The sequence below is a fragment of the Streptomyces sp. NPDC107581 genome, from assembly GCF_055657175.1.
Genome location: NZ_JBVKBH010000014.1, coordinates 169,529 through 226,128 on the forward strand (window position 1 = coordinate 169,529; position 56,600 = coordinate 226,128).

Genomic DNA, 56,600 nt, shown 5'->3' on the forward strand with positions numbered 1-56,600 from the left:
GGGATCGGCGCCGTCGAGCGCCGCATAGGCGGTCGGAGCGGCGAGGGCCACGAGAAGCCCGACCGCCCCGAGGACGGCGCGGCTCCGGGTGAGGTGCACGTTCATGCCCGCATCTCTAGCGGAGCCCGTTCGCCGGTGGGCGCGTTCCTCGCGGAAGTCACCCGTCCAGGTCGATGGGCCGGCCGGGGAGGGGCGGATGCGATCCCGGGGCGGGCCGATGCGGTCGCCTTGGAACGCCCGGGGCGCCGGTCACTTCGTCGCGGTCAGATGGGCGAAGACCACGACGTTGCTCGTGTAGCCCGTGCGCCGGCTGAACAGGCCGCCGCAGGTCAGCATGCGCAACTCCGGGCGCCCGGTGGCCCCGTACACCTCTTTGTCGGGGAAGCCGGCCTTGTCGTAGACCTTCACCCGGTCCACGGTGTAGACGGCGCTGCGGCCGTCCGCGCGTTCGGCCTCGATCAGCTTGCCGGGCTTCACCTGGGCGAGCGCGGCGAAGACGGCGGGGCCGGTGCTGGTGTCACGGTGGCCGACGGCGACGGCGGTGCCGGCCTCCCCCGGTGTGGGACCGCCCTGGTACCAGCCCACCAGCTTCGACCGGTCGACGGGTGGTGTCTCCAACTGCCGGTCGCGGCCGAGCCGTACGCCGATGACGGGCGCGTCCACTCCCAGGGAGGGGATGCGGAGGGACGTCGGCCGGGACCGGGACAGCGGGCGGGGCGGGGGTGTCGAGCCGGCCGCACCGGCCCCTTCCCGGCCGGCCCGGGCGGGGCCGGCCGGCCCGTCGTCTCCCCCGCACCGGACGCCCACCGTCACCAGGACGGCCATGAGCAGGGCCGACCTGACGAGGCGGTAGGCGCGGGTCCGGTACCACGGCCTGCGTCTGCGCCTACGCGGCGCCATGGGGCCGCCGGCGGATCAGCCGGACGTACACGGCACAGCAGACCGAGACCAGTCCCACGGCCGCGGCGGCGGCCACCGGCGAGAATGCGCCCGTGGTGTCGACCATGCCGCCGCCACCCGCGTGCACCCCGCCCTTCGGACCGTCGTTGTGGTCGCCGCCCTGGCTCCAGCCCTGGTCGTTGTGCTGGTCGCCCTGCTGGTGGTCCTGCTGGTCGCCCTGTTGGTCACCCTGCTGGTGGTCCTGCTGGTGGTCCTCGATCTGGCCCGGGCCCTGGGCCCCGTCCTGCTTGCCGTCGTGGCAGTTGATGCGGAAGAGCTTCTCCCTGGGGGCGCCCCCCGTGACCCATGTGAGCTTGTACTGCCCGTCGGCCAGGCCCAGCACGTCGGTGTGCCCGGCGCCGCCGGTGAGCTGGATGATGCCGGTGACGGTGGCGGTGGTGGGCAGCGGGGGCTGCGCCTGGATGATGTACGCGATGTTGGGCAGGATGTCGAAGTTGACGGCGTCCAGGTAGAACCTGCAGGCCACCGGGTCGTCCTTGGAGACACCGAAGGGCACGCCCACACGGTGGATCCTGATGTCGCCGTTTTCCCCTTGGGCCACCGCCAGGGGCGCCGCCACCCATGACGCGCCCGCCGCGGCGAGGGCGGTGAGGCCGACGGTGGCACCCGCGCGGGAGAAGGTACGTGGAAGTGTCAGGGTGGGCATGCAAGCTCCTCCGCTTAGACGATTTTCATACAAATCGACCTTTCGTTGGGGACTCTCACGCATGCACTGCACGGCCCGTGGCACCAACGCCGGACGCGCCGTCAGAGATCGCCCGTGCGGCGCAACGCCGAACCCTTTCGCCACACCCGCGCCACCCGGCCGGCCCCCTGGGACCGCCCGCGGTGCAGCGGGGACCCTCGGGGGCGGCCCGTACGGGCGTCGTCATGGACAGCGGCGGGGAGATCAGACGATGCCGAAGAGGATCCCGGCGCCGAGCACGACCAGGGAGGTCAGGGCGGCCCACTTCACCACGAACCTGGTGTGGTCGCCGAACTCCACCTTGGCCATGCCGACGAGGACGTACACGGCGGGCACGAGCGGGCTGGACATGTGCAGCGGCTGCCCGACGAGGGAGGCCCGGGCGATCTCCAGGGAGGAGACGCCGTGCGCCTGGCCCGCCTCGGCGAGCACCGGCACGATGCCGAAGTAGAAGCCGTCGTTGGACATGAAGTACGTGAGCGGGATGCTCAGCACGCCGGTGACCAGGGCCATGTGCGGGCCCATCCCGTCGGGGATGTTGCCCACCAGCCACTTCGCCATGTGGTCGACCATGCCGGTGCCCTGCAGGACTCCGGTGAAGACGGCGGCGGCGAAGACCATGCCGGAGACGTTGAGGACGTTCTCCGCGTGCGCGCCCAGGCGCGCCTTCTGGTCCGGCATGTGCGGGAAGTTGACGGTCAGCGCGAGCGCGGCGCCGAGCAGGAACAACACCGGGATCGGCAGCCACTCCATGATCATGGCGGTCAGCAGGGCGACCGTGAGCAGCGCGTTGAACCAGTAGAGCCGGGGGCGCAGGGTGGCGCGGTGCGGGTCGAGGCCCTGGAAGTCCTCGTCCTCGGGCTCCTCGGGCAGGCCCGCGCCGGCGCCGGAGCCGCCGGTGCGCCCGGCGTCCTTTCCGGTTCCCGCGCCGACCAGGACCGTCTCCTGCCCGACCGGCTCCCGCACCAGCACGTCGGCCGGCGTCAGCACGCCGAGCCGCTTGCGCTCGCGGCGGCCGAGGACGTAGGCGAGGACGAGGACGGACAGCAGACCCGTGGCGAGCGCCGGGATCATCGGCACGAAGATGTCACTGGCGTCGAGCTTCAGCGCGGTCGCGGCACGGGCGGTCGGACCGCCCCAAGGGAGCGTGTTCATCACGCCGTTGGCCATCGCGGCCACACCGGTCATCACGACCAGGCTCATCTTCAGGCGCTTGTACAGCGGGTACATCGCCGAGACGGTGATCATGAAGGTGGTCGAGCCGTCGCCGTCGAGCGAGACGATCGCGGCGAGGACGGCGGTACCGACGACGATGCGCAGCGGGTCGGCCCGGCAGAACTTCAGGATCGCCCGGACGACCGGGTCGAAGAGGCCGACGTCGATCATCACGCCGAAGTAGACGATCGCGAACATGAGCATCGCCGCGGTGGGGGCGAGGCTGGTGACGCCGTCGATGACGTAGTCGCCGAGTTCGGCGCCCTTGCCGACGAACACGCAGAACAGCGCGGGGATCAGCACCAGGGCCGCGATCGGCGACATCTTCTTCACCGTGATCAGGACCAGGAAGGTCGCGATCATGGCGAAGCCGAGAAGGGTCAGCATGAGTGGATACCTAACGTTCGCCCTTGAACATCCCACCAGGGGCCGGCGGTGCGATGACGTTAGGTCCGTTCAAACGGCGTTAACAAGACGTTGAGGCGCGAGCAATAAGCGCAATACTCCAGGTCACAGCCTTGCTCAGATCACCGGAGCGATCTTTTCGGCCGGCTCGGGCAGCGCGGCGACCTCCACGGGGACCCCGTTGAGGACCGCGTTGCCCGAGAGCGGGTCGAGCAGGCTGCCGTCGAGGAGCTGGTTGACGTTGACGCCGGGGTCGGTGGTGGCGTGGCTCAGCCGGGTGCCCGGGCGGTCGTGGCCCCAGCCGTGCGGAAGGCTCACCACGCCCGGGCGGACGCCGTCGGTGACCTCGGCGGGCGCGGTCACCTCTCCCCCGGCGCCCTTCACCCGCACCGGTTCACCGTCCCGTATGCCGAGGCGTTCGGCGTCCTCGGGGTTCAGGTGCAGGGTGCAGCGGTTGGAGCCGCCGGTGAGGGCGGGCACGTTGTGCATCCAGCTGTTGTTGGAGCGCAGATGGCGGCGGCCGACGAGGACGAGCCCGGCGGGGCGCTCGCGCAGGGCCGCGCGGAGCCGGGGCAGGTCGCCGGCGATCGGGCCGGGCAGCAGCTCGATCCGGCCGCTCACGGTCTTCAGCGGCTGCGGCAGCCGGGGGCGCAGCGGGCCGAGGTCGATGCCGTGCGGATGGGCGAGCAGCCGGTCCAGGGTCAGACCGTCGGGCCGCGTGCCGAAGCCGTCGCCGTAGGGGCCGAGGCGCAGCATCAGGTCGAGCCGGCGCTCGGGTCCGGTGTCCCCGGTGAGCAGGCCGGCGAGTTCCTCCGGGTCCCGGCCGTGCACCGGGGAGTGGGGCTCCTGCACGGCGTGACCGAGGGTCTGTCCGACGACCGTCGCGTCCACGGCGGACGGGTCGGCGCCGTGCATGCCCGTGGCGGCCAGGATCAGCCGGGCGTGGATCTCGGTCTCGGCCATGCGGCCGGGTTCGAGGGGGACGGCGGGGCGGCTGTAGCGGACCTGGTTGCGCACGGCCAGGGTGTTGAAGGCGAAGTCGTGGTGCGGGCTCTGCGAGGGCGGGGGCGGGGGCAGGACGACATCGGCGTGGCGTGAGGTCTCGTTGAGGTAGGGGTCGACGGCGACCATGAAGTCCAGTGAGTCCAGGGCCTTGTCGAGGCGGGCGCCGTCGGGGGCGGACAGCACCGGGTTGGCCGCGATCACGACGAGCGCGCGGACGGGCTCGCCCTCGTCGGTCGCGGTGTCGATCTCCTCGGCGAGCGCGGAGAGCGGCAACTCGCCCTTGGCCTCGGGGTGTCCGCCCACCCGGGAGTGCCAGCGGCCGAGGGCGAAGCCGCGACCGGGGCCCGCCGGGCGGGGCGTCCTGCCGGTGGCGGCCTGCGGGAACAGGGCGCCGCCGGGCCGGTCGAGGTTGCCGGTGAGGACGTTGAGGACGTCGACCAGCCAGCTGGCCAGGGTGCCGTGCGGGACGGTGCAGCTGCCGATGCGGGCGTAGACGGCGGCGGCGGGGGCGGCGGCGAGTTCACGGGCGAGGGTGCGGATGAGGGCCGCGTCCACGTCACAGGCGCCGGCCACGGCCTCGGGGGTGAACTCCCGCAGGGCGTCGCGCACTTCCCGGACGCCTTGGACGTGCGGGGCGAGGTCCCCGAGGTCGGTCAGGCCCTCCTCGAACAGTACGGTGACCATCGCGGCGAGCAGCAGGGCGTCGGTGCCGGGACGGATCGCGAGGTGCCGGTCGGCGAGCCGCGCGGTGCGGGTGCGGCGCGGGTCCACCACGGTGAGCGAACCGCCGCGGGCCTTGAGCGCCTTGAGCCGGCCGGGGAAGTCGGGGGCGGTGCACAGACTGCCGTTGGACTCCAGGGGATTGGCGCCGATGAGCAGCAGATGGCCGGTGCGGTCGAGGTCCGGCACCGGGATGGCGTGGGCGTCCCCGAAGAGCAGCCCGCTGGAGACGTGTTTGGGCATCTGGTCGACCGTGGAGGCGGTGAACAGGCTGCGGGTGCGCAGCGCGCCGAGCAGGACCGGCGGGTAGAGGGCGCCGGCCATGGTGTGCACGTTGGGGTTGCCGAGGACGATGCCGAGGGCGTCGGGACCGTACCGCTCCACGACCGGGCGCAGGCCGGCGGCGACGGCGTCGAAGGCCTCCTCCCAGGTGGCCTCGCGCAGGGCGCCGTCCTTGCGGACGAGCGGGGTGCGCAGCCGGTCGGGGTCGCCGTCGACGGCACCGAAGGCGGCGCCCTTGGGGCAGATGAACCCCTTGCTGAACACGTCCTCGCGGTCGCCGCGGGCGCCGGTGACCCGGGTGCCGTCGAGGGTGAGGGTCAGCCCGCAGGTGGCCTCGCACAGGGGGCAGACACGCAGGGCGGTGCGGGACACGGGTCCTCCCGGAGGATCGGTGGCGGCCGTGCCGCACGGGCACGGCCGGGCACGGACGGGCTCGCAGCGGTACGGCCGGGCACGGACCGGCTCGCAGGGGCACGGACCGGCTCGCACGGGCACGGCCGGCCCGGACGGGTTCGGGGCGAGCATACCGACCGGTAGGCATGGAGGGGAGCCCTGTGCGGCGACCCGGATCCCTCCGGACGGCTCAGTCGAGCACGCGCCCCAGGTAGGCGCGCAGCAGCTCCCGCGTCTCGCGGATGATCGCCTCGTCCCCCTGCGGATCCACCCGGAAGGCCAGCTGCACCAGGGTGTCCGCGCTCTCCACGGCGACGAGGAAGACGCGGCGCAACTCCTCGTCGGGGGTGCGGCCGAGGAATCCCGAGAGCAGGTCGGTGAGGCGCTCGGCGACCCGGGTGTTGGGCCCGGCCTGCCGGGCGCCGACCGGGATCTGATTGCCGAAGTCGACCAGGGAGAAACCGGGCGCGGTGCGCTTCATGCCCAGGTACTCGTCCAGCACGGCGTCCATGGCCGCCCGCCAGTCACCCCGCCGCGCCTGCCGCAGACACTCCGTGACGCGCTCGGTGTACCGCTCCAGGTTGCGCTGGGCGAGGGCGTCGGCCATCTGCCGCTTGTTGCCGAAGAAGCGGTAGACCGAGCCGATCGGCACCTCGGCGCGCACGGCGACCGCCCGGGTGCTCAGGGCGTCGTAGCCGACCTCGTCGAGGAGGTCGGCGCAGGCGTCGAGGATCCTGGTCAGCCGTTCGGCGCTGCGCCGCTGGACGGGCGCGCGGCGGAGCGATGTCGCGTGGGGCACGGGCTTCATGATGCCTTTCCGCCGGGATCCGGTGAACCTCGCCCCAGGGTACGGAAATGGCTGCCTGCTGCACTCATCGGCCGGTGGTGCGGGTCCCGGTGACCGCCGGAGGCGTGGCCGCCCGCGCGCCCGCGGCGGCCGGCCCGGAGGGAGCCGCGGCCGGGCCCGTCGCGGCTCCGGATGGGGACGCGGCCGAGCCCGTCTCCGCTGCGGAGGGGGACGCGGCCCGGTCGGTCTCCGCTGCGGAGGGAGGCGCGGTCGGGTCCGTCTCCACCCTGGAGGCGGGCGCGGTCGGGTCCGTCTCCGCCCCGGAGGCGGTGATGTCGGCGGTGCTCTCGACCGGCTTGCCGTGCACGGCCCACGCCGTGCCGTCGTCGGCGTACAGGCGGGCGGTGACGTGGTGGGTGCCGTGCGGCACGAGACGGTCGGCCAGGTGGTACCCGTGCGCCCGCAGCCGGGTCACCAGACGGCCGTCGACCAGGAGGTACGCGAGCCCGCGGGCCGGTACCGGCCTCGGCTTCCCGCCGGCCGGCGAGAACCGGAAGTGGCGCAGCGTCAGCAGGACGTCCCAGCCGCCGGCGGCGTCCGGTGTCACCTCTATGCCGACGTCGGGTGCGTTCTTCTTGCCGACCTCGCGCAGATGCCGGCCGGTGTCGTCCGTGTCGTGCAGGACCTTGCCCACCGGCGAGGGCGAGACGGCACCCCCCTGCCCGTGCGTCCCGCCGGTCCCGCAGCCCGCCGCCGCGAGCGGCAGCAGGACGCAGGCCGCGAGCGCGGTGCGAGTTCTGCGCGTCCACGACATGTCCGGGAGACTAGAACAACGCTCCGGCACCCGGATCCCCCTGAAGTCTGGTTTCCTGCCCTCCCCAGGACGGAGGACCGGGGCCCTCTTGCGCCCTCCCCCACTGATTCCTACGGTGATACATAGGAATCAGGAGCGCAAGGGAGCGAGCATGAGCGGGGACACACGGAAGACCGCCGAGGGACTGTCGTACCTCTCCGGGTTCGGCAATGAACACGCCTCGGAGGCGGTGCCGGGCGCCCTGCCCGAGGGTCGCAACTCGCCGCAGCGCGCGCCGCTCGGGCTCTACGCGGAGCAGCTGAGCGGTACGGCGTTCACCGAGCCGCGGGCCCACAACCGCCGCTCCTGGCTGTACCGCATCCGTCCGTCGGCCGCGCACCCGGCGTTCACCCGCACCGAGAACGGCGCGATCCGTACGGCGCCCTTCGCCGAGACGGTGCCCGACCCCAACCGGCTGCGCTGGAACCCGCTGCCCGAGCCGCCGGCCGGCACGGACTTCCTGGCCGGCCTGTGGACCCTCGGGGGCAACGGCGACGCGGCCCAGCGCACCGGCATGGCCGTGCACCTGTACCACGCGAACGCCTCCATGGAGCGGGTGTTCAGCGATGCCGACGGGGAGCTGCTGATCGTGCCGGAGCGCGGCGGACTGCTGCTGCACACCGAGTTCGGCAGGCTGCACGTGGAACCGGCCCACGTGGCGCTCGTCCCGCGGGGGGTGCGCTTCCGGGTGGAGCTGCTGGACGAGTCCGCGCGCGGTTATGTCTGCGAGAACTACGGGGCGCCGTTCCAGCTCCCCGACCTCGGGCCCATCGGCGCCAACGGACTCGCCAATGCCCGGGACTTCAGGGCGCCGGTCGCCGCGTACGAGGACGTGGAGCGGCCGGTGGAGGTGGTGAACAAGTTCTGCGGCAACCTGTGGACGGCGACGTACGACCACTCGCCCCTCGATGTGGTCGCCTGGCACGGCAACCATGTGCCGTACGTCTATGACCTGCGCCGTTTCAATGTGATCGGCACCATCTCGTACGACCACCCGGACCCGTCGATCTTCACGGTGCTGACCTCGCCGTCGGACACCCCGGGCCTGGCCGGTGTCGACTTCGTCGTCTTCGCCCCGCGCTGGCTGGTGGGCGAGGACACCTTCCGGCCGCCGTACTTCCACCGGAACGTGATGAGCGAGTACATGGGCCTGGTCGAGGGCGCCTACGACGCGAAGGCGGAGGGCTTCGTGCCGGGCGGCGGCTCGCTGCACAACATGATGTCGGCGCACGGCCCGGACCGGGACACCTTCGACAAGGCGAGCGCCGCCGAGCTGCGCCCGCAGAAGATCGACGACGGGCTGGCGTTCATGTTCGAGACCCGCTGGCCGGTGACGCTCACCCCGCACGCGGAACGGGCGGACCACCTCCAGCAGCGGTACGACGACGTGTGGCAGGGCCTCGAACGTCACTTCCGGCCATTGCACTAGCCACGCCCGACAGGTACGGATAGCCGCGTGACCTCCTTCGCTCCGGATTCGATCGTCCTGAACCGCAAACTGCCGCTGTGGTACCAGGTGTCGCAGTCACTGCGCGCCTCGATCCTCGGCCGCTCGCCGCGGGACCCGCTGCGCCTGCCCACCGAGGAGCAGCTGGCGCAGCACTACGGGGTCAGCGTGCTGACCATGCGGCAGGCGCTGAAGGAGCTGGAGGACGAGGGGCTGATCAGCCGGCACCGGCGGCGCGGCACGTTCATCGAGCCCGGGGTGCGGCGCGGGGCTCCCGTGCGGCTCCTCGGCTCGGTGGACGCCATCGTGGCCCAGCAGTCCGGCATGACGACCGAGCTGCTGGACCACGGCCGCACCCCCGTACCGGCCACCCTCGCCGAGCACTTCCCGGACCTCGCCGAGGTGGCGACGTACCACCGGCTGCGCAGCGACGAGAAGACCGGCGAGCCGACCAACCACGCCGTCAATCACGTGCGCCCCGAACTGGCCGCCCGTATCGACCTGGACGACCTGGTCCGCTGGCCCATGACGAAGGTGCTGCGCGACGTGGTCGGGGCGGACATCAGCCGCATCACGGACACCGTGGAGGCCCGGCTCGCCGACCCGGAGACCGCACAGCTGCTCCAGGTCCCGCTGCTCAGCCCGATCCTGCACTACACGGGCGTGACGTACGACGCCGGCGGCCGGGTGCTGGACGTGGCGGTCATCCACTACCGGGGCGACCGCTTCTCCTTCACGGTGACGCTGGACGCCACCTGATGGCGTTCACCCGCCCGGCCCTCTGGTCCCGGAGCCCCGGTCAGGCCGTACCATGCCCTGCGTGACGCACGACGACGCTCCGCTGCTGGCGGACCTCCTGCCGTGGTCCGTCGCACCGCTGCGGCCGGGCCGCGCCTGGCCGACGGCGCCCGGTCCGGCCTCCCTGAAGGCCCGCTGGGAGGCCCTGCTGAGGGCCGAAGGGGCCGACCGGGAGGCCCTGTTCGAGCCGACCCGGTCCCGTACGCTCCACTCGGCGGTGGGCCAGCTGCCCGGCCGGGCGGCCGGCACGGAGCGGCTGGCGCGTGCCGAGGGCCCCTGCGCGGAGCCGGTACGCGTGCTGACGGGGCCGTTCGACGAACAGTGGCTCATCCCGGACCACCGGCTGATCGACACGGCCCGCCCGGAGTTGTGGCGGGTGGCGGACGAGCGGCAGGTGTTCGTGGTGGAGACGGGCGCCGAGACGGCCGGGGACCTGCCCCTCCTGGCGACCTCCCTGCTGCCCGTCCTCCGCACCGGGCGCGTCCGCCCCCTGTTCCGCCGCCCGGGCGGCACGGAACCGAACCTGGCGCCGGGCCTGCTGGACCATCTGTCGGCCCGGCTGGGTGAACGCCCGGATCCGCCGGACGTCCTGGCCTGGATCCTGGCCACCATCCGCCCCGGCCTGACCGTCCCGCTCACCGAGGATGCCGGACTCTGGTCCGAGGGCGTCGAGCTGGGCCGCCGCGCGCTGTGGTTGATGCGCCGCGACGGCGAGCGCCCCAAGCTCCCGGGAGGCCGCCGCCCCTACGTCCGCGCACCCCTGCCGGCACTCCCCCTGACCCTCCACTACGACCGTGACGAGGAGACCCTCCACCTCGACGAGGGCCGCATCTCCCCCGTGCCGCCCGGGGCCTGGGACCACGAAGTGGCCGGAGTGCGCACCCTGGAGGCCTGGTTCGCGACCCGCACCGCCCCCGCCGAGCCGGGCACCCTGGCCGCGATCCGCCCCGCGACCTGGCCGCAGCCCTGGACGTCGGAGCTGCTGGAGCTGATCACCGTCCTGGCCCTGCTGGCGGAACTGGGCCCGCGGCGAGCCGGGTTGAAGGTGACCTCGCCCATCACGGTGAGCGGCCTCCGCGAGGCGGGGGTCCTGCCCGTCCCGGCCGCGGCCCGCCGCCCGGCCTCGGTGCTGGACCACCACGAGGAAGGCCCGGAGGGCCAGTTCGCCCTGCTCTAGAGGCACTACCGCACGTCTACGTCGCCAGACACACCGCCATAGACCTGCGCCGCCAGACACACCGCCGCAGATCTGTTTCGACGCCCGGCACCACCTGCCCAACCGCAGCCGCCCAACCGCACTCACCCAACCGCACCCGCCGAACCGGCTCGGCTAGCGCGGCGCGAACGCGTCCAGGGTCCGCTCCAGCGCCCGCCGGAACACCGCCTCCAGGTCGACCGGGCCGGAGTCCGCAGCCAGCGCCGCCGCCATCCTCGGGTAGGCGCCGGAGGCGATCCGGCCGCTCAGGTAGGCGCCGCGGGCCGCGTTCTCCTCGTCCTGGGACCAGGGCAGGGCGCGTACGCGCTCGGCGGTGTCGAGTTCGTTGCGGACGTAGGTGGTCACCACGCCGTTCAGCATGGCGATGAGTTCGAGTTTGGTGCCGTGGGACGCATCCAGCGGGTCCAGGCACACCAGGCAGTGCTCCAGATAGCGAAGAGCGTGCGGGCTGAAGCCGTACACCGGGGACATCAGGCGCGGCACCCACGGGTGCCGGTGCATCAGCGCCCGCGTCTCGTGCGCCACCCGGAGCAGGTCCGCCCGCCAGTCCCCGCTCGGCTCCCACCACTCGTGCTCGGCGCTGACCGCGTCCATCATCAGCTCGTACAGGTCCTCCTTGCGGGGGACGTAGTTGTACAGCGACATGGTGCCGCAGCCCAGCTCGGCCGCCACGCGCCGCATCGACACCGTGTCGAGCCCCTCGGCATCGGCGATCCGGACGGCCGCGGCCGCGATGTCGTCGCGCGTGTACGCCGGCTTCGGGCCCCGGCCCGTGCGCTCGGGACGCGCCCAGATCACTTCGGGGACGCCCCCTCGGACTGCCATCGGTCATCACCTCGACCACCATCCTAGTTACGTACACCGTACGCAGTGCGGTACCGTCACACCATGACTTCTACGTACGCTGTACTTAGTGAGGGTCTGGAGAAACGCTTCGGCGACGTGCACGCCCTGCGCGGACTGGATCTGGCGGTGGCTCAGGGGACGGTCTGCGGGCTGCTGGGCCCGAACGGGGCCGGGAAGACGACTGCGGTACGGCTGCTGACCACGCTGCTGCGGCCCGACGGGGGCTCGGCGCGGATCGCGGGCCACGATCTGGTGCGCGAGGCGACGGCCGTGCGGCGCCGGATCGCCGTCACCGGGCAGTACGCCTCGGTCGACGGGGACCTCACCGGCCGGGAGAACCTGCGGCTGTTCGCCCGGCTGCACCGGGTGCGGGGGCCGGCCGAGCGGGCCGGGGAACTGCTGGAGCGGTTCGCGCTGACCGAGGCCGCGGACCGGAAAACGGCCACCTACTCGGGCGGCATGCGCCGCCGGCTGGACCTCGCGGCCAGCCTGATCAGGCGCCCCGACGTCCTCTTCCTCGACGAGCCGACCACCGGACTCGACCCGGCCAGCCGCACCCGCATCTGGGAGGCGGTGCGGGAGCTGGCGGCGGACGGCACGACCGTGCTGCTCACCACGCAGTATCTGGAGGAGGCCGACCGGCTCGCCGACGAGATCGCCCTGGTGGACCGGGGCCAGGTCGCGCACACCGGATCGCCCGCGGAGCTCAAGGCGCTCATCGGGTCGCGTGCCGAGGCCGTGGTCACGGATGCCGGCGCACTCCCGGCGGCGGCCGCCGTCCTCGACCGGCTCACCGGTTCCGCGCCCGTGTTCGACCGCGAGCGCAACGCCGTCGGTGCCGTCACCACCGACCCGACCCTCACCCTGCCGCGCCTGGTGCGCGAACTCGACGCGTCCGGCGTGCCGTTGCTCGATGCGAGCCTGCGGCCGCCGACCCTCGACGACGTCTTCCTGCGACTCACCGGCAAGTCCGCCGGCAGTAAGGAGCTCGCCGCATGAGCGCGCCGGCGTACGACGGCCTGGCGATGACGGGCCGGCAGCTGCGCCGGGTCCGCAACAGCCCGGGCCTGGCGATCCTGACCCAGCTGATGCCGGTCAACATGCTGCTGTTCTTCGGTTACGTCTTCGGCAGCGCGCTTGCGATGCCCGGCCGCGAGTACCGTTCCTTCCTGGTGCCGGGGCTGCTGGTCGCGACCGCCGCCGGCGGGCTGATGACCGGAATGTTCCAGGCCGCCGCGGACACCCACCGGGGCGTCATGGACCGCTTCCGCACGATGCCGGTGAGCCGGGCCGCCGTACCGGTCGGACAGGCGGTGGCGGACCTCGTGGTCACGACCGTCGGCACGGTGCCGCTGCTGCTGACCGGACTGGCGGTGGGCTGGCGGATCCGGGGGTCCGCGGCCGAGGCCGCCGCGGCGGTCGCCCTGCTGCTGTTCTTCCGGTTCGCCTGCACCTGCGCCGGGATCTTCCTCGGGCTGCTCACCCGCAGCGAGGACGCCGCCGGGCAGCTCGGCGCCTCCTCCTTCGTCCTGCCGCTGCTGTCCAACGCCTACATCCCCACGGGCAATCTGCCCGGCTGGCTGCGCACCCTCGCCGAGTGGAACCCGATCAGCGCCGTGACGACCGCTCTGCGGGACCTGTTCGGCAACGCCTCGGTCCCGGCGGACTCCGCCTGGCCGGTGGCCCACCCGGTCGCCGGGTCGCTCCTGTGGAGCCTGGCCCTGACCGCGGTGTTCCTCCCCCTCGCCGTGCGCCGGTACGCACACGGGCAGCGCTGACCGGCTACTGACAAAGCCCCCGGTCAGGGGAGATCATCCACCCCATGGACCATCTCCCGCTGCCCCTGGAGGGCATCACCGTCGTCGCCGTCGAACAGGCCGTGTCCGCGCCCTTCGCGACCCGGCAGCTCGCGGACCTGGGCGCCCGGGTCGTCAAGGTGGAGCGGATCGACGGCGGCGACTTCGCACGCGGTTACGACACCGCGGCCGGCGGTCTCGCCTCGCACTTCGTGTGGTGCAACCGCGGCAAGGAGTCCATCGCGCTGGACCTCAAGGACCCGCGCGGCCTCGATGTCGTACGGCGCCTGGTCGCGGACGCGGACGTGTTCGTGCAGAACCTCGCCCAGGGGGCCGCGGCCCGGCTGGGCCTGGACGCGGCCGCCCTGTGCGCGGCGCACCCGCGGCTGATCGCGGTGGACATCTCGGGGTACGGCGGCTCGGGACCGTACGCGGACAAGCGGGCCTACGACATGCTCGTGCAGTGCGAGGCCGGGCTGGTGTCGGTGACCGGGACGCCCGGGCAGCCCGTCAAGGCGGGGATTCCGGCGGCGGACATCGCGGCCGCCATGTACGCCTTCTCCGGGGTGCTGGCCGCACTGGTACGGCGCGGCACGACCGGGCGGGGCGGGCCCGTGGAGGTGTCGATGCTGGAGGCGCTGGCCGAATGGATGGGGCATCCGCTGCACCACGCGATGCACGGGGGTGAGCCCCCGGCCCGTACCGGGCTCGCGCACGCCGTCATCGCGCCCTACGACGCCTATTCGACGGCGGACGGCGGACGGGTGCTGTTGTCGGTGCAGAACGACCGGGAGTGGCGGCGGCTCGCCGAACAGGTCATCGGCCGGCCGGAACTCGGGGCGGACCCGGCCCACGCGACGAACGCGGCCCGGGTGGCGAACCGGGAGCGGACCGACGAGCTGGTCGCGGCGGCGCTGGGCGTGCTGGACGCCGACGAGGCGCTCGCCCGGCTGGAGAAGGCGGGCATCGCCTGTGCCCGGCTCAGGGACCTGCACGAGCTGACGGAGCATCCGCAGCTGGCGGCCCGGGAGCGGTGGCGTCAGGTGGGGTCGCCGGTCGGGCCGTTGAAGGCGCTGCTGCCTCCCATCACACTGCCGGGCGGGGACGAGGCACGGATGGGCGACGTGCCCGCGCTCGGGCAGCACACCGGGGCGCTGCTGCGTGCCGTGGGGATGACGGACGACGAGATCGCAGCGTTGCGCCGGGACGGCGTGGCGGCCTGAGCGCGGGCCCCTCGAAGGCTCCTCGAGGAACGCCGGTTCGCTCAGAACTGGATGAGATACCGCTCAGTGCCCGCCGAAGAGCGAGCGGCGCAGCCGGCGCAGCGGAGCGAAGAGGGAGACGCGGCTGACCCGCGCACCTCGGTCGCTGCGCTCGTGCGCCTTGTCACGTGCCGTCAGCTCACGCATCAGCGAGGTCGCCTCGGCCGCCTTCTGCTGCGGTATGGCGGGACCCGCCAGCACCGAAAGATGGCGGTCGAGGCGCGAACTGGTCGCGCTGCTCCCACAAGTGATCGCAGGGACCCTGGCCCTGCTGCGCACCGTTATCTGCTCCATGTCACTCCCCACCCGTACGAGTCCACCCGGCCCGGGCAGGGTAACCCTATCGCCCCATTGAGGCATGCGGGTATCTCGACCACAGGATTCACCTTCCCCGCAAGGCGGTTGACCGCCCCTCGATGACTACTCTCCGAATCCGACCGATTTCAGGGTGAGTTGGACAAGCGGCTGGCCGGTTGGCTGTGCGGAGCCGCCGTCCGGCTCGACGGTTACGGCGAGTGACGCCGAGGACGGGTCGAGCCCCTTCGCGACCAAGGGCGTGTCGCCCTCGAAGAGCCCCAGGGAGCGCGGTTGCACGTGGGGGCGCATGGCCCAGAGCTGGTGTACACGGCCGCCGGACGGGGTGCCGTATCCGCTGAGCGTGACGACGGCCTGCCGCTCCGATACGGAAGCGATCACTCCGATACTGCGGCCCCGTGCGTCCTTTCCGGCGGCGGCGCGGGCGTCGGGAGCTGCGAGAACGTGGGCGATCTCACGTGCCTGGGTCCGCTCGGCGTCGAGTTGGTCCCGGGTGCGGTTCGCCTGGACCGCGAAGAGGGAGGCGACGACGAGCGCCGCGGCGGCGGTCGCCGTCGCGAAGGGGACGAAGAGCGGGCGTGCACGGGTGCGCGACGGCAGGGGCTGGGCGCCCCATACGTGCGGCGGGAGCTGGGGCGCGCGCTCCCGGGCGGGCGCCGGTGCCTGCTCCTGCGGGATGGTGCGCACAGCGGCCAGCACCCGGTCGCGCAGGGCGGCCGGTGCGGGGGCGGCCGTGGACCAGGCGAGCCGCACCGCGTCCTCGGACAGCGCCCGCACCTCGGCGGCACAGCGGTCACAGCCGCTCAGGTGTTTCTCGAAGCGGCGGCGCTCGGCGGGTTCGAGGGCGTCGAGCGCATAGGGCGCGGCGAGGGAGTGCGGGTCCTCGCGGCCCAGCAGGCGGCCGAGGATGCTCATGCGGCACCTCCCAGGCACTCGCGCAGCCGGGTGAGTCCGTCGCGCATCCGCGTCTTGACCGTACCGAGCGGCAGCGACAGCCGCTCGGCCACCTCACGGTACGTGTAGCCGTCGTAGTAGGCGAGGGTCACGGACTGGCGTTGCAGCGCGGTGAGCCGGTCCAGGCAGCGGCGCACCCACTCGCGCTCCAGGCCCGCCTCGACCTCCTCGGCGACATGGTCGAAGGCGGGTTCCCCGGCGCGCAGGGCCTCGCGCTGCTCGCGTTCACCGGCGGCGCGGGCGCTGCGCACCCGGTCGACCGCGCGGCGGTGGGCGAGGGTGAGGATCCAGGAGAGGGCGCTGCCCCGGCGGGGGTCGAACCGGGCGGCGGAGCGCCACAGTTCGAGCAGCACCTCCTGGGCGACCTCCTCGGACTGGGCGGGGTCGCGCACCACACGGCGGACGAGCCCGAACACCGGTCCGGAGACCAGTTGGTACAGATCCTCGAAAGCCCTTTGGTCGCCACCCGCCACGAGCACCAGAAGCTCGTCCGCCTCCACCCCGGTCCCCCTTCCGTGGCCGCAGCCGGCCCTGCCTCTGACTCCACGCATCCGCACGAGCGCACACCTCCGGCCGGTGATACGGATCAGCGGGCCGAAAACGCGGGTCCGGAACACAGGAAAAAAATCTTCTCTCCGACCAATCCGAACGGCTTCCCCGCTCCGTATTCCCGTCCGTCAAGGCAAGTTGGCACTGAGGACGGACGGCATGACACCTCTCTTCTCCAGGAGCGGCACGGGACGCAAGGGCCTGGCCACGCTCATCTGTGGTGCGCTGGCCGCCGGAGGGCTCGCAGCCGCCGGCGTCGCCACGCTGGAACCCGGGGCGGCCTCCGCCTCCTCCCACCGGGAGGCCCCGCTGATCTCGGGGACCCCGCAGTACGACAACACGGACCTGTATGCGTTCGTCAGCCCGGACAAGCCCGACACCACGACGATCGTGGCCAACTGGATCCCGTTCGAGGAACCGGCGGGCGGCCCGAACTTCTACACGTTCGCGGACGACGCCCAGTACGACATCCACGTCGACAACAACGGTGACGCGCAGGGCGAGCTGCTCTTCCGCTACACGTTCAAGACGCACGTCAAGAACAAGAACACTTTCCTCTACAACACGGGGGTGGTGAAGAGCCTCGACGACCCGAACCTCAACATCACGCAGACCTACGACATCGACCTGATCAAGCTGCACAACCAGAAGGTGGTGTCCAGGACACGGCTCGCGGACAGCGTGCCGGTCGCGCCGTCGGACGTCGGCAAGGCGTCGATGCCGGACTACGCCAAGCTGCGGTACCAGGCCGTGCACAAGACGGCGGGCGGCGCCGCGACCTTCGCCGGCCAGGCCGACGACCCGTTCTTCGCCGACCTGCGGGTCTTCGACCTGCTCTACGGCGGGAACCTCTCCGAGGTCGGACGGGACACGCTCAAGGGCTACAACGTCAACACGATCGCCCTGCAGGTGCCCAACGATCTGATCCGCGAGTCGGCCGGGCAGCCGATCGTCGGCATCTGGTCGACGACCCAGCGCAAGAACGCCCAGGGGTACTACGAGCAGGTCTCGCGCCTGGGCAACCCGCTGGTCAACGAGGTCGTCAACCCGCAGAAGGACAAGGACAGGTTCAACGCGTCCCAGCCCTGGTACGACGCGCAGTTCCTGAAGAACGTGACCAACCCCGAACTGCCCAGGCTCATCGAGTCGATCTACAAGATCAAGGCTCCCGCCGAGCCGCGCAACGACCTGGTCGACGTGTTCCTCAAGGGCGTCAAGGGACTCAACCAGCCGCCGTACGTGAAGCCTTCGGAGGAGCTGCGCCTCAACACCTCGGTCAAGCCGAGCATGCACCCCAAGCGGCTGGGTGTCCTCGACGGTGACAACACCGGCTTCCCGAACGGCCGTCGCCTCACGGACGACGTCATCGACGCCTCCCTGCAGGTGGTCGAGGGCGAACTGGTGGGATCCAAGAACGACCTGGGCGACGCCGTCGACAAGAACGACAAGGGCTTCGAGAAGTACTTCCCGTACGTGGCCGAGCCCACGGCCGGTTCCCGCGGCGCCCTCGCCAAGGGCACGTCCGGCAACGCCGACGTCCGCAGCCAGCTCGGCGACGCCCTGCAGCCGGCCGGATCCTCCTCCGGCGGCTCCGGCAACACGGTGCTGATCGCCGCCTCGGCGGCCTCGGGCGCGGCCGGGATCCTGCTGATCGGCACCGCCTTCGCCTGGTGGCGCCGTCGTATGCAGCGCCCGTACTGACCGGCGTCCCACCGACCGGCGCGGCCCGTACTTCCCTCCCCCACGGCGGGCCGCGCCCCATCCCTTCGACCACGATCAGCCGACCTAGGAGAGGGCATGGCCCCGCGTACCAATGACGAGGAGACCGGTGGGCGGACGGTGAGCGACGGAGTGGACGGCACCCCGGCGCCCGCCGCCTCCGAAACCGAGCCGAACGGGTCGGAGACGAAGACCACGGCTTCGGGGACGGAGACGGCGGCCCCGGGGACGGCGTCCTCCGAGTCCTCCGAGTCCGGCGGCGACCCGCGCGTGGCCGCCGTCCGCCGGCTCGCCGCCGCGGGCCGGCTGCGTCATACCGCTCAGCGGCTCTGCTGCGCCGCCCTGCTGGCCGTCGCGCTGACGGGCGGGGCGATCGCCTTCGGGGCGGCACGGGACGGCGGGTCCACCGTTCCGGCCGCCTCCAGTGCCGTCGACCCCGGGGTGCTCGGCAGCGGCGACCTGAACGCGAGCATCGCCAACCTCCAAGCCCATCTGCGGTCCCAGCCGCGGGACTTCGACGGCTGGGCCACCCTCGGCCTGGCCTACGTCGAGCAGGCACGGACCAAGGGCGATCCCGCACGGTACCCGCAGGCCGAGAAGGCCCTGAAGCGGTCCCTGGCGCTGGCCCCGGGCAACGACCAGGCCCTGGCCGGCCGGGCCGCCCTCGCCGCCGCCCGGCACGACTTCAAGGACGCGCTGACCTACGCGGACCGGGCCCTGAAGCAGAACCCGTACAGCGAGCGCGCCCTGTCCTCCCGCGTCGACGCCCTGGTCGAACTCGGCCGGTACGCCGAGGCCGACCGGGCCGTCGAGGCCGCGGACGCACGCAAGCCGGGCGTGCCGGTCTTCACGCGGTACGCGTACGTGCACGAGCTGCGCGGCGACGTCCCGACCGCCCGGCGCGTCCTCGAGCAGGCCCTGACCGTGTCCACTTCGCCGGGCGACGTGGCGTACGTGTCCGCCCAGCTGGGCCAGCTCGCCTGGAACCAGGGCGACTACCGCTCGGCGCTCTCCTCCTACGCCCGGGCGCTCGCCGCCGACGAGAACTACCTCCCCGCGCTGGAGGGCCGGGCGCGCGCCCAGGCGGCGACCGGCCGGCGGGACGAGGCCATCAAGGGTCTGGAGACGGTGGTATCCCGCTATCCGCTGCCCGGACCGCTCGTCGAACTCGGCGAGCTGTACGAGGCCCGCGGCGCGGCCGGCGACCGCACCAGGGCGCACGACCAGTACGCGCTCGTGGACGCCTGGATCGCCCTCGCCCGCGCCAACGGCGTCAACGCCGACCTCGACACCGCGCTGGCCGCGGCCGACCACGGCGACAAGGCCGCCGCGCTGCGTGCGGCCCGCGCCGAATGGGCCCGCAGGCACACCGTGCACACCGCGGACGCCCTCGCCTGGGCACTGCATGTCAACGGCCATGACGGGGAGGCACTCCCCTTCGCCCGCCGGGCCACGGCCACCGGCTACCGCAATGCCGCCTTCCTCTACCACCGCGGCATGATCGAACTGGCCACGGGCCACGCGAAGGAGGGCAGGGCCTCCCTGACGGCGGCCCTGAAGCTGAACCCCGGCTTCTCCCCCCTGGGCGCGGCCGAGGCCCGCAAGGCGCTGGGGGCCGCCCGGTGAAGCTCCGTCGCCCGCTCGCCCGCGCCGCGGCCGTCCTCACGGCCGCGTGCGCCCTGGCGCTTACCCCGGCCGCGACCGCCGGCGCGCATCCCCTCGGCAACTTCACCGTCAACCGCTACGACGGTCTCGTCGCCGCCCCCGGACAGCTCCGCGTCGACCATGTGGAGGACCTCGCGGAGATCCCGGCGACCCAGGCCAGGCCCGACATCCAGCGGCTGGGGCTGAGCGCGTGGGCCGGGCAACGCTGCGCCGATGCCGCGAAGGGCAGCGCGCTCACCGTCGGCGGACAGCCGGTCGAACTGGCCACCGGCAGCGCCCGCGCCCGGCTGCGGCCGGGCCAGGCCGGGCTGAACACCCTGCGCGTGGAGTGCCGGTTCACGGCGCCCCTTCCCCAGCGCAAGCCGGTCGTTCTCGGCTTTCACGGCGCGGGGGCCACCAGCGGACCCGGCTGGCGGGAGATCACCGCGCGCGGCGACCGCATGACGCTCACCGCGACGGACGTACCGAAGAAGTCCGTCTCGCACGAACTCACCACGTATCCGAAGGACCTGCTCTCCTCGCCCGCCGACACCACCACGGCCTCGCTGCGCGTGCGCCCCGGCGGTCCCGCGCTCGCCGAGGAACGGCAGGACGCCCCGGGCGCCGGTGTGCTGCCCCGGGGTGCCGACCGCTGGACCCGCGCCCTGGACGACCTCGTCGCCCGCCACGACCTGACCCTCGGCTTCGCCACGCTCGCGCTGCTCATCGCGGTCGTGCTGGGCGCGATGCACGCCCTGGCACCGGGCCACGGCAAGACCCTGATGGCCGCGTCGGCGGCGGCACGCGGGGGCCGCGCCCGGCTGCGGGACGTGCTGCCGCTGGCCGCCTCGGTCACGGTGACCCACACCCTCGGCGTGGTTGCCCTGGGCCTGCTCGTCACGGCCGGTTCCGCCGCCACGCCCTCGGTGATCGCCTGGCTGGGCATCGCCAGCGGCGCCCTGGTGCTCGTCGCGGGCGCGAACCTCGTACGACGGGCCTGGCGCAACCGTGCGCACTCCCACTCCCACCCCCACTCCGGCTCCCACTCCCACCCTCACCCGCACCCGCACCCGCACCCGCACGAGGAGCCCGCGGAGCGGCCGTTGGCCCTGGTCGGCGCACACCAGGGCGTCACGGCGGCCGGCCACACGCACGGGGCCGACCACGTGCACGCGACCGAGCACGTTCGCGCGGACAGCCACGTGTACGCGGACAGCCACGTGCACACGGACCACCGAGGTCACCGGCACCACGACCATCACGACCACGGTCACGACCACAATCACGACCACGACCACGGCCACGGTCGTGATCACCACCGTGGTGACCACCCTCACGTGCACGGACACGACCACGACCACGAGCACGGCCATGGGCACGACCACGACCACGACCATGGGCACAAGCACGAGCACCACCACGACGACGAGCACGCCATGGTGCACACCCACGGCGGCCACACCCACAGCCACCCCACCGCCCCCACCCTCCGCGGCACGATCCTCCTGGGGTTCGCCGGTGGTCTGGTGCCCAGCCCCTCCGCGGTCGTCGTGCTCGTCGGAGCCGCGGCGCTCGGCAAGGCCTGGTTCGGGCTGCTGCTCGTCGTGGCGTACGGCGCCGGTCTTGCGCTGACGCTGACGGCGGCCGGATTCGCCGTGGTCCGGCTGGGCTCGGGCGTCACCCGGGCGCTGGAGCGGCGCCCGCGCTGGACCGCCCACCCGGTGACCGGTGTGGTGCGCCGGACCCTGCCGCTCGCTTCCGCGCTGGTCGTCGTCGCCCTGGGTGCCGGATTGGTGCTCAAGGGGGCCGCAACCGCCCTCGGCTGAGCTACTTTTATGGAGAAATCACGTCAGATGCCGTGGGGGGCACCCGTGTCCGAAGAACCGGGCCGTGACCGCGTGATCGCGGGCCGCTACCGTCTGCTGTCCCCGCTGGGCGAGGGCGGCATGGGCACGGTGTGGCGCGCCCGCGACGAGGTGCTGCACCGTGAGGTGGCCGTCAAGGAGGTGCGGGCCCCGGCCGGGCTGCCCGTTTCCGACATCGAGCGGATGTACGCGCGCCTGGAGCGCGAGGCGTGGGCGGCGGCCCGGGTCGCGAACCGCAACGTGGTCACGGTGTACGACGTGGCGATCGAGGGCGGCCGGCCATGGATCGTGATGGAGCTGGTCCGCGGCCTGTCCCTGGCCGACCAGCTGGAGGCCGAGGGCCCGCTGTCGCCGCAGCGGGCCGCGCACATCGGTGCCGAGGTACTGGCCGCGCTGCGCGCCGCGCACGCCGTCGGGGTGCTGCACCGGGACGTGAAGCCGGCCAATGTGCTGCTGGCCAACGACGGCCGCGTGGTCCTCACCGACTTCGGCATCGCGACGGTCGAGGGCAGCTCGGCGCTGACCATGACGGGCGAGGTGATCGGCTCGCCCGAGTTCCTCGCTCCGGAGCGGGCGCTCGGGCGTACGCCGGGCCCGGAGTCGGACCTGTGGTCGCTGGGCGTGCTGCTGTACGCGGCCGTCGAGGGCAACTCCCCGTTCCGGTACGACACTCCGCTGAGCACCCTGCGCGCCGTGGTGGACGAGGAACTGCCGCCGCCGCGCCGGGCCGGACCGCTCGCTCCCGTCATCGAGGGGCTGCTGCGCAAGGACCCTGCCGACCGGCTGCCCGCCGAGCGGGCGGAGCAGGAGCTGCGGATCGTCGCGGCGGGCGGGACTTCCCGCACGGTGCCGACGCCGGTCCCGCCGTACGCACCGACGGCCGCGACCCGGCCGCAACGGACGTCGCCCACACCGCCGATGCCGGTGCCCGGCGGGTATCCGGAGCCGGGGACCACGGCCGTCGCGCCGGACCGCGGGCGACGGACCGGCCTGGTGCTGGTGGCCGGTGTGCTCGCGGTCGTGCTGGCGGTGGCGGGACTGACGTACGCGCTGCTCGACCATGACCACGGCGGTGACAAGGGGAACGACGGCGCGCGCTCCGGCGGGGCGAGCAGCAGTGCGCACTCGCCGGCTCCGAGCACCGGTACGGACTCCGGCAGCGGGGCGCAGCCGCCCGCGCAGAGCGGCAGCACGACGACGGGCAGCCGGCCCGCCCAGTCCGTGCAGGTGACCCTGACGGGCTCGCACACCGGGTACGACGGGACCTGTCCGCCGCCGAGCGGGCAGGCGCCCACGTTCACGGCGACGTTCACGGTGGGGCGGCTGCCCGCGCAGGTGGAGTACCGGTGGGTGCTCACGCACGGGTCGGTCTCCGACCCGGGATGGAAGACGCTGGCGTTCCCGGCGGGCGGCGGCAGGACCCGGCAGGTGCAAGTGGTCGTGACGGCCTACTCCGAGGACCGGACGATCGAGAACGGGATCGGCGTGGAGGTGCGCGGTCCGGTGCGGACCACGTCGGACACCGTGCCGTTCTCGGTGACCTGCTCGACGACGGCGACGGAGACCCCGTCCGACGGGGTCTCCGCCTCACCCTCGGACTCGCCCTGACGGGCCGGCCCGCAGGGCTCAGGACGCGTTGGCCGTGAACACGGGCAGATAGCCGCCGGACTGGCCGGCCGCGGTGGGGTGGTACGACTCGCCGATGTCGAGCCAGTTGACGCTGTGCAGCCAGGAGTCACTGGAGCAGATCTCGTGACTGGAGAACGGGGTGCGGATGTCGCCGAAGACGAAGTTGTGGTCCAGGGCACGCTTCTGGATGGCGGCGTCGATGTGGTCGGCGGCGCCGTTGATCGCGGACCGCTTGGTGTCGGAGAGGCCGAGGCAGGTCTGGCCGAGCAGGTAGAAGCGGGGGTAGCCGAGGACGACCACCCGGGCGGAGGGGGCTTTGGCGCTGATCGCGTTGTAGACGGCGTCGAGCTTGCCGGGCAGCGTCGAGTCGACGTACGCCTCGGCACTGTTGATCTTGGACAGACAGGTGCTGTCGGACGAGAGGACACAGGTCGTCATGACGTCGGTGAAACCGGCGTCGTTGCCGCCGATGGTGACGGAGACCAGGGCGGTGGAGGAGCTGAGCGAGCCGAGCTGATTGGCGAGTACGTCGTCCGTCGTGGCGCCCGAGCAGGCGTTGAAGGCGAACGAGGACGGGCTGTGGGCGGCGTTCCACAGGTACGGGTACGCCTTGGTGCTGCGGTCACAGCTTCCGCTCGAGCTGATGTAACTGCCTGCGCCGACTCCGGAGGCGTAGGAGTCGCCGAGCGCCACATAGCCGCCGGTCGCGGCTGTCGAGGCGGCGTGCGCCGTGGCGGCCCCGGTGAGGGCGAGGCCGGCGGCGAGGAGGAGCGAGGTCACGTATGCCGTAAATCGGGAACGTCTCATGGAACCTCCCTTTAGCAGGATCTCTGCCACAACTGTCGTAGCAACTACGCGTGTTGAACGGAAGTGTCCATGCCAAAACTTTTGAGCTTTGAACGACGCCCCGACGGGAGCGGCCCGGGCTCCCGTCGAACACCCCTTCCCCCTGCGGCCACGACCGCCCCTGGGAACACATGTCCAGTAAGGGACCGCTGTCTTGACGGCCCAGGTGAGCCTGCGCCACATTGAAGCCCGGCATCCGGCGCGTCGGGGGGCAAAGTCGCCAATGCAGACCTTACGCATCAAGACACCTTCAGCAGACGGCGGCGAGGACGACGCCGAGCAGGCACGGCCGGGTCCGGGGAGGGACCTGTCTCCGCTGCTCGCCGGGGCCGCCACGGCCGTCGGCGCGGTGGGCGCGGTGCTCGCGCTCACGGACGCCGACTCACCGCTGCGCGCACCCTGCGCGCTGTTCTTCCTGCTCACGGCGCCGGCCGTGGCGATCGGAGCAGCACTGCGCGGGCTCAATCCCTTCGGCCGGGTGCTCAGCGCGCTTGCGGGCGCGGTCGTACTGAACATGCTGGTTGCGCAGGGCATGCTGGCCGTGCACCGCTGGTCGGTGCGCGGTGGTGTCGTCGCCGTGGCTTCGCTCAGCCTGCTGCTGTTCCTGCTCGTCCTCGCCCGGGGGAAATCCCGTTCGGGGAAACGAACACAAGACGGAACAACCAAGGCCAAAGTTGTGTAACGGCCAAACCAACAAAAACGTGAGACGCAGGTTCAGGTCTTGCCATACTGCTTCAATCGTCAATACCGTCGTACATCTCACCCGCATCGGTCCGTCAGCACACGGTTCAGGGGAGGGCTCAGGGCCGTGACGTATCGGCGCGGGGCGCGGTAGGGGGGTGCCGTGCTCGGTGACCGCACTTGTTTCCGAGTCGTGCCGCGCGACCGGCTGCCGTCTTTTTCCGGCAGCCCGGCCATCTTTGCCAGCTCATCTGCAGGCACGGAGATCACTTCGCCGTGCCGAAGACGAGAACCCCCCTTTCGAACCGGACACAGAGCCGGGCCGCCCAGGGGCGGGCGGTCCACCGGACGAGAGGGACACCACACATGAGTTCTGTTCTGCATACGCCGAGTTCGGGCCAAGATCCGTTAATCGCCGCCCAATACCGGCCCATCTCCACTCACCTGGCGATCACTCCGCCGGTGAGCGTGGTGATTCCCGCCATGAATGAGGCGGAGAATCTGCCCTACGTCTTCAAGACCCTTCCGGACTGGATACAGGAAGTGGTTCTTGTGGACGGCAATTCCACCGACGACACGGTCGAGGTGGCACGCTCGCTGTGGCCCGCGGTGAAAGTCGTGGAACAGCAGGGAAAGGGCAAGGGGGATGCCCTGATCACCGGGTTCGAGGCGTGCAGCGGCGACATCATCGTGATGGTCGACGCGGACGGCTCGGCCGACGGCAACGAGATCGTGTCGTACGTGTCCGCCCTCGTCTCGGGTGCCGACTTCGCCAAGGGCTCGCGTTTCGCCAACGGCGGCGGCACGGACGACATGACCTTCATCCGCAAGCTCGGCAACTGGGCGCTGTGCACCATCGTCAACCGCAAGTTCGGCGCCCGCTACACCGATCTCTGCTACGGCTACAACGCGTTCTGGCGGCACTGCCTCGACAAGATCGACCTGGACTGCACCGGCTTCGAGGTCGAGACCCTGATGAACATCAGAGTGGTCAAGGCGGGACTGAAGGTGCAGGAGATCCCCAGCCACGAGTACCTCCGCATCCACGGCACGAGCAATCTGCGGGCCGTGCGGGACGGGCTGCGGGTGCTGAAGGTCATCCTCAAGGAGCGCTCCAACCGGCGTGCCCTGCGCCGCCGGGTCCGCCACGCGCGGCTGCTGAACACCGGGCAGGGAGAGGTGTCTTGACAGATCCCGGCATCTCCGTCGTGATCTGCGTGTACACCGAGGACCGCTGGGAGGACATCCTCGCGGCGGTCTCCTCGGTGCGCGCGCAGTCGTATCCGGCGCTGGAGACGCTCCTGGTCGTGGACCACAACCAGGTCCTGCTGGACCGGCTGGCCCGCGAGTACAAGGAGTACGCGAAGGGCACCGCGGCCGGCACGGTCCGAGTGCTCGCCAACGCCGGCCCGCGCGGGCTGTCGGCCGGCCGCAACACCGGTATCGCCGCCTCCCACGGCGAGGTGATCGCCTTCCTGGACGACGACGCGGTCGCCGAGCGGGACTGGCTGCGCCGCTTCGCCGAGGGGTACGCCGACCCGCGCGTGATGGCGGTCGGCGGACGTACGGTCCCGGTCTGGGCGTCGGGCCGCCGCCCCGTCTGGTTCCCGGCGGAGTTCGACTGGGTGGTGGGCTGCACCTACCGGGGGCTGCCGCCGGGCCGGGTCCGGGTCCGCAACGTACTGGGCGGAAACGCCTCCTTCCGGCGTACGGCGTTCACGGCGGCGGGCGGTTTCGCCACCGGCATCGGCCGCGACGGCGACCGGCGCCCGCTGGGCTGCGAGGAGACCGAGCTGTGCATCCGGCTCACCCGGGCCCGCCCCGACGCCGTGCTCCTCATCGACGACCGCGCGGTGATCCACCACCGGGTGCCCGAGGTCCGCGAGCACTTCGCGTACTTCCGCACCCGTGCCTACGCGGAAGGCCTGTCGAAGGCGCTGGTGGCCCGCAGCGTCGGCGCGGACAAGGGGCTGGAGTCCGAACGCCGTTACACCACCCGGGTCCTGCCCGCAGGGGTCGCCCGCGGTCTGCGGGACGCCCTGCTCGCCCGTCCGGGCGGTGCGGGGCGCGCGGGCGCGATCGTCGCGGGGGTGCTCACGGCGGCGGGCGGCTATGTGGTGGGCACCATGCGGGCACGGCGGGGCGGAGCGACGTTCTCCGTGGCACGCATCGAGGGGGAGGCCCACGGCGACACGGGCACAGGGCCCCGGGGAAACGCTCCGAGCGACACGGATCCACGGACCGCCGGAGACACCCTGAGCGACACGGACCCACGGACCGCCGGAGACACCCTGAGCGACACGGATCCACGGACCGCCGGAGACACCCTGAGCGACACGGGCGCGGGGATCGAGGGGGAACGTCCATGAGCGGCACTGCCGTACCGATCCTCATGTACCACGCGGTGGCGACCGCGCCGGGCGACGCCACTCGGGCCCTGTCGGTCGCCCCGGAGGCGTTCGCCGAGCAGATGGCACTCGTCGGCGACCTGGGCCTGACCCCGGTGACGACCGCCGACCTCGCGGCACGCTGGCGGCACGGCCGTCCGCTGCCGGAACGGCCGGTGCTGATCACCTTCGACGACGGCTACGAGGGCGTCCACCGGCACGCCCTGCCCGTGCTGGCCGAACACGGCTTCCCGGCCACGCTGTTCGTCTCCACCGGCTGGATCAGGGGCGCCCACGACACCGGAGGCGGACTGGACGTCATGCTCGACTGGCGGCAGGTGCGCGACCTCGCGGACGCCGGCGTCGAGATCGGCGGGCACAGCCACAGCCACCCGCAGCTCGACCAGCTCGACGACGCCGCCCTGCGCTCGGAGCTGGTCCGCAGCACGGAGATCGTCACCGGCGAACTCGGCTCCCGCCCGGTGTCGTTCGCCTATCCGTACGGCTACTCCAGCCGCCGGGTCCGCCGGGCCGTGCGGGAGGCCGGGTACGCCCAGGCGCTCGCCGTCGGCAACGGCCTCGCCCGCCGTGGGCAGGGGCCGTACGCCCTGCAGCGCGTCACCGTCCGCCGCAGCACGGGCGTCGAGGAGTTCGAGCGGCTGCTCGAAGGCCGTGCCATCGCCCGTAACTTCGCCAGGGACCGCGCCCTCACCAAGGGGTACGCCCTCGTCCGCAGAGCACGCCAGGTCCGCCGGAAGGCCATCCGTTCCCGTGTCTGACACGACCACCACAACCGAGGCCGCGACGTCCGGGCCCGAGGCGCCCGCACCGTCCGGGCGCCGTCTCCGGCTGCCCGGGACCGGCCGGTCCTCCAGCGGCAGCCCGCTGTTCCGCAACGCCTACGCCCTGATGCTCAACACCGGTATCTCCGCCGTCCTCGGGCTCGGCTTCTGGCTGGCCGCGGCACGCTACTACTCCGAGTCGGCGGTCGGGCAGGGCTCGGCCGCCATCGCCGCGATGAAGCTGCTCGCCGGCCTGACCGCGGTGACCCTGACCGGCGCCCTGGCACGCTTCATCCCGGTGTCCGGGCAGCGCACCGGACGGCTCATCTTCCGTACCTACGCGGGCAGTTCGCTGATCGTGGCGCTCGCGGCGGGCGTGTTCCTGATGACCCTGGGCGTGTGGGGGCCGTCGTACCGCTTCCTGCACGGGCCCCTCAACGGCCTCGGGTTCATCGCGGCCGTCGTCGCCTGGAACCTGCTCACGCTCCAGGACGGGGTGCTGACCGGGCTGCGCAGCGCGCCCTGGGTGCCGGTGGGCAACACCGTGTTCTCGGCGGTGAAGCTGGGGCTGCTCGTCGCGTTCGCCGTGGCGATCCCCGCCACCGGCGTCTTCGTGTCCTGGGTCGCCGCGATCGCCACCTCGGTGGTGCCGCTGGGCTGGCTGGTGTTCCGGCGGCTGGTGCCCCGGCACGTCAAGGCCACCGCGGACCACACCAAGCCGCCGACGCTGAAGGAGATCGGGCGCTTCCTCGCCGGGGACTACACCGGCTCGCTCTTCTCCCTCGCCGTGGTCTACCTCGTCCCGGTGATCATCGCCTCGCAGGTCAGCTCCGAGGACAACGCGTACTTCTACATCACCACCACCATCGGCGGTACGACCAACCTGCTCGCCATCAACATGGGCGCGTCCCTGACGGTGGAGGGCTCCCACGACCCCGGGCGGCTGGCCGCCAACACCCGGGCAGCGCTGAAGCGGATGGCCCGGATCATGCTGCCGATCGCGGGCGTGCTGTTCGTCGGCGCACCCTGGATCCTGGGCGTCTTCGGCGACGGCTACGCCCAGGCGGCGACCCCGCTGCTGCGCTGGTTCGCGGTCGGCGCGCTGCTGCGGGTCGTGATGGAGACGTACTTCGCGGTGCTGCGCGCGCAGAGCCGCACCGGCGGGCTCGCCTGGATGCAGGGCCTGCTGTGCGCGCTGGTGCTCGGGCTGACGCTGCTGCTCCTGCCCCGGATGGGCCTGACCGGAGCGGGCGTGGCGGAGATCTCCAGCCTCGCGGTGATCGTGGCGATCGCCGCGCCGAAGCTGTGGCGGACGCTCCGGGCCGCACCGCCGGCCGTGGCGGATGCGGCGGCACCGGACGGGGACCTCTCCGACCTGGAGGCGCTCCCCCACTCCCGGCTCCACCCGAGCGGGGGGACCCCCGCCGCCCAGGCCGCCGCCCCCGCACACCGGACCGGCCCGGCCTGGGCGCTGGACCACGACACCGTCGCCCTCGGTATCCACGTCGACTTCGACCACGTCGAGCGCCGGCCGGACGTCCGCCCGGGACCCGGCACCCCGCCCACCGGCACACCCGTGCGCCTGCCGGCCGAGGGTCCGGAACCGGGCGCCGAGGTGTCCCTGGGCCCGGCCGAGGCGGCGCTGCTGAGGGAGGCGGCGGTCGACGCGCCGTTCGAGGAGTTCGAGGAGTTCGAGGAGTTCGAGGAGCTGGGGAAACTCGGGGAGTTCGGGGAGGCGCCGGCACAGAGCGCCGTGCCGGACGACGTCGTGGCCGAGGAGGCGCCGCCGCCCGAACCGCCGGCCCGGCTGCTGCCCACCCGCTCCGGTGTCGTGCTCGGCTGTCTGCTGGTCGCCGCGCTCCTGCTGTACTGGGTGCCCGCGCTGCGGCTCGGCGAGGCCGATCTGGACCGGATGGGCGGGCTCGGGCTGGTCTCCGTGCTGCCGCTGCCGACGCTGGTGGGGGCCGCCCTGCTGGTCACGGTGTTCGCCTCGCTGCTCTGGCTGCGCCGTGAGCACCGGACGCTGCTGCTGGTCACCCTGCTGGCGACCGTGGTGTCCCTGCATGCGCTGCCCGCGGTGCTGGAGACCGAGCCGAGGTTCCCGACGGCCTGGCAGCACCTCGGCTTCATCGACTACATCGACCGCACCGGGTCCGCCGTACCGGGCCTGGACGCCCGCTGGAGCTGGCCGGGCTTCTTCGCGGCGGCCGCGTTCGTCGCCCGGGCGTGCGGGATCGACGACTTCACGGAGATCATCCGCTGGTGGCCGACGGCCGTCCAGCTCGCCTATCTGGCTCCGATGTTCCTGCTGACCCGTTCGCTGCGGGCGAGCTGGCGGGCCAAGTGGACCGGCGTGTGGCTCTTCGTCCTGTGCGGCTGGGTCGGCCAGGACTACTTCTCCCCGCAGGGGTTCACCTACCTCCTGTACCTCGTCTTCGTGGCGATCCTGCTGGTCTGGTTCCGTGCTCCCCAGGTGATCTGGACGAAGTACCGGCCGGGCGAGGCCGAGGTGGAGCCCACCGACCGACGCCAGCGGGCGGTCCTGCTGCTGGTGGTGATCGGCCTGTACGCGGCGAGCGTGCCGGCCCACCAGCTCACCCCGTTCGTGATGCTCGGTGTGCTCGCGGTCCTGGTGCTGCTGGGCCGGTCCGAACTGCGCGGCCTGCCCATCCTGTTCGCGGTGCTGGTCGCGGCCTGGGTCGGCTTCATGGCCGAGCCGTACTGGTCCGGTCACTTCAACGACCTCTTCGGCGGGGTCGGCGGGGTCGGCAGCAATGTCTCGACCTCCGTCTCCGGCCGTATCCAGGGCGGGAACTCGACGCACAAGCTGGTCCTGTACACCCGGGTGCTGCTGGCCGGCTCGGTGCTGGCCTTCGCCTGCTGGGGCTGGTGGCGGCGGCGCTTCCACCGGTACCGCGAGCGGTCGCTGCTGGTCCTCACCTTCGTCCCGTTCCTGGGCTTCGGCATGCAGTCCTACGGCGGTGAGATGGCGCTGCGCGTCTTCATGTTCGCCGTACCGGGCGCGGCCCTGCTCGGTGCCCTGGCCCTCTTCCCGCGGGCCGGCGTCACCGCGCCGGAGCGCGAGAAGGACCGGGTGAGCCTCGCTCCGCTGGCCGCGCTGCTGGCCGGGCTGCTTCTGATGGGCGGCTTCCTGGTGGCCCGCTGGGGCAACGAGCCGTTCGAGCGGACCCGGCCGGGCGAGGTGGCGGCCATGGACTGGGTGTACGCCCACGACAAGCCGACGGTACGGCTGCTGTGGCTGACCCAGGACACGGTCAACGACGTGACCCCGGCGATGCCGTGGGGCGCGCGGGACATGGAACGGGTGAACTACGTGCCGACGGCGGCACCGGTCGACCCGGTGCTGGTGTCGGGCCTGGTCAAGTCGCTCAAGGACGCGGGCCCGAACTCGTATCTGATGATCAACGAGAGTCAGGTCACGTACCTGCAGCTGGACGCGGGCTACTCGGCCACCTGGGAGTCCCGGCTGGTCCACAACCTGGACAACCGGCAGGAGCTGACGAAGGTCCTGGTCAACGACGACGTCACGGTGTACGCGCTGCGCAAGCAGCCGGCGGGCCCGGTGCCGAAGCCGGACCCGGGTCCGATCGGGCCGCAGGTGACGTGGACGACGTGGTCGGTGATCGGCGCGCTGGCCGCTGTCGCGCTGATCCTGCTGCTGACCGCGCGCGAGGTGGTCCGGGTCGCGGTGCGGCCGGGTGTACGGCAACTGCGCTGGCTGCAGGGCAGCTTCTGGTTCTCGCTGCCCCTGCTGGCGGTGCTGCTGGCCTCGCTGGCGCAGCGGTTCCTGACCATGAAGTGACGAGTGCGGGGGGGGTGGCTCAGCGGTCGAGCCACCTCACCTCGTAGGCCCGCATGTCGAACCGCTTCCCGTCGACCTCGGCGCTGATCGTCCGGTCGAGGGTGTTGACGACGAGGACGGTCGTGCCGCTCGCCAGCACCCGCACGTTGGGCACGTCGTCCCGGGCGACGGACACCGGCTCGTACCGGGTGCCCGGCGGGAACGCCTTGCCGAAGCGGGACACCAGGCCGTACATGGGCAGCGCCTTCCCGCCGTCGGCGCCGTCGGTCGGCGTCCACAGGCAGCCGGGACAGTCGGTCCCCGTCTTCTGCTCCGGGTTCCAGTAGAAGCCCGAGTCGGCGCCGCCCTTGACCATGGCGATCAGCCCGGTGGCGTGCACGGCCAGCCGGTGGGCCTCCGACCAGCCCTTGCGGGCGTCCTTTCCGTCGGCGGGCTCGACGTAGTACTCGGCCCACCACAGGGGAAGGTCATGGGTCTGCTGACGTACCCACTCGCCCACCGCGGTGAGCTTGTCGGTGGCGGCGAACTCGTCGGGCAGGAGGTCGTCGTCGTTGGTGTAGCTGGATCCGTCGACGACCACGAAGTCGGCGCCCGCCTTGTGGGCGTTCCAGTAGCCGAAGGCGTCGAGGACCCGCTGGTCCATGGCGCCCCAGGGGCCCCGGAGAGTGGTCGAGGCGTTCTCCTGCTGCCGCGGGTCGACACTGTCCATGGCGAGGTACGGGCCGCCGACCATGATGGTCCTGTCGACCTTCTTCAACGCCTTGTAGACGAGGTTGTACATCTCCGTGTAGCCCTCGTAGTCCCAGCGGCCCTTGGCGTCGTTCCAGAAGCCCTTGAACTCGTTCCAGACGATGAAGTGGCGTACGTCGGGATAGCGCCGGGCGACGGTCGCGGCCAGATCGGCGAAGTCCTGGTAGTGGCCCCGGGTGGGCGCGGTCTCCAGGGCGGGCCGGCTCCAGTCGGTGTTGTCGACACCGGCCCTGCCGCCCTTCATCCAGTCCGGCGAGCAGCACAGCGTGACGACGGGGGTGCCCCCGGACCTGCGGATGAAGTCGATGCGGCGGTCCATCGCGCCGAAGTCGTAATGCCCCTTCACCGGCTCGGGGTTGTCCGCCCCCCAGCCCATGATCGCCTGGTCCTGGGGCAGCCCTCCGTCCTTCGACAGCGTCGCCCCGACCCGCCCGGTGGCCGTGTCGCTGCCCTCGTCGGCGCTGTACTGGGTGTGCGTGAAGCCCCAGCCCACGGACGGCTCCGGCCGGGCCGGCGGGGTGGCGGGCGTGCCGTGCACCTTGTCGCCGTCGGGCGAGGTGCCGACGGTGCTTCCACCGCCCCCCGGCAGCGTGTTGAACAGGGTCACGACCAGGGCCAGAGCGGCCACTCCCACACCGAGCAGGGCGGTGAGCCGCCACCGCCCAGCCCCCGTATACCACCCATGACGTCCCATCAAGGACAACAGTATCGGCGGAACCTCCACCGGGAGCGGCTCTTGGCAAACACCCGGCACATGTACAGCGGACCGGTGGGCGACAGGACTTGCAACGCCGGGCACACCCAGCACCCGAAGGGGCACGGGGAATCCCGGGCACCGGCAGAGGCCCCCGACGGAGGGCAGGACTTCGCAACGCCCTGCACGCACCGCGCCCGAAGGGGCGCGGGGAACTGCGCGAGCGGCCACGGACGCACCCGCAGCCCGCGAACCGCTCTTCCGGCGGAGCGGACAACGCCGGAAATGCCGTGCGCACAACGCACAGGTGCCGGATCATGGCGGCATGTCTGCGAACCCACACGACGCACTGCCGATCCGGCTCCACGTCGACGACTCCGACTCGCCGTCCGACGTCGTCGACGCGCTGTTCCTCGGCCGCTTCGCGACGGGCGAGCAGCCGTACTCGCACGCGGCGAACATCGACCGGGTGCGTTCGGGCGCGACGCTGCTGCCGGACGGCGCCCGGGTGCTGCGGGTCGCCCGCGACGACGACCGCAGCGCGACCCTGGCGGAGGGCGACGGCTGGACCCTGCTGGTCTCGCGCTGGAACCGCGGCGCGGACGTCACCGTGACCGCGACCACCGCCGAGCTGGCCAAGGACGTCCTCCACCTGGCCACGGACGGCGCGGCGGACGAGCCGGAGCCACAGCCGGAGAACGTGACCATGGGCTTCTGGTACGTCTCCCCGAGGCGCGGCCCGCACCGCACCACCCGGCAGATCGCCGCGGGCACCTGGGACGAGGTACGGCCCAACTACACCGCGCCCGTGGCGGAGGCGATGGACCACCTGATGAAGACGACGCCGCAGGACATCGCGGGCCGCCTCCTGCTGCTGCACGGGCCGCCGGGCACCGGCAAGACCTCGGCCCTGCGCACGCTGGCCCGTTCCTGGCGGGACTGGTGCCAGGTGGACTGCGTACTCGACCCCGAACGGCTCTTCTCCGACGTCGGCTATCTGATGGACATCGCGATCGGCGAGGAGGACGGCGCGGGCAAGGGCCGCTGGCGCCTGCTGCTCCTGGAGGACTGCGACGAGCTGATCCGCGGCGAGGCCAAGCACACCGCGGGCCAGGCCCTGTCCCGGCTGCTCAACCTCACCGACGGCCTGCTCGGCCAGGGCCGCAACGTCCTGGTGGGCGTCACCACCAACGAGGACCTGGAGCGCCTGCACCCCGCGGTGGTCCGCCCCGGCCGCTGCCTGGCCCGCATCGAGGTGGGCCCGCTGACCCGCCGGGAGGCGATGAACTGGCTCGGCGAGGAGGCCGCCGGCCGGGAGGACGCCCTCGGCCGGGAGGGCGCGACACTGGCCGAGCTGTACGCACTGCGCCGGGGCACGGCGCCGACATCCGTGCCGGGAGCCCGGGACGGGGCGGACGCGGGCCTGTACCTGTAGAAGCGGACGCGGGCCCGTGCCGGCAGAAGCGGACGCGGGCCTGTCCCGGTAGAGGCGGCGGGGCCCGCGCTGCTGGAGGCGGACGCGGGCCCGTAGCACCCCTGCAGCACCGGACGCGGGCCCGTAGTAGCACCCCTGCAGCACCGGACGCGGGCCGGTAGAAGCACCCCTATAGCACCGGACGCGGGCCGGTAGAAGCCGCCTGCGGGTGCTTTGATGGACGTATGACCCTGTTCGTCGGCACGTCGGGGTGGCAGTACAAGGACTGGCGGGACGCCGTGTACCCGGCGGGGGTTCCGGTGCGGCTGTGGCTGGAGGAGTACACGCGGCTCTTCGCGACGGTGGAGATCAACAACGCGTTCTACCGTCTCCCCTCCCGGGACACCTTCGAGGCCTGGCGGGACCGGGTCCCCTCGGACTTCGTGGTCGCCGTCAAGGCCAGCCGCTACCTGACCCACATCAAGCGCCTGAAGGACCCCGGCGAACCGGTCGACCGCCTGATGAGCCACGCGGCGGGCCTGGGCGGCCGGCTGGGCCCGGTCCTCCTCCAGCTTCCGCCGACGCTGCACGCCGATCCGCCCCTGCTGGACGCCTGCCTGGCCTGCTTCCCGCCCCGTACGAGGGTCGCGGTCGAGCCGCGCCACGACTCCTGGTGGACGCCGGAGGTGCGCAGGGTGCTGGAGTCCCGGGGCGCGGCCCTGTGCTGGGCGGACGTCCGGGCCCACCCGGTGATCCCCCTGTGGCGCACCACCGACTGGGGCTACGTCCGCTTCCACGAGGGCCGGGCCCGGCCCTGGCCCCGCTACGGCCGCCGTTCCCTGGAGACCTGGGTGGACCGCATCGCGACGACCTGGCCGGACGCGCGTGACGTGTATGCGTACTTCAACAACGACCCCGGCGGGGCGGCTGTGGAGGACGCGGCGCTGTTCGCAAGGACGGCGACGGGAGCGGGCCTGACCACGACCCGCACACCGGACACCCTCCCGGTCCCGTCACACGGCTAGCCGACTTCCGCCGCAGCGGTGCGCGGCCACGACGCCGCATCCCGGCGCCACAGCGCCGTGTCCCGGCGCCACGGCGTCGCATCCCTGGGGTGCCGACGTCGCGTCAGCCCGTTCCGTAGGCCGCCCGCAGGGCGTCGCGCACGGCGGCCAACGCCTCCTGCTCCGCCAGCCCGAGCCTGCGTACCCGTTCCACGTACGCCTGTGCGGCCAGCGACGCCTCGCGCACCGCGGCCGAGCCGGCGGCAGCCACGAACGTTCCGTTGCGCCCCCGCGTCTCGATCACCCCGTCGCTCTCCAGTGCCCGGTACGCCTTGGCCACCGTGTTCACCGCGAGCCCCAGCGACTCGGCCAGCCCCCGCACGGTCGGCAGGCGGTACCCCACCGGCAGCACTCCGGAGAGCGCCTGCTCGGAAATCTGCGCCCGCACCTGCTCGTACGGCGCCGCGCTGTCATCGATATGGATCTTCAGGCTCACGATGCCGATTGTCCCGTACCCGGCGGAAAATGAGAGGCACCGCGGTAGCTCTCCCCGTACGGTGCCTGCTCATGACAGTGATCGTGCGCGACCTGCGCCCCGGCGTCCTCGCCGACACCGAGGGCTTTGCCCGGGTCCGCAAGCTCGCCCTTCCATACATCCTGTTCACCTCGGACTCGGTCCGTCACCTGCTCACGAACAGCCCTCCCGGCGCCCGCTTCCGCTCGCTCGTCGCGGTGGAGGACGACGAGGTGATCGGCACGGCCCAGGTCTGCCTGGCCCACGACAGCCCGGAGCCTGGCCAGGGGTACGTCAACGTCTATGTACGCCCGGACCGGACCGGGCGCGGGGCAGGCCGGCTTCTCGTCCGGGCCGCCGAGGAGCACCTCGCCGCGGTCGGCGCCAGGAAGCTGTACACGTGGGTCCTGGACGAGCCGGCCAACCGCGCCTTCGCCGAACGTCACGGCTATGCCAGGGGCCGCGCCGCCCACTTCCTCCGCCTCGATCTGGCGGACGGCACGCTCCCGCCGCTCCCGGAGGTCCCGCGGGGCGTCGAGCTGCGCACGGCGGCCGACTTCGCGGACGACCCGCGCCCGCTGTTCGAGCTGGACGCGGAGACGGTGCTGGACGAACCCGGTGACGTCGCCGTCGAGTTCACGGACTACGACGTCTGGCTGGAGCAGACCTGGAAGCATCCGCTGATGGACCGCGAGCTGACCGTGGCCGCGGTGGTGGAGGGCCGCCCGGTCGCGTTCAGCGTGGCCTGCACCGACGGCACCACCCGCTACACCACCGCGATGACCGGCACCGCCCGGGCCCACCGCGGCCGTGGCCTGGCCAAGCTCGCCAAGATCCACTCGCTGTACCGGGCCCGCGCCGCCGGTATCACCGAGGCCTTCACGGGCAACGACGCCGGCAACGAGCCGATGATCGCGATCAACAAATGGCTCGGGTACGAAATCTGCGCGACGGAGGTGCGCCATGTCCGCGAACTCGGCTGAATCCGCGGGACCGGTGGAGGTCGTCCTGGTCAAGGGCGGCCGTACGAAGATCCGTTACCCGGCGGAGCTGCTGTACGACGACGGCGTCCACGTCTGCGTCCGCGCTCCGTGGGCGGGCGAGGGCGTCCGGGACTTCGGCTTCGTGCGTTTCGAGGCGGGCGACGTGTTCACCGAGCACTACTGGCGGGACCGCTGGTACGCGGTGAAGGAGGTCCGGGCCGCGGACGGCACGGTCAAGGGCTGGTACTGCGACATCACCCGGCCGGCCGTGCGGTCCGGTCCGGAGCTGGTCGTCGAGGACCTCGACCTGGACCTGTGGCGCTCCGCCGACGGCGGCGACGTGCGGCGCCTGGACGAGGACGAGTTCGCCGAGAGCGGGCTGGCCCGGACGGACCCCGGGGCCGCCTCCGCCGCCGTGGCCGCCCTGGACGAACTGGAGGCGCTGGCCCGCCGGAGCGACTTCGAGGACCTGCTGTCCTGAGAACCCGCGGACGACGTCGTAGCGCTGCTCCCCCACCGGCGGGGCGCGGCGTCCCGTGCAGGATCACCGCGTCGCGTCCGGCGGGCTGCACCCGGGCCCGCTCGCCCCGGAGAGTGACACCCCGCCACCGACAGTCCCGACGTGACACCCGCCACTGACAGACCGCCGCCGATGAGGAACTCTCGCCGAAAGGGTCTACCTCCGTGACGAACGCGGAACCCGGTAGGCGCTGAAGGAGGCAGCCATGCGCCGCATGACCGTGCAGAAGCCCCTGAAGAGGACGGACAGCCGCCGGATCCGCGACGAGGCGGAGAAGCCCGCCTCCGGCCGTCCTGAGGTGCGCAAGGACATCGCACGCACCTGGTGGCCGGACGGCTGACGCCCGCAGCCCGTCAGTCCAGCCGCTTGCGGGAGTGGATCCGGTCGTAGGGGCCGTCGACACGGCGCTCCAGCACCTCGTATCCGTACTTCGGGTAGATCTTCCGGTTCTCCCACATCAGCGCGTTGGTGTAGAGCCTGACCTCGGGAAGTCCCAGCTCACGGGCGCGTGCGTCCACGAACCGCAGCAGCCGGCCCCCGATGCCCCGGCCGTGGGCATCGGGGTGGACGGCGATGCTGTCGAGGAAGAGGTGGTCCGGGTGCGCCTCGATCACGACCAGGCCGGTCACGGGCTCGCCGGTCACGAACACCCTGCCCCGGGCCACGTCCGCCGCGTGGTCCGCCTCCATGGGCTGCGGCACCACGCCGATGCGCTCGACGTAGGGGCGGTAGGCGGCGTCGGTGACGGCCCGCACGGCTGGAGCATCACCCGCGGTCGCCGCCCGGATCAGAATGTCGTTCACACACGAACGGTAACCGCCCGATACCGGCCCGAGCCCTCCCATGAGCCGGCCACAAGGACCCGAAGGACCCGTCCGCTCGGCCGACACCGCCCCGGCAGCCCCCGGTCCGGCCAGGCCAGGACGCTGGTCCAGGCGCTGTGAGACGCCGGAACGCCAGTACTGTACCGGCGTGAACCGTAACGACTCCGACAGCGGGAACGTCTGGGACGGCGCCCGGGTGCGTGCCCGTGTCGCCGCCATGGCCCAAGAGGATCCCGAGCGTCGGCGCTTCGGGTCCTCACACCATGGATATCGACTGCGGCCTCCCCTGGCAGAGGACACGATCCGGTCGTTCGAGCGGCGGCACGACGTCAGGCTCCCCGACTCCTATCGAAGCTTCCTCAAGGATGTCGCCGACGGAGGAGCAGGACCCGACCACGGGCTCGTGGGCCTCACGGAGGAACTGGACGATGAAGAGGCTCTGTACGACCTTCGGGAGGAGAGCCTCGGCGCGGACTTCCTGTCAACGCCGTTTCCGCACACCGGGGTGTGGCCCGGTCCCGGCAGGAAGGGCAACGCCGGCTACTCGGTGAAGGGGAGTCTGGTCATCGGGGAGTGCGGCTGCGGCACGTTCTCCCGTCTGGTCATCACGGGAAGGAACGCCGGCCAAGTGTGGCTCGACGACCGTGGTTGGGGCGGATTGACTCCAGGACCGGACTTCCGGGACTGGTACTCGGCGTGGCTGGCCGCTCAGGAGCAACTGGGGCCCGACCCCTCTTCCTGAGCCTCCGGTTAGCCCCGTCTTAAGCCGACCATAAGGATCTCCTCCGGGGGCTCTCAGCAGGGGATTTCGCGGTTTCTCGGGGCTAGCTTCTGATCGCCCCCCACGGGATTCAGCCCACCCCGAGGACCGTTCCGAGGAGTTCCCCCATGCCCGTACGCCGCACGGCCGCCGTCCTCGCCGCCCTCGGCACCACGTCGCTCGCCCTGACCGCGCTCGGCGCCGCGCCCGCCGCCGCGCACGGTTCGATGGGCGACCCGGTCAGCAGGGTGTCGCAGTGCTACGCGGAGGGCCCCGAGAGCCCCAGGTCGGCCGCGTGCAGGGCGGCGGTCGCGGCCGGCGGCACGCAGGCGCTCTACGACTGGAACGGCATCCGTATCGGCGACGCCGCCGGACAGCACCAGAAGCTGATCCCGGACGGCAAGCTGTGCAGCGCGAACAGCGAGGAGTTCAAGGGGCTCGACCTGGCCCGCGCGGACTGGCCGGCGACGGGCGTGCGGAGCGGCTCGTACACCTTCAAGTACCGCGTGACCGCGCCGCACAAGGGCACGTTCAAGGTCTACGTCACCAAGTCCGGCTACGACCCGGCGAAGCCGCTGGCCTGGGGGGACCTGGACCTGGAGCACCCGGTCGCGACGGCCGCCGACCCGGTCGCCGCGGGCGGCTTCTACACGTTCTCCGGCACACTGCCCGAGCGTTCCGGCAGGCAGGTGCTGTACGCGGTCTGGCAGCGCTCGGACAGCCCGGAGGCGTTCTACTCCTGCTCGGACGTCACGTTCGGCGGCGGCAGCGGCACGGGAGGCGGGGGCACCGGCGGCGGCACCGGCGGCGGCACGGGCGGCGGGAACAACGCAGGAGGCGGGGGCGGCACGGGCGGCGGGAACGGTGCGGGAGGCGGGGGCGGCGCCGCCCCGACGGCCTCCGCGCCCTCCGACGAGCAGATCGAGGCCGGTGCCGACAAGTCGACCATCGAGCACCACGGCCACGGCGACGACGACGCGAGCACGTCCGCCGAACCGACGGCGCCGGCCGCGGCCGGCGCCCCGGCGAACGGGCCGAAGGCCGCCGGTGCCTCCGGGAACCTCGCCGAGACCGGCGGTGACGGCAGCACCCCGTACCTCGCGGTCGGCGGGGCGGCGGCACTGGCACTCGGTTCGGCGGCGCTGTTCATGTCGGTGCGCCGGCATGCCGCGGGCGGCCGGCACGGGCGCTGAACCAGGACTACGGGGCCCGCCCAGGAACGAACCAGGGACTCCGGGCCTGCCCGGGAACCAGGGACTCCGGGACCTGCCCGGGAACCAGGACTCCGGGGCCTGTCCGGCGGCTCAGGTCGGACAGGCCCCGGCGGCGCGTCAGCTCAGGGCCGACGCGCAGGTGGTGGCGGTCGCGTGGGCCGGGTCGAGCGCGTTGGCCACCTCGTGGAAGGCGATGCGGTCGAACAGGCCGATCGCCACGTGCTCGGACAGGTCGAGCGGGCACAGGTCCTGGAGCAGGACGTTGTGGACGTCCGAGCCGCTCAGGTACTGGTTGCGCCAGGGCGTGGCCACCTCGTCGTACTTGGTGGCGATGACCGTGTAGTGCACTCCGGGGACGGTGTCGCCGCCCGCGTTGAGCTTGGTGAGGAAGGCGGATCCGGTGATCTGGTCGGCGAGGCCGGGGGTGGTGGCCTTGATCAGGTCCGCGGCGCCGGGGAAGTACGGCAGCAGGTTGGTGAGGCCGTCCAGGTCGGTGCCGTGGTTGTCGGGTGCGAGGCCGACGAGGGCGTTCACCTTGGCTGCTCCGCCGAGGAACTTGAGGTAGTAGCGGGGCATCATGCCGCCCTGGGAGTGGCCGACCAGGTCGGCCTTGGCGGTTCCCGTCGCGCTGAGTACTTTGTCGACGAAGGTGGACAGCTGCCCGGCCGACTTGTCGATGGGGCCGAGGCCGTAGAAGAGCGGGACGCCGGGCAGCTGGCCGTAGTCGAGGGAGTAGACGCAGTATCCGCGGTCCTTCAGATACGGGGCGAGGGAGAGCCAGTTGTCGACGGAGTTGCCCAGGGTGCCGTGGACCAGGACGACCGGGCGGGGATGGGCGGCGGAGGGCTTGCACGACCAGTCGTTCCAACCGCTGCTGGGGGCGGTGGCGGCATGGGCGGTGGCGGCGGGGACGGCGGCAACGGCGGCGGTCAGAAGCAGCGCTGCGAGGGGTCTGAACACTCGCTTCCAGGGCAGCATCGGGTGATCTCCTTGCGGCTCAAGGGAGGTGTGACGGCCTAACCCTGTGATCCGGATCACGAGGATGCTGTTCACTCGTCAAGTTACGGGCGAGTAGTGCAGATGTGAAGTTACGCGCCAGTAAAAACTTCCAGTGGTAACCGACGCCCCTGCGACAGCCGACGGACCGTCACCAGGCAGGCTTGATCGGACCGTACGGCACGATCCGCGCCAAACGCTCCCGCAACGCATACACTTCACCCTCGCCGAGCAGCTCGGTCCACGCCGCCACGACCTCGGCCGCCGCCTCCTCGGCGGCCCGGGTGCAGGCCCACCCCCGTTCGGTGAGCACGACCAGCCGGGCCCGGGCGTCCTCGGGATGCGGGCGCCGCTCGGCGTATCCCTTGCGGACGATCTCGTCGACCAGCTGACTCGCCGCCTGCTTGGTCACCCCGAGGTGCGCGGCGAGATCGGTGGCCGTGGCCCCGTCCGGGGCGAGCCGCGCGAAGGCGAAGCCATGGGCCGGCCTCATGTCCGTGAAACCGCGGGCCACGACGCCGGCATGGATGCGTTGCGTGAGGTCGCCCGCGACGGCGAGCAGGGCGGCGGACAGGGCCATGGCTTCGGAGTTCTGCACGGAGGCATTGAAACACCCTTGACGCACTGGTCAAGTAGCTTGACCATATAGTCAAGCAGCTTGACCACACGAACGGAGATCACCGCCATGCCCGTCGTCCGCTCGTCCGAAGCCGTGACCCACGAGATCCACGGCGCCCGCTTCGTCGCGTACGCCAATCCCGGCACCGGCAGCAAGGAGTTGTGCGCCTGGCGTGGAGAGATCCCCGCGGGCACCAGGGCCCCCGCTCACACCGTCGGCCGGGAGGAGATATTCCACCTGCTCGTCGGCGATCTGCTGATCACGCTCGACGGCCGGACCGAGCGGATCTCCGCCGGCGACACGGTGATCGTCAACCCCGGCGCGACCCTGACCGTCGAGAACCCCACCGGCCACACCGCGATCTCCTGGGTCACCACCTCCGTCGGCCTCACGGCGGAGCTGGCCGACGGCACGCGCATCACCCCGCCGTGGGCCAACTGACCCCGGCCCGCACCCCGGAGCGGACGGCTTCGCCCGCCCTCACGCGGCCGGCCTCTCCGGCATCACACGACCGGGCCTCCCCACTCTCACACGACCGGCCTCCCCACCCTCACGCGGCCAGCCTCCCCGGCATCACCGCGCGCGGCCCGAACTTGGCCCGCGCGCGGTCCGCGACCTCCTCGATCCGGCGGACCTTCTCGTCCACGGGATCGAAGGTGAGCTGGTGGGAGGCCCGGTCGGCGGGGGCCAGACCCTCGGCGCGCAGCACGAGCGCACGGACCCGGGCGCGCTGGAGGCCGAGCGCCTCGTACATGCCGTAGGCCTCCTTGGTGAGGGCCGCCGAGTGCGCGGTCGGCTCCTTGAGGGTGCGGCTGCGGGTGGTCGAGGAGCGGTCGGCGTAGCGCACGGTCAGGGTCAGGGTGCGGCAGACCTTCTGCACCGCGCGCAGCCGGGCGCCGATCTCCTCGGCGGCCGACAGCAGGGCACGGCGGTGCCGGTCCGGGTCCACCTCGTCCAGTCCGAAGGGGCGTTCGGCGGCGAGGGAGCGGGAGACGGCGTTCGGGACGACCCGGGCGCGGTCGATGCCGTTCGCCTTCTCGCGCAGTTCGCGGCCCGCCTTCGCGCCGATCAGCCGCTGGAGCGTGGACAGCGGTGCGGCGGCGACCAGACCCAGGGTGTCCAGGCCGTACTCGCACAGGGTGCGGGCGGTCGCCGTGCCGACGCCGGGCAGTGCGGACACGGGCCGGCCGGCGAGGAACCCCGCGACGGCACCGGGCTCCCCGGGTACGGCGCAGGTCACCCCGGGACGGGCGTCGCGCAGCGCCACGCGGGCCAGCATCGGTCCCGGCCCGGCACCGATCACGCAGTCGACGCCGTACAGCGCGAGGGCGCGGACCCGGATCACCGAGGCCAGCTCCACGGCGCTGCGCCCGAAGTAGCGCTCGGCGCCCCGGAGATCGGCCAGCGCCCCGTCCGGGGGCAGCGCCTCCACGACCGGGGTGAACTCCTCCAGCAGCCCGAGCAGCCCGGGCAGGGCCGCCTCGTACATCGGCGGCAGCTGGAAACGTACGCAGAGGATGGTCATCCCGCACTCCCCGGACTCTGGTGCCACAACTTCCTTACCGTCGAAGGCCCTTGTGAGGCCTCCTGGCCCGCGGGCCGCAGGTCGGCCCACGGGTGCATCTCGTATCCGGTCGGCAGACGGATCCGGCGGCCGCCCGTAGGGTCCTCCCCGTCCGGCCGCCCCGGGACGGGCTCGGCCAGCCGGGCGGCCACCTCGTCCAGGCCGCCCCCGGCGCGCAGTTCGACCAGTTCGGCCAGGTTCCAGGCGGCGGAGCCCACCACGCTCAGGCTGCGCGGACCGCGCCGCTGCACCACTCCGCGCACCAGCAGCAGCCAGGAGTGGAAGACGGTGTGCGCGCAGGCGTCGTGGGAGTCGTCGAAGAAGGCGAGATCGACCAGGCCCGTACCGTCGTCCAGCGTGCTGAAGATGACCCGCTTGCCGGAGCGGACCGGCGGGGTCTGGGTGGCCGCCTTGGCGCCCGCGACCAGCACGGTCTCCCCGTGCCGGGCCTCGCGCAGCCGGCGTGCCGGGACCACGCCCAGCTCCGTCAGGAACTCCCGGTGGTCGTCCATCAGATTGCGCGAGGCGTCCATGGACAGCACCCCCAGCTCGGCGCTGAGCCGCTCCGCCGGGGTGAGGTCGGGCAGCCCGGCGGACGCCGTCTTCCGTCCGCCCGCCAGGGGGAGCTGGCCGCCACCGGCGCCCCGGGCGCCCCGCTGCAGCTCGGCCAGGTGCAGTTGCAGATCACGGCGGTTGTCCCCGAAGGCGTCCAACGCGCCCACCTGAGCGAGCCTCTGGGCCAGCGGACGGCTCGGCCGGGCCCGCTCCCAGAAGTCGAGCAGCGAGGCATACGGCTGTCCGTGAGCGATCCGCGCCGCCTCGGCCTCGCTGATGCCGTGCACGTCGGACAGGGCCAGCCGAAGCCCTCGGACCTCAGGAGATTCAGACACCAGTTCGATCCGATGGGCGACCCCGGACACGTTCACGTCCAGCGGCAGGATCGGCACCCCGCGCCGGCGCGCGTCCGCCAGCAGCAGCCGCTTCGGGTACATCCCGGGGTCGTGCGTGAGCAGCCCGGCGTAGAAGGCGGCCGGGTGATGGACCTTCAGCCAGGCCGACTGGTAGGTCGGCACGGCGAAGGCGACCGCATGCGCCTTGCAGAAGCCGTACGACCCGAAGGCCTCGACGATCTCCCAGGTCCGCTGAATCGTTTCCGCGCCATATCCGTTCGCCGCCGCGTGCTGCGCGAACCACACCCTGATCCGCCCCTGTGACTCCGGATCGGACAGCCCGCGCCGCACGCGGTCCGCCTCACCGCGCCCGCAACCGGTCATGATGGCGACGATGTCGATGACCTGCTCGTGGAAGACGACGACCCCGTACGTCTCCTTCAGCGGCCGCTCCAGGTCCGGATGCGGAAAGCGCACCGGCGCCCGCCCGTGCCGCGCCTCGATGAAGGGCCGCACCATGTCGGCGGCGACCGGCCCCGGCCGGAAGAGGGAGATGTCGACGACCAGGTCATGGAAGGTGGCCGGCTGGAGCCGCCCCACCAGATCCCGCTGGCCCGGCGACTCGATCTGGAAACAGCCGAGCGTCTCGGCGGACCGGATGAGCCGGTAGGTCGCCGGATCGCCCGGCGGCAGGGCATCCAGGTCGATCCGCTCCCCCGTCACCCGCTCCACCTCCCCGACCGCGTGCGCCATCGCCGACTGCATCCGCACCCCCAGCACGTCCAGCTTGAGCAGCCCGAGGTCCTCCACGTCCTCCTTGTCGAACTGCGACATCGGCAGCCCCTCGCCGCTGGTCGGCACCACCGGCGTACGGGCGAGCAGGGAGGCGTCGGAGAGCAGCACCCCGCACGGGTGCATGGCGACTCCGCGCGGCAGGGCGTCGAGGGCCTCGACCAGCTCCCACAGCTTGCCGTAGCGCTCCTTCTCCCCCGCGAGCCGGCGCAGCTCGGGCAGCTCCTCCAGGGCCGCGCGGGCGTCCCGTGCCCGGATGTGCGGGAAGGACTTGGCGATGCGGTCGATGTCGGCCGGATCCATGGACAGGGCGGCCCCGACGTCACGGACGGCATGCCGGACCCGGTAGGTCTCCGGCATGGAGACGGTCGCGACCCGCTCGGTGCCGAACCGGCCGATGATCGCCCGGTAGACCTCGAGGCGGCGCGCGGACTCCACGTCGATGTCGATGTCGGGCAGCACGACCCGCTCCTTCGACAGGAAGCGCTCCATCAGCAGCCCGTGCTCGACCGGATCGGCGTGCGCGATGCCGAGGAGGTGGTTGACGAGACAGCCCGCGCCGGAACCGCGCGCGGCCACCCGGATGCCCATCTCCCGCACGTCGTCCACGACTTGAGCGACCGTCAGGAAGTAGGAGGCGAAACCGTGATGGGCGATGATGTCCAGCTCACGGTGCATCCGCTCCCAGTAGACACGCCGGCCGGCGTAGCCGTACAGCACCATGCCGGCGGCCGCCCGCGAGGCGAGCGCCCGCTGGGCGGTACGGCGGCCGGCGCCGACGAGGTGCGGCTCGGGAAAGTGGACGGTGCCGATACCGAGGTCGTCCTCGGGGTCGACGAGGCACTCGGCGGCCGTGGCCCGGGTCTGCTCCAGCAGCCGATGGGCGGTGTCCCGCCGGTAGCCGGCCGCCTCCACCACCCGCTCGGCGACCCGCAGCATGGCCTGCGCGTCCTTCAGCCAGGCCGCGCCGGAGTCCAGTTCCTTGCGGGGGTCGATCGGAACCAGCCGGCGGGCGGCGTCCAGCACATCGGCGACCTCCCCCTGGCCGGGGTCGGCATAGCGGACGGCATTGCTGAGCACCGGCCGGATCCGCTGCTCGGCGGCGAAGCCGACGGTGCGGGCGGCCAGCCGCAGGGAGCCGGACCCCGTACCGTTCCGGCCGTGCCAGACGACCTCCAGGCGCAGCGCGTCGCCGTAGACCTCGCGCCAGGGCACGAGCAGCCGGGCGGCCCGGTCGGGGCGTCCCGCGGCCAGGGCGCGCCCCACGTCGGAACCGGGTCCGAGCAGCACGGTCAGGCCGTCACCGCGGCTGTCGGCCCAGGGCAGCAAAGGCGCACCCGTACCGCCGTGTGCCGCCGTGACGAGCCGGCACAGGTCGGCCCAGCCGCGGGCGCCGTCCCGGGCGAGAAAGGTCACCCGGGGTGTCGACTCATCGATGAAGGCACCACCGCGCACCGGGGCACGCCGTCGCTCACGCCGTACCGTCTCCGGCCCGGTCACCGCCAGATCGGCACCGAACAGCGGACGGACGCCCGCCGCGGCGCACGCCTTGGCGAAGCGGACCGTGCCGGCGAGGGTGTCGCGGTCGGTGAGGGCGAGGGCGTCCATGCCCCGCTCCGAGGCGCGCTCGGCAAGCCGCTCCGGGTGCGAGGCGCCGTAGCGCAGGGAGAACCCGGAGACGGTGTGCAGATGCGCGAAGCCCGGCACACGCACCTCCCGTACTCGTGAGCCCCGAACGACTCTCGAACATCTGTTCCCACCCCCACCATACCCTCATTCCCGAACAAGTGTGCGACATCCATTCGAGCGCCTCCCACCTGCACAAACACCCTCCCGCCCGGCCCCCGGGGGAGGGGCGGGCCCGCGCACGGAACCGTGAAGTCCCGCCCCCTCACACACGGGGGCGGGACTCCACGGAACGCGTACGGGCGGGCGGTCAGCCGATCTGGGTCCCCGTGGCCGACAGCGCCTCGGTGACGGGCTGGAAGAAGGTCTCCCCGCCGGAGGTGCAGTCACCGCTGCCCCCCGAGGTCAGCCCGACCGCGTTGCTGCCCGAGAAGAGCGAGCCGCCGCTGTCACCGGGCTCGGCGCAGACGTCGGTCTGGATCAGACCGCTGACCGTGCCCTCCGAGTAGTTGACGGTGGCGTTCAGCCCGGTGACCGTGCCGTCGTGCACATGGGTGGTCGAGCCGCTGCGGGTGACCTTCATGCCGACGGTGGCCTCGGCCGCGCCGGTGATCTGCTGGGCCGAGCCGTTGTAGAGGTCGACCTCGCTGGGGTGCTCGGTGTCCGAGGTGTACTTGACCAGACCGAAGTCGTTGCCCGGGAAGCTGGACTGGTCGTTCTTCCCGATGACGTTGCCGGAGGAGTCCGACCAGCTGGAGATGGCGTCGGTGCAGTGGCCCGCGGTCAGGAAGTACGGCTGCCCGCCCTTGACCACGTTGAAGCCGAGCGAGCAGCGCCCGCCCGATCCGGAGATCGCGTCGCCGCCGGCGATGAAGGGCTTGAACTCCCCCTTCGAGCGTTTCAGTTCGGCCTTGGTCCCGAGCCCGTCGACCACCTGGCCGAGCTTCGCCCACTCCGCGCCGGACACCGTCCTGTCGGCGGTGACGACGACCTTGTCGGTGACCGGGTCGGTCGCCCACGAGGTGCCGGGGATGGTCGCGTGCGTCTTCAGGGTCGCCCGCGCACCGTCGAGTTCGGCGAGGGAGTGGGCGACGATTCTGGCCTTGGCGCCGGCCGCCCGGACGGTTTTCGCCGCGTTGGCGTCCAGTACGTTGACGACGAGACTCTTCGCCCGGGCGTCGTAGTAGCTGCCCGCCGCGTCGGACCCGAGGCCCTTGACGAGCGTCGAGGCGAGCTTTCCGGCCGCCGGGGCCGACAGAAGCTGCGGCTCCGGAGCGGACTTCGAGGGTTCGCTGGCGTTCGCAGTCTGGAAGGTGACACCCGCGGCGACCAGTGCGGCGATTCCCGCACCGGCCAGTGCGGCCCGCCGCCCGGATATGCGTCGGTGCTTCAACTCGCGTCCTCCTGTGGGGGGTCGGCCCGGAGGTTGTGGGGACCTCGCGGACCGGAAGGCTGGTTGACGGGCGCCCACTCTTCCGAACCGCACAGGGAGCACACAAGGTCGACTTCAGGACGCGCGCACGGCGAGCCCCGTACGCCCCCTCCGCTTGACCGGGGACAGTCACCCCAGAGAATTCGCACTGCAAACACTACGCGCGAGTAACCCATCGGCGGACAGTGACCGTTGCCCATGGCCGGAAATCACCTCTCAGGCCCTGCTGTTGCAACGCCGCCCCGGCCTCTGCCCCCGGATCCCGGCCCGCCCTCACCCTCACCCTCACCCTCACCCTCACCCTCATTCCCGCCCGCGCACCCACCCCCCACTCCGCCCCCGTCCCCGTTCCCGCGTCCGCCCCCGTCCCGTCCCCGGATACGGGAAAGCCCCCGCACGCGGACTGCGTGCGGGGGCCGGAGTCGGCCGTGCCCGTCGTCAGGGCAGGGTCACGCCGTAGTAGCTCAGCGCCTCGGTGACCGGCTGGAAGAAGGTCGTACCGCCGGAGCTGCAGTCGCCGCTGCCGCCGGAGGTCAGGCCGTAGGCCACGCTGCCGCCGTAGAGCGGGCCGCCGCTGTCGCCGCCCTCCGCGCACACCGTGGTCTGGATCAGGCCGTAGACGATGTCACCGCTGCCGTAGTTGACGGTGGCGTTCAGCCCGGTGACCCGGCCGCTGTGCGTACCGGTGGTGGAACCACGGCGGTAGACGGTCGTCCCCACGGACGGGGTGGCCGCGCTGCTGATGGTCTGGCTGCCCACCGCGCTCGGGTGCGCGATCGAGGAGTTGGTGTAGCGCACCAGCGCGAAGTCGTTGCCCGGGAAGCTGTAGCCGACGTTCGTGCCCAGCACGGTGCTGTGGCCGGAGTTGCTGTACCAGGTGGAGGCGACCTGGCCGCAGTGGCCGGCGGTCAGGAAGTAGTAGGTGCTGCCGCTGTGCACGTTGAAGCCGAGCGAGCAGCGGTAGGAGCCGCCGTAGATGGCGTCGCCGCCGCTGATCAGCTTCCTGAACTTGCCGGGGGTGTGCTTGATGGTCAGCGCGCCCGCGTTGGTGCCGGCCTGCTGCTTGATCTTGGCGATCGCGGTCTTGGAGACCGTGCTGTCGACGGTGACGACGACCCGGTTGGTCTTGCTGTCCACGGCCCAGGCCGTGCCGGCGATGTCGGCCCTGAGGACGGAATCACTCGCCTGGGTGAGCTGGTTGGCGCTGAACGTGTGGTCGTCGCTGGCGCTCGCGGTGGGGGCGGCGAACGCTGCCGCGGCCAGGAAGCCGGTGGCCACGGCGATCAGCCGGGTCCGTCTCGCGGTGCCGCTGCGGGGAGTGGTGCGCTTGATCCTCACTTTTCGTTCCCTCCCAGGGGAAGTCGGGGGCCCGCGTGGGGGTCGGGGCCCGTGAGGCGCAGCCAGGGACCGGTCCGGAAGTCCGAACACGCATACCACCCTGACAAGCGCTGAGGGGGAGTATTCGGCCGAACGGCCGGTCGGCACAAGAGTGCCTTTCGGCCGCAGCCTTGAACCACTCTTTAGACAACCCCCGCTGACGTCAACTCAGCACACGCTCTCCCGCCGCGATCGCCACGTCCAGCCCATTGCCGGGCGGCGGGAAGGGGCAGACGAAGTGGTCGGCGAAGGCGCACGGCGGGAGCTGGGCGCGGTTGAAGTCGACGGTGGTACGGCCCTCGGCGTCCGGAGCCTGCGGAAAGAGGAACCGGAAGCGGTAGCTGGTGCCACCGCTGGTGGTGTCGGCGAACACCGCCCACAACCGGCCGTCGCCCTGCTGCGCGACCTGGAGCGTCAGCTCCTTTCCGGCCAGGGTGAAGGCGAGTTCGCCCGAGAGGGCGAGGCCGCGCTCGCGTCCGTCCGCGTTGCCCACCCGCACGGTGCGCGTCTCGTCGTACGGCGTGAAGCGCCCCGGCACCGACCAGCCCGGGGTGTACGGGGTGGCTTCGATGCCCCGGAAGGCGCGGCGGGCGTGGGCGCCGGGGTCGTAGACCCGCACCCCCCAGACGCCCTCGCGGACCAGTACGACCAGCCGCTTCTCGCCGAGCGCGACCCGCGAGGCGGCCGCAGGTCCGCTGTCGGCGGCGAGCCGGACCCGGCCGGAGAAGGGCCGGCGGTCCAGGGTCAGGCCGTCGGTCCCGGCGGCGGTGAGCACCACCCCGTCACCATCGGCCACCCACGTCCCGGGAATGTCCGGAAGTCGCCCCTCCGGATGGCCCTCGACCCAGTGGGTGGCGATCAGCGCCAGCGGTCCGTAGGGCGCCGAGACCGTCTCCACGCGGTACTCGTGCCACCGCTTCCACGCGTCCGGTGCGTCCGGTGCGTCCGGTGCGTCCGTCGTCATGCGATCGAGTCCTTTCATCTGCTCAGCCGTTCCCTGCCGGGCCGGGCAGCCCGAGGTGGGAGCGCAGGGTCGCGCCCCGGTATTCCGTGCGGAACGCGCCGCGCTCCTGGAGCAGCGGCACCACCCGGTCCACGAACTCCTCGAGGCAGCCGGGTGTGTGGTGCTGGAGGAGGAGGAAGCCGTCGGCGGCGCCCTCGCACCCGTATCTCCACAGGCCGCTGGCGACGGCCTCCGGGGTGCCGACGAACGACTGCCGGCCGGCCGCGTCGAGGTCGTGGACGCGTCCCCGGTGTCCGGACAGCCCCGGCTCCCCGGAGAGCAGCAGGAAGTCGAACAGCCCGCGCTCGGCGGTGCGCGCCGGCCGTTCCAGGGAGGCGAACACGGTCCGTGGGCCGCGGCGCCGGCCCGTCCGTACCGCGGCCGTCCGTACCACGGCCGTCCGTACTGCGGCCGTCCGTACCGCGGCCGGGCCTTCCGCGGGGAGCCGGGCCGCCAGGTGCGCCGTCCGCCGTACGGTCATGACGTTCCCCCGGTCACGGCGTACCGGTCGGCGGGCCGGGCGAGGCCCAGGTGCTCGCGCAGGGTGCTGCCCGGGTAGAAGGTGCGGAACAGGCCGCGGTGCTGGAGCAGCGCCACCGTGCCGTTGACGAGCCGCTCCAGGTCACGGCGCGGTTCCACGGGGACGAGGTGGAAGCCGTCGGTGGCGCCCTCCGCGTGCCAGGCGGCGATCAGCTCCGCGAGGCCGACGGGGCCGCCCCGGTACAGCGGGCCCCGCGCGGTCGGCCGGGGCCCTCCCCCGCCGTGCCCTGGCTCGGCCGCGTGCTCGCCGTCGCCGAGGTCGACGAGGAGGCTCACCAGGACCCGCAGGGTGCCGGGGCCGCGGCCGGACTCCTCGGCCCGGCGGCGCAGTTGCCGGCGCACGGCGGCGGCCTGGCCGGGGGTGGCGGCGCGGACCAGGGCCACATCGGCGTACCGGGCCGCGACGGTCCCGGCCCGTTTCTCGGTGGCGTCGACCACCCGGACGGGGTGGCCCTGCGGGGGCCGGGGCACGGTCGAGGGGCCCTTGACGGAGAAGGCGGCACCGGTGAAGTCGACGTGGTGCAGCCCTGCCCGGTCGAGGAAGCGGCCGGTCGCCGGGTCCCGGACCCCGGCACCGTCCTCCCGGCCGTCCCAGAGCTTCGCCGCCAGGTCGGCCGTTTCGGCCGCCTCCGCCCACAGCGCGTCCGGGGAGGCGGTGCGCCGGCGGCCGAAGAGGCGGGCCTCGCCCTCGGTGCCGGACACGCCGATCCGCCAGCCGGCCCGGCCGTGGCTGGCCCAGTCGAGGGTGGCGACGGCGGCCTGGACCCGGAAGGGTTCGGTGTACGTGGTGGTGACGGTCGGGACCAGGCCGATCCGCCGGGTGACGGGGGCCAGGCTGGACAGCACGGCGAGCGCGTCGGGCCCCGGCCGGGCGAAGGAGTCGTCCAGCGTCACGAAGTCGAGCCCACCGCGCTCGGCGAGCTGCACCAGCTCGGCGTAGGGTGCGGCGCCGAAGGAGCCCGGCCGGTCGACGGCCGCGGCCAGATGCAGCAGGCCGCGCCCGTGCCGCGCGCTCATGTCGGCACCCCCTGCCCGCAGCACACCGCCGGGCCGCACATGCCGGTCGTCACTCACAGCACCTTCGACAGGAACGCCCGGGTCCGCTCCGCCCGCGGAGCGTCGAGGACCTCGTTCGGCGGGCCCTGCTCGACGATCCTCCCGTCGGCCATGAACACCACCGTGTCGGCGATCTCGCGGGCGAAGGCGATCTCGTGCGTGACGACGATCATCGTCGTGCCCTGGCCGGCCAGGTCCCTGATGACGTCGAGGACTTCACCGACCAGCTCGGGGTCCAGCGCCGAGGTCGGCTCGTCGAACAGCAGCAGCTTCGGCTCCAGTGCGAGCGCCCGCGCGATGGCGACCCTCTGCTGCTGGCCCCCGGACAGCTGCCGGGGACGGGCACCGGCCCTGTCCGCAAGCCCCACCCGCTCCAGCAGCCGGCGCGCGGTCTCGACGGCCTCCCTGCGCGGCCGCTTCAACGCCGAGACCGGCGCCTCGACGACGTTCTCCAGCACGGTCAGGTGCGGGAACAGGTTGAAGTTCTGGAAGACGAAGCCGATCCGGGTGCGCTGCTTCAGCACCTCGCGCTCGGGCAGCTCGTACAGCTTGCCGCCGGAGCGCCGGTAGCCGATCAGCGTGCCGTCCACGCTGATCGCGCCGTGGTCCACCTTCTCCAGGTGGTTGACGGTACGCAGCAGTGTCGACTTCCCGGAGCCGGAGGGGCCGAGGACGACGGTGACCTCACCGGTGCGCACTTGCAGGTCGATGCCCTTGAGGACCTCGAGCGAGCCGAAGCTCTTGTGGACGGATCTGATGTCGACCATGACGCTCATCGTGGGATTCCTCGGGGTCGGGGGGTCATGCGGCTGCACGGAGGGCGAGTTCGGCCAGGAACCGCAGTGCGGCCCGCGCCGTCGCGTCGTTCTGCCGGAACGCGGGCCCGCCGGTGCGCGGCCGGGTGAAGGCGCCGGGGGCGCGGGCGTCGGTGTACGGGCCGAGCGCGAAGCGCCGCGGATGGGGACGCCCGGCCCCGTCGAGGATCCGTCCGTCGGCGGGGTCGACGCGCAGCAGGCCCTCGGGGGTCTCGGCGGCCCCCTCGGCATGCAGTTCCCGCAGCAGGGTGTCGCGGGCCCGTGCCACGGTCGGTTCGGGCAGCCGGGCCTCGACCAGTGCCCGTGCCCGGACGGTGAACCCCGGCACGGTCGGGCTGGCGGCGCGGAACGCCCCGTTGTCGGCGGTGACGGTCATGCCGGCTCCGACGAACCGCAGCAGGCCGGCCCGGGAGAGCGCGAGCATCTGCCGCAGCCGGGGGCCGGGCGGGCCGGAGGCCAGGTAGCTGAAGAAGCCGTGCCACCAGGGGCCGATGTCCCCGAGCCGCACCAGCTGCCCGTAGACGGACAGCAGGCCGAGGAAGACGCCCAGGTCGGCACTGTGATCGGGATCGTGGCGGCGGCTCAGGTCACCCTCGACATAGCCGCGCAGGCCCTTCTGGAACTCCTCGTGCGAGGCGTGGCGCACCCCGTCGAGCGGATGGTCGAGCGCGGCGAGGTCGAGCCGGTCGGCCGGGTCCGGTACGGCGGCGGCGACGAGCGCCCCGATCTCGGCGGGGCCGGCGGCGGTCGCGTACTTCGCCTCGAAGTCGGTCCACGCCATCGCCGTGCGCTCGGCGTGGGCGGTGAACAGGCGGTGGTAGTGGGCGAAGCCCAGCTCCTTCTCCACCAGCGGCCACACATCGCGCCGGAAGTCGGGGCGGCCGGCCCGGGCCAGCAGTTCCCCGACCTCGGCGGGCCCGAAGAAGCGGGGCAGCGGGGGCCGGGGGCCGGTCCAGTCGTAGCCGATCTTCGCGTGGTACGGCACTCCGCGCCGCGAGCCGACGTACAGCACCGGTTCACGGCCCGAGGGGAGGTAGGCGTCACCCTCGTAACGCCCGCCCCGCCCCTCGGTGAGCAGCACCATCAGGTCGACGAAGGCCAGTCCGAAGCCGCGCACGAGGACCGCTTCGCCGGCCTTCAGCGGGGACAGGTCGCTGTCGGCGGTGAAGTCGGGCGGCAGGTGGACCAGTCCGTGCTCGCGGGCGTAGGCCGCCAATTCGGCCTGCTGAGCGTCGAGTTCGGAGTCGAGGTGGCCGAGGGCGAGGACGACCAGGTCGGCGAGGAGGGGGCGCGGCCGGCCCTCGAGCCACACCTGCTGGCGCCCCTGGCGCGGGCCGCCGACGCGCAGGGCGCGCCGGGCGTGGTGGTGGACGGTGATGCCCGGGGGCAGCCCGGCGCGGGCACGCTCGTACACCCAGTGCAGATAGCGGCCCTGGATCTGCCGGTCGGCGAAGGTGCGGCCGTCCAGGCCCGCCCACTCGTGCAGGGTGGGGCCCTGGTGCACCGGGCCGTCCATCGTGACCGTCTCGTCGGTGAACATGGTGACGTCCTCGGCGTGCGAGTTCATCCACAGCAGCGGCGACTGCGCCTGGCGCCAGATGCGTCCGCCGCCCGGCGGGTGGGGGTCGACCAGATGGATGTCCAGGCCCGGGGCGGCGTACAGCTCGGGCGCGTTGGCGGCGATGCGTTCGAGGAGTCCGGTCCCCCGCGGCCCGGCTCCCACGATCACCAGCTGTGGTCTCATCGGGCGGACTCCGTCCCGCGCGCGTAGTGCTTCTCGACGTAGTACTGGCCGACGCCGAGCACGGAGGTGACCACGGTGTACCAGAGGGTGGCGACCATCAGCAGCGGGATGACCTGATAGGTGCGGTGGTAGATCAACTGGGCCGAGAACAGCAGGTCGTCGACGGCGATGACGCTGACGATCGAGGTGCCCTTGAGGGTGCCGATCAGCATGTTCCCGGCGGGCGGCACGATGGAGCGCATGGCCTGCGGCAGCACGATCCGCCGCCATCGCCGCCACCGGCTCAGCCCGAGTGCCTGGGCGGCCTCTATCTGCCCGCGGTCGACGGAGAGGATGCCGCCGCGCACCACCTCGGCGGCGTAGGCGGCCTCATGCAGGGTGAGGCCGACGATCGCGACGGCGACCGGGCTGAGCAGGTCGACGGTCTTCACCCCGAGGACCTGCGGGTACAGCGCCCCGATGTTGAACCACAGCAGCAGCTGCACGAGGATCGGGATCGACCGGAACAGCCAGACGTACCCCCAACCGACCGCCCGCAGCACGGGGTTGGCGGACAGCCGGAAGGCCGCGAGCAGGGTGCCGAGGGCAAAGCCGAGGACCATCACCACCGCGGTCAGCCACAGCGTGAGCCACAGTCCGCGCAGGACGGAGTCCGAGGTGAAGTGGTCGGCGACGACGTCCCACTGGAACGCCCGGTTGCGCAGGACCGAGTTGACGGCGAGTCCGAGCAGCACCAGGACGGCGACGGCGGCCGCCCACTGGCCGAAACGGCGCTGCGGGACGATCGTCAGGGCGTCCGCACGCTCGGGCACCTGGGGTGCGGCGGGGACTTTGGCGAGGGTGTCGGATGACATGCGAAGGCTCCGTGATGGGAGTCCCCCGCCCGGGCGGAGCCGGGCGCGGGGGAAGGTCGAACACGGTGGGTGCCTTCACACGGGTGCGCCGAGCGGCGCGGACACGGCCGAGCCCCTCAGCAGGGCCGTCCACCGAGAGTACGTGGGCGTTTCGGTCCACTGTCAAGGCCGTCCGCACTGTGAGCCGTACGTCTCAACTCGGTTGACGCGGAACCGTATGCCTGTTCCACTTGGCCCATGCATCCACAGCAGTGGCTGGTCACCCGCTCCCACATCGACTTCGGTCGCGTGTGGTCCTCCTCCTGTTGAGCTGACCCCCCTGCAGGCGCCCGCCGTCCGGCGGGCGTTCTCGCGTTCTCCCTTCGCCGCACACGCCGTCCCAGACGTGGCTGCACATGCCTTCACACGCGCACCCCTCCCCTCGCGCTCTGCACCCTTTCTGCTCCCTGGAGACCGCTGTCCGATGCGTACGCCTGCCCGTCGCCATGCCATACCTCTTGCCGCCGTCACGTCGGCCGCTCTGCTGCTCACCGCCTGCGGCGCCGGGTCCGGCGGTCCGGGCGGGGCGGACGCCGCCGGGGCCGCGGCGAAGTCCGGCGAAGTGCCCACGAAGGACGTCGTCTCCGCCGAGAGGAAGGACGAGGCGGCCGCCAAGCTGCTGCCGTCGGGGGTCAGAAGCCTGACCGTCGCCGTCAGTGTCGGCGGCACCCCGCCCGGCACCGCCTATCTCGCCGACGGCAGGACCCTGACC

At 72.4% G+C, this 56,600-nt stretch carries 49 protein-coding genes and 2 pseudogenes (2 of these 51 running past the window's edge); 24 read left to right on the forward strand and 27 right to left on the reverse strand.

All coding sequences use genetic code 11. The features are described 5' to 3' along the window. From ACZ7P3_RS31190 to ACZ7P3_RS31220, 7 genes are all read right to left on the reverse strand, one after another. Positions 1-105, reverse strand: partial view of a DUF3574 domain-containing protein gene (locus tag ACZ7P3_RS31190; protein WP_472086726.1) — the start only. The gene continues 348 nt to the left of window position 1, outside the view; 105 of the gene's 453 nt are visible here — the first part of the coding sequence; the start codon lies at positions 103-105; its stop codon lies off the left edge, out of view. A 144-nt stretch (positions 106-249) separates the two neighbouring features. After that, a complete protein-coding gene (locus ACZ7P3_RS31195; protein ID WP_472086727.1) occupies positions 250-900 on the reverse strand; it encodes a class F sortase in 651 nt (216 codons plus the stop codon). Further along, a complete protein-coding gene (locus ACZ7P3_RS31200) occupies positions 887-1,606 on the reverse strand; it encodes a hypothetical protein (RefSeq protein ID WP_472086728.1) in 720 nt (239 codons plus the stop codon). Before ACZ7P3_RS31200 ends, ACZ7P3_RS31195 begins: the two co-directional genes overlap by 14 nt. Before the next feature lie 243 nt (positions 1,607-1,849). Further along, entirely contained in the window at positions 1,850-3,247 is a 1,398-nt protein-coding gene (locus tag ACZ7P3_RS31205; protein ID WP_472086729.1) for a CitMHS family transporter, read from the reverse strand. Between the two features lie 135 nt (positions 3,248-3,382). Next, a complete protein-coding gene (locus ACZ7P3_RS31210; RefSeq protein ID WP_472086730.1) occupies positions 3,383-5,644 on the reverse strand; it encodes a molybdopterin oxidoreductase family protein in 2,262 nt (753 codons plus the stop codon). 211 nt (positions 5,645-5,855) lie between these two features. Beyond that, positions 5,856-6,473, reverse strand: coding sequence for a TetR/AcrR family transcriptional regulator (locus tag ACZ7P3_RS31215; protein WP_472086731.1), 618 nt, complete (start codon positions 6,471-6,473; stop codon positions 5,856-5,858). A gap of 64 nt (positions 6,474-6,537) precedes the next feature. After that, on the reverse strand, positions 6,538-7,266 hold the full coding sequence (locus ACZ7P3_RS31220) for a hypothetical protein (protein WP_472086733.1): 729 nt from the start codon (positions 7,264-7,266) through the stop codon (positions 6,538-6,540). A 151-nt stretch (positions 7,267-7,417) separates the two neighbouring features. Here ACZ7P3_RS31220 and hmgA point away from each other — a divergent pair, with 151 nt between their 5' ends. The 3 genes from hmgA to ACZ7P3_RS31235 are packed head-to-tail and all read left to right on the forward strand — an operon-like array spanning position 7,418 to position 10,727. Next, the gene (gene hmgA, locus ACZ7P3_RS31225) at positions 7,418-8,734 is read left to right on the forward strand and encodes a homogentisate 1,2-dioxygenase (RefSeq protein WP_472086735.1); all 1,317 of its coding nucleotides are present in this window, start codon (positions 7,418-7,420) and stop codon (positions 8,732-8,734) included. A 27-nt stretch (positions 8,735-8,761) separates the two neighbouring features. After that, positions 8,762-9,511: a GntR family transcriptional regulator gene (locus ACZ7P3_RS31230; protein WP_472086737.1), complete on the forward strand. Its 750-nt coding sequence runs from the start codon at positions 8,762-8,764 to the stop codon at positions 9,509-9,511. A 52-nt stretch (positions 9,512-9,563) separates the two neighbouring features. Then, positions 9,564-10,727 (forward strand): type ISP restriction/modification enzyme, encoded by a 1,164-nt coding sequence (locus ACZ7P3_RS31235; protein WP_472086738.1) that lies wholly within the window; start codon positions 9,564-9,566, stop codon positions 10,725-10,727. 153 nt (positions 10,728-10,880) lie between these two features. On the opposite strand, the gene ACZ7P3_RS31240 is transcribed toward ACZ7P3_RS31235, so the two are convergent. After that, the gene (locus ACZ7P3_RS31240) at positions 10,881-11,591 is read right to left on the reverse strand and encodes a TetR/AcrR family transcriptional regulator (protein ID WP_472086739.1); all 711 of its coding nucleotides are present in this window, start codon (positions 11,589-11,591) and stop codon (positions 10,881-10,883) included. Positions 11,592-11,654: 63 nt separating this feature from the next. Between ACZ7P3_RS31240 and ACZ7P3_RS31245 the strand changes: the two genes are divergently transcribed. Genes ACZ7P3_RS31245 through ACZ7P3_RS31255 form a run of 3 tightly spaced genes read left to right on the forward strand, consistent with a single transcriptional unit; the run spans position 11,655 to position 14,631 of the window. Beyond that, positions 11,655-12,611, forward strand: a complete 957-nt coding sequence (locus ACZ7P3_RS31245) for an ATP-binding cassette domain-containing protein (protein ID WP_472086740.1) — start codon at positions 11,655-11,657, stop codon at positions 12,609-12,611. Continuing rightward, positions 12,608-13,390 carry an ABC transporter permease gene (locus ACZ7P3_RS31250; RefSeq protein WP_472086741.1) on the forward strand — a complete coding sequence of 261 codons (783 nt, stop codon included), beginning with the start codon at positions 12,608-12,610 and terminating at the stop codon, positions 13,388-13,390. The genes ACZ7P3_RS31245 and ACZ7P3_RS31250 overlap by 4 nt, the downstream gene beginning before the upstream one ends. A 44-nt stretch (positions 13,391-13,434) precedes the next feature. Continuing rightward, on the forward strand, positions 13,435-14,631 hold the full coding sequence (locus ACZ7P3_RS31255) for a CaiB/BaiF CoA transferase family protein (protein ID WP_472086742.1): 1,197 nt from the start codon (positions 13,435-13,437) through the stop codon (positions 14,629-14,631). A gap of 63 nt (positions 14,632-14,694) precedes the next feature. Here ACZ7P3_RS31255 and ACZ7P3_RS31260 read toward each other — a convergent pair whose 3' ends face one another. The 3 genes from ACZ7P3_RS31260 to ACZ7P3_RS31270 all read right to left on the reverse strand — a co-directional run bounded on the left by ACZ7P3_RS31260 (position 14,695) and on the right by ACZ7P3_RS31270 (position 16,439). After that, positions 14,695-14,964: a hypothetical protein gene (locus ACZ7P3_RS31260; RefSeq protein ID WP_472086743.1), complete on the reverse strand. Its 270-nt coding sequence runs from the start codon at positions 14,962-14,964 to the stop codon at positions 14,695-14,697. 126 nt (positions 14,965-15,090) lie between these two features. Continuing rightward, entirely contained in the window at positions 15,091-15,900 is an 810-nt protein-coding gene (locus tag ACZ7P3_RS31265; protein ID WP_472086745.1) for an anti-sigma factor, read from the reverse strand. Further along, positions 15,897-16,439: a sigma-70 family RNA polymerase sigma factor gene (locus ACZ7P3_RS31270; protein ID WP_472086747.1), complete on the reverse strand. Its 543-nt coding sequence runs from the start codon at positions 16,437-16,439 to the stop codon at positions 15,897-15,899. Before ACZ7P3_RS31270 ends, ACZ7P3_RS31265 begins: the two co-directional genes overlap by 4 nt. Positions 16,440-16,647: 208 nt before the next feature. Here ACZ7P3_RS31270 and ACZ7P3_RS31275 point away from each other — a divergent pair, with 208 nt between their 5' ends. The 4 genes from ACZ7P3_RS31275 to ACZ7P3_RS31290 all read left to right on the forward strand — a co-directional run bounded on the left by ACZ7P3_RS31275 (position 16,648) and on the right by ACZ7P3_RS31290 (position 23,324). Then, the gene (locus tag ACZ7P3_RS31275; protein WP_472086749.1) at positions 16,648-18,189 is read left to right on the forward strand and encodes a DUF4331 domain-containing protein; all 1,542 of its coding nucleotides are present in this window, start codon (positions 16,648-16,650) and stop codon (positions 18,187-18,189) included. Positions 18,190-18,285: 96 nt separating this feature from the next. Continuing rightward, positions 18,286-19,833 (forward strand): tetratricopeptide repeat protein, encoded by a 1,548-nt coding sequence (locus ACZ7P3_RS31280; protein WP_472086751.1) that lies wholly within the window; start codon positions 18,286-18,288, stop codon positions 19,831-19,833. After that, positions 19,830-21,677 (forward strand): nickel transporter, encoded by a 1,848-nt coding sequence (locus tag ACZ7P3_RS31285; protein ID WP_472086753.1) that lies wholly within the window; start codon positions 19,830-19,832, stop codon positions 21,675-21,677. The genes ACZ7P3_RS31280 and ACZ7P3_RS31285 overlap by 4 nt, the downstream gene beginning before the upstream one ends. A 27-nt stretch (positions 21,678-21,704) precedes the next feature. Next, positions 21,705-23,324, forward strand: a complete 1,620-nt coding sequence (locus ACZ7P3_RS31290) for a serine/threonine-protein kinase (RefSeq protein WP_472086870.1) — start codon at positions 21,705-21,707, stop codon at positions 23,322-23,324. An 18-nt stretch (positions 23,325-23,342) separates the two neighbouring features. Here ACZ7P3_RS31290 and ACZ7P3_RS31295 read toward each other — a convergent pair whose 3' ends face one another. Beyond that, on the reverse strand, positions 23,343-24,152 hold the full coding sequence (locus ACZ7P3_RS31295; RefSeq protein WP_472086755.1) for an SGNH/GDSL hydrolase family protein: 810 nt from the start codon (positions 24,150-24,152) through the stop codon (positions 23,343-23,345). Positions 24,153-24,345: 193 nt separating this feature from the next. On the opposite strand from ACZ7P3_RS31295, the gene ACZ7P3_RS31300 reads away from it, so the two are divergent. From ACZ7P3_RS31300 to ACZ7P3_RS31320, 5 genes and pseudogenes are all read left to right on the forward strand, one after another. Beyond that, the gene (locus ACZ7P3_RS31300; RefSeq protein ID WP_472086757.1) at positions 24,346-24,873 is read left to right on the forward strand and encodes a hypothetical protein; all 528 of its coding nucleotides are present in this window, start codon (positions 24,346-24,348) and stop codon (positions 24,871-24,873) included. Positions 24,874-25,238: 365 nt separating this feature from the next. Next, the gene (locus ACZ7P3_RS31305) at positions 25,239-26,060 is read left to right on the forward strand and encodes a glycosyltransferase family 2 protein (RefSeq protein ID WP_472086759.1); all 822 of its coding nucleotides are present in this window, start codon (positions 25,239-25,241) and stop codon (positions 26,058-26,060) included. After that, positions 26,057-27,061 (forward strand): annotated as a pseudogene (locus tag ACZ7P3_RS31310) (glycosyltransferase family 2 protein); the annotation flags it as partial. The gene ACZ7P3_RS31305 and the pseudogene ACZ7P3_RS31310, both read left to right, overlap by 4 nt. A gap of 176 nt (positions 27,062-27,237) precedes the next feature. Further along, on the forward strand, positions 27,238-28,038 hold the full coding sequence (locus ACZ7P3_RS31315) for a polysaccharide deacetylase family protein (protein WP_472086761.1): 801 nt from the start codon (positions 27,238-27,240) through the stop codon (positions 28,036-28,038). Further along, on the forward strand, positions 28,031-31,864 hold the full coding sequence (locus tag ACZ7P3_RS31320) for a lipopolysaccharide biosynthesis protein (RefSeq protein ID WP_472086763.1): 3,834 nt from the start codon (positions 28,031-28,033) through the stop codon (positions 31,862-31,864). The genes ACZ7P3_RS31315 and ACZ7P3_RS31320 overlap by 8 nt, the downstream gene beginning before the upstream one ends. A gap of 19 nt (positions 31,865-31,883) precedes the next feature. Here ACZ7P3_RS31320 and ACZ7P3_RS31325 read toward each other — a convergent pair whose 3' ends face one another. After that, the gene (locus ACZ7P3_RS31325) at positions 31,884-33,308 is read right to left on the reverse strand and encodes a GH39 family glycosyl hydrolase (RefSeq protein WP_472086764.1); all 1,425 of its coding nucleotides are present in this window, start codon (positions 33,306-33,308) and stop codon (positions 31,884-31,886) included. A gap of 325 nt (positions 33,309-33,633) precedes the next feature. Between ACZ7P3_RS31325 and ACZ7P3_RS31330 the strand changes: the two genes are divergently transcribed. Beyond that, positions 33,634-34,743, forward strand: coding sequence for a DUF5925 domain-containing protein (locus ACZ7P3_RS31330; protein WP_472086766.1), 1,110 nt, complete (start codon positions 33,634-33,636; stop codon positions 34,741-34,743). A 224-nt stretch (positions 34,744-34,967) separates the two neighbouring features. After that, positions 34,968-35,747, forward strand: a complete 780-nt coding sequence (locus ACZ7P3_RS31335; RefSeq protein WP_472086768.1) for a DUF72 domain-containing protein — start codon at positions 34,968-34,970, stop codon at positions 35,745-35,747. Between the two features lie 103 nt (positions 35,748-35,850). Here the strand turns inward: ACZ7P3_RS31335 and ACZ7P3_RS31340 are convergent, their stop codons facing one another. Further along, on the reverse strand, positions 35,851-36,222 hold the full coding sequence (locus tag ACZ7P3_RS31340; protein ID WP_472086770.1) for a GntR family transcriptional regulator: 372 nt from the start codon (positions 36,220-36,222) through the stop codon (positions 35,851-35,853). A gap of 71 nt (positions 36,223-36,293) precedes the next feature. Between ACZ7P3_RS31340 and ACZ7P3_RS31345 the strand changes: the two genes are divergently transcribed. The 3 genes from ACZ7P3_RS31345 to ACZ7P3_RS31355 all read left to right on the forward strand — a co-directional run bounded on the left by ACZ7P3_RS31345 (position 36,294) and on the right by ACZ7P3_RS31355 (position 38,083). Then, a complete protein-coding gene (locus ACZ7P3_RS31345; RefSeq protein WP_472086771.1) occupies positions 36,294-37,223 on the forward strand; it encodes a GNAT family N-acetyltransferase in 930 nt (309 codons plus the stop codon). Then, on the forward strand, positions 37,204-37,704 hold the full coding sequence (locus ACZ7P3_RS31350) for a ribonuclease FAU-1 family protein (RefSeq protein WP_472086773.1): 501 nt from the start codon (positions 37,204-37,206) through the stop codon (positions 37,702-37,704). The genes ACZ7P3_RS31345 and ACZ7P3_RS31350 overlap by 20 nt, the downstream gene beginning before the upstream one ends. 244 nt (positions 37,705-37,948) lie before the next feature. Beyond that, positions 37,949-38,083, forward strand: a complete 135-nt coding sequence (locus ACZ7P3_RS31355; RefSeq protein ID WP_472086774.1) for a hypothetical protein — start codon at positions 37,949-37,951, stop codon at positions 38,081-38,083. A 13-nt stretch (positions 38,084-38,096) separates the two neighbouring features. Here the strand turns inward: ACZ7P3_RS31355 and ACZ7P3_RS31360 are convergent, their stop codons facing one another. Then, entirely contained in the window at positions 38,097-38,546 is a 450-nt protein-coding gene (locus ACZ7P3_RS31360) for a GNAT family N-acetyltransferase (protein ID WP_472086776.1), read from the reverse strand. 169 nt (positions 38,547-38,715) lie between these two features. Between ACZ7P3_RS31360 and ACZ7P3_RS31365 the strand changes: the two genes are divergently transcribed. Continuing rightward, a complete protein-coding gene (locus tag ACZ7P3_RS31365; RefSeq protein ID WP_472086777.1) occupies positions 38,716-39,309 on the forward strand; it encodes an SMI1/KNR4 family protein in 594 nt (197 codons plus the stop codon). A 146-nt stretch (positions 39,310-39,455) separates the two neighbouring features. Beyond that, positions 39,456-40,520 carry a lytic polysaccharide monooxygenase auxiliary activity family 9 protein gene (locus tag ACZ7P3_RS31370; protein ID WP_472086779.1) on the forward strand — a complete coding sequence of 355 codons (1,065 nt, stop codon included), beginning with the start codon at positions 39,456-39,458 and terminating at the stop codon, positions 40,518-40,520. Between the two features lie 138 nt (positions 40,521-40,658). Here ACZ7P3_RS31370 and ACZ7P3_RS31375 read toward each other — a convergent pair whose 3' ends face one another. Continuing rightward, a complete protein-coding gene (locus ACZ7P3_RS31375; RefSeq protein WP_472086781.1) occupies positions 40,659-41,519 on the reverse strand; it encodes an esterase/lipase family protein in 861 nt (286 codons plus the stop codon). A 169-nt stretch (positions 41,520-41,688) separates the two neighbouring features. Beyond that, positions 41,689-42,135, reverse strand: a complete 447-nt coding sequence (locus ACZ7P3_RS31380) for a MarR family winged helix-turn-helix transcriptional regulator (RefSeq protein ID WP_472086782.1) — start codon at positions 42,133-42,135, stop codon at positions 41,689-41,691. 87 nt (positions 42,136-42,222) lie between these two features. On the opposite strand from ACZ7P3_RS31380, the gene ACZ7P3_RS31385 reads away from it, so the two are divergent. Further along, entirely contained in the window at positions 42,223-42,597 is a 375-nt protein-coding gene (locus tag ACZ7P3_RS31385) for a cupin domain-containing protein (RefSeq protein ID WP_472086871.1), read from the forward strand. 109 nt (positions 42,598-42,706) lie between these two features. Here the strand turns inward: ACZ7P3_RS31385 and ACZ7P3_RS31390 are convergent, their stop codons facing one another. The 10 genes and pseudogenes from ACZ7P3_RS31390 to ACZ7P3_RS31435 form a co-directional block, all read right to left on the reverse strand. Further along, positions 42,707-43,681 carry a DNA polymerase Y family protein gene (locus tag ACZ7P3_RS31390; protein WP_472086783.1) on the reverse strand — a complete coding sequence of 325 codons (975 nt, stop codon included), beginning with the start codon at positions 43,679-43,681 and terminating at the stop codon, positions 42,707-42,709. Then, positions 43,678-47,109, reverse strand: coding sequence for a DNA polymerase III subunit alpha (locus tag ACZ7P3_RS31395; RefSeq protein ID WP_472086784.1), 3,432 nt, complete (start codon positions 47,107-47,109; stop codon positions 43,678-43,680). Before ACZ7P3_RS31395 ends, ACZ7P3_RS31390 begins: the two co-directional genes overlap by 4 nt. A gap of 229 nt (positions 47,110-47,338) precedes the next feature. After that, on the reverse strand, positions 47,339-48,421 hold the full coding sequence (locus ACZ7P3_RS31400; RefSeq protein ID WP_472086785.1) for a S1 family peptidase: 1,083 nt from the start codon (positions 48,419-48,421) through the stop codon (positions 47,339-47,341). Positions 48,422-48,898: 477 nt separating this feature from the next. After that, the gene (locus ACZ7P3_RS31405) at positions 48,899-49,798 is read right to left on the reverse strand and encodes a S1 family peptidase (RefSeq protein WP_472086786.1); all 900 of its coding nucleotides are present in this window, start codon (positions 49,796-49,798) and stop codon (positions 48,899-48,901) included. Positions 49,799-50,000: 202 nt separating this feature from the next. Continuing rightward, positions 50,001-50,801 carry a DUF1684 domain-containing protein gene (locus tag ACZ7P3_RS31410; protein ID WP_472086788.1) on the reverse strand — a complete coding sequence of 267 codons (801 nt, stop codon included), beginning with the start codon at positions 50,799-50,801 and terminating at the stop codon, positions 50,001-50,003. Positions 50,802-50,823: 22 nt separating this feature from the next. Next, a pseudogene (locus tag ACZ7P3_RS31415) lies at positions 50,824-51,072 on the reverse strand (F420-dependent methylene-tetrahydromethanopterin reductase); the annotation flags it as partial. 245 nt (positions 51,073-51,317) lie between these two features. Continuing rightward, complete coding sequence (locus ACZ7P3_RS31420) at positions 51,318-52,397, reverse strand: LLM class flavin-dependent oxidoreductase (RefSeq protein WP_472086872.1); 1,080 nt, start codon at positions 52,395-52,397, stop codon at positions 51,318-51,320. Between the two features lie 53 nt (positions 52,398-52,450). Continuing rightward, complete coding sequence (locus tag ACZ7P3_RS31425) at positions 52,451-53,212, reverse strand: amino acid ABC transporter ATP-binding protein (RefSeq protein ID WP_472086790.1); 762 nt, start codon at positions 53,210-53,212, stop codon at positions 52,451-52,453. A gap of 25 nt (positions 53,213-53,237) precedes the next feature. Next, positions 53,238-54,995, reverse strand: a complete 1,758-nt coding sequence (locus ACZ7P3_RS31430) for an FAD/NAD(P)-binding protein (protein WP_472086792.1) — start codon at positions 54,993-54,995, stop codon at positions 53,238-53,240. Then, a complete protein-coding gene (locus ACZ7P3_RS31435; protein ID WP_472086794.1) occupies positions 54,992-55,849 on the reverse strand; it encodes an amino acid ABC transporter permease in 858 nt (285 codons plus the stop codon). The genes ACZ7P3_RS31430 and ACZ7P3_RS31435 overlap by 4 nt, the downstream gene beginning before the upstream one ends. A gap of 463 nt (positions 55,850-56,312) precedes the next feature. Between ACZ7P3_RS31435 and ACZ7P3_RS31440 the strand changes: the two genes are divergently transcribed. After that, a protein-coding gene (locus ACZ7P3_RS31440; protein ID WP_472086796.1) for an ABC transporter substrate-binding protein crosses the window boundary here: on the forward strand, positions 56,313-56,600 show its start. 660 nt of this gene lie beyond the right edge of the window; the window shows 288 of its 948 coding nt (coding positions 1-288); it begins with the start codon at positions 56,313-56,315; its stop codon lies off the right edge, out of view.

Excerpts from the sequence above, each read along its gene's own strand:
- ACZ7P3_RS31195 (WP_472086727.1), bottom strand. The coding sequence starts at position 900 with ATGGCGCCGCGTAGGCGCAGACGCAGGCCGTGGTACCGGACCCGCGCC.
- ACZ7P3_RS31200 (WP_472086728.1), bottom strand. The coding sequence starts at position 1,606 with ATGCCCACCCTGACACTTCCACGTACCTTCTCCCGCGCGGGTGCCACC.
- ACZ7P3_RS31205 (WP_472086729.1), bottom strand. The coding sequence starts at position 3,247 with ATGCTGACCCTTCTCGGCTTCGCCATGATCGCGACCTTCCTGGTCCTG.
- ACZ7P3_RS31215 (WP_472086731.1), bottom strand. The coding sequence starts at position 6,473 with ATGAAGCCCGTGCCCCACGCGACATCGCTCCGCCGCGCGCCCGTCCAG.
- ACZ7P3_RS31220 (WP_472086733.1), bottom strand. The coding sequence starts at position 7,266 with ATGTCGTGGACGCGCAGAACTCGCACCGCGCTCGCGGCCTGCGTCCTG.
- hmgA (WP_472086735.1), top strand. The coding sequence starts at position 7,418 with ATGAGCGGGGACACACGGAAGACCGCCGAGGGACTGTCGTACCTCTCC.
- ACZ7P3_RS31235 (WP_472086738.1), top strand. The coding sequence starts at position 9,564 with ATGCCCTGCGTGACGCACGACGACGCTCCGCTGCTGGCGGACCTCCTG.
- ACZ7P3_RS31240 (WP_472086739.1), bottom strand. The coding sequence starts at position 11,591 with ATGGCAGTCCGAGGGGGCGTCCCCGAAGTGATCTGGGCGCGTCCCGAG.
- ACZ7P3_RS31245 (WP_472086740.1), top strand. The coding sequence starts at position 11,655 with ATGACTTCTACGTACGCTGTACTTAGTGAGGGTCTGGAGAAACGCTTC.
- ACZ7P3_RS31250 (WP_472086741.1), top strand. The coding sequence starts at position 12,608 with ATGAGCGCGCCGGCGTACGACGGCCTGGCGATGACGGGCCGGCAGCTG.
- ACZ7P3_RS31255 (WP_472086742.1), top strand. The coding sequence starts at position 13,435 with ATGGACCATCTCCCGCTGCCCCTGGAGGGCATCACCGTCGTCGCCGTC.
- ACZ7P3_RS31260 (WP_472086743.1), bottom strand. The coding sequence starts at position 14,964 with ATGGAGCAGATAACGGTGCGCAGCAGGGCCAGGGTCCCTGCGATCACT.
- ACZ7P3_RS31265 (WP_472086745.1), bottom strand. The coding sequence starts at position 15,900 with ATGAGCATCCTCGGCCGCCTGCTGGGCCGCGAGGACCCGCACTCCCTC.
- ACZ7P3_RS31275 (WP_472086749.1), top strand. The coding sequence starts at position 16,648 with ATGACACCTCTCTTCTCCAGGAGCGGCACGGGACGCAAGGGCCTGGCC.
- ACZ7P3_RS31280 (WP_472086751.1), top strand. The coding sequence starts at position 18,286 with ATGGCCCCGCGTACCAATGACGAGGAGACCGGTGGGCGGACGGTGAGC.
- ACZ7P3_RS31290 (WP_472086870.1), top strand. The coding sequence starts at position 21,705 with ATGCCGTGGGGGGCACCCGTGTCCGAAGAACCGGGCCGTGACCGCGTG.
- ACZ7P3_RS31295 (WP_472086755.1), bottom strand. The coding sequence starts at position 24,152 with ATGAGACGTTCCCGATTTACGGCATACGTGACCTCGCTCCTCCTCGCC.
- ACZ7P3_RS31305 (WP_472086759.1), top strand. The coding sequence starts at position 25,239 with ATGAGTTCTGTTCTGCATACGCCGAGTTCGGGCCAAGATCCGTTAATC.
- ACZ7P3_RS31315 (WP_472086761.1), top strand. The coding sequence starts at position 27,238 with ATGAGCGGCACTGCCGTACCGATCCTCATGTACCACGCGGTGGCGACC.
- ACZ7P3_RS31325 (WP_472086764.1), bottom strand. The coding sequence starts at position 33,308 with ATGGGACGTCATGGGTGGTATACGGGGGCTGGGCGGTGGCGGCTCACC.
- ACZ7P3_RS31330 (WP_472086766.1), top strand. The coding sequence starts at position 33,634 with ATGTCTGCGAACCCACACGACGCACTGCCGATCCGGCTCCACGTCGAC.
- ACZ7P3_RS31335 (WP_472086768.1), top strand. The coding sequence starts at position 34,968 with ATGACCCTGTTCGTCGGCACGTCGGGGTGGCAGTACAAGGACTGGCGG.
- ACZ7P3_RS31345 (WP_472086771.1), top strand. The coding sequence starts at position 36,294 with ATGACAGTGATCGTGCGCGACCTGCGCCCCGGCGTCCTCGCCGACACC.
- ACZ7P3_RS31350 (WP_472086773.1), top strand. The coding sequence starts at position 37,204 with ATGTCCGCGAACTCGGCTGAATCCGCGGGACCGGTGGAGGTCGTCCTG.
- ACZ7P3_RS31355 (WP_472086774.1), top strand. The coding sequence starts at position 37,949 with ATGCGCCGCATGACCGTGCAGAAGCCCCTGAAGAGGACGGACAGCCGC.
- ACZ7P3_RS31370 (WP_472086779.1), top strand. The coding sequence starts at position 39,456 with ATGCCCGTACGCCGCACGGCCGCCGTCCTCGCCGCCCTCGGCACCACG.
- ACZ7P3_RS31375 (WP_472086781.1), bottom strand. The coding sequence starts at position 41,519 with ATGCTGCCCTGGAAGCGAGTGTTCAGACCCCTCGCAGCGCTGCTTCTG.
- ACZ7P3_RS31385 (WP_472086871.1), top strand. The coding sequence starts at position 42,223 with ATGCCCGTCGTCCGCTCGTCCGAAGCCGTGACCCACGAGATCCACGGC.
- ACZ7P3_RS31390 (WP_472086783.1), bottom strand. The coding sequence starts at position 43,681 with ATGACCATCCTCTGCGTACGTTTCCAGCTGCCGCCGATGTACGAGGCG.
- ACZ7P3_RS31410 (WP_472086788.1), bottom strand. The coding sequence starts at position 50,801 with ATGACGACGGACGCACCGGACGCACCGGACGCACCGGACGCGTGGAAG.
- ACZ7P3_RS31420 (WP_472086872.1), bottom strand. The coding sequence starts at position 52,397 with ATGAGCGCGCGGCACGGGCGCGGCCTGCTGCATCTGGCCGCGGCCGTC.
- ACZ7P3_RS31425 (WP_472086790.1), bottom strand. The coding sequence starts at position 53,212 with ATGAGCGTCATGGTCGACATCAGATCCGTCCACAAGAGCTTCGGCTCG.
- ACZ7P3_RS31430 (WP_472086792.1), bottom strand. The coding sequence starts at position 54,995 with ATGAGACCACAGCTGGTGATCGTGGGAGCCGGGCCGCGGGGGACCGGA.
- ACZ7P3_RS31435 (WP_472086794.1), bottom strand. The coding sequence starts at position 55,849 with ATGTCATCCGACACCCTCGCCAAAGTCCCCGCCGCACCCCAGGTGCCC.